This window comes from Alteromonas sp. LOR (genome assembly GCF_000753865.1).
In the GTDB taxonomy this organism is placed as follows: Bacteria; Pseudomonadota; Gammaproteobacteria; order Enterobacterales; family Alteromonadaceae; genus Alteromonas.
The window spans coordinates 1-57,671 of the sequence record NZ_JQFW01000049.1 but is presented as its reverse complement, the minus strand read 5'-3'; the positions used below and the strand labels follow the sequence as shown (position 1 = coordinate 57,671).

Below are 57,671 nucleotides of genomic sequence, written 5' to 3'. Positions count from 1 at the left end.
GATGGAACATGCATTGCAGAAACAGATGCAATTTGTACCTATTTTGAGGCGCTTCACCCAGAGCCATCATTAATGGGAAGTAGTGCACTTGAAAAAGGCACTATAGCAATGTGGCAACGGCAAGTAGAGCTGGCACTTATGCTTCAAGTTGGCATGTGTTTTCAGCACACCACAGGCTATTTCAAAGATCGTATGGTGCCAGTCCCGGAATATGGCAAAGAAGCGGGTATTAATGCGTCTAAGTATCTCAATATTCTTGAGCGCAGGTTAGAACTCAATACGTTTATTGCAGGAGACACATTCTCGATAGCAGACATAACCGCCTTATGTGCCATCGATTTTGCCCGGGTTGTTGATATAAGAATTAAAGATGAACAAACCAACCTTCTTCGTTGGTATGACAGTGTGAATAGCAGAGCGAGTGCCAAAGCCTAATGATTGACCTATATACAGCAGCAACACCGAATGGCTGGAAGGCCTCCGTAGCACTGGAAGAAATGGGATTAGAATACTCTGTTGTGCCCGTTAATCTCTTGAAGGGCGAACAGAAAACGGCATCGTTTCTCGCTAAAAACCCTAACGGTCGCATTCCGGTAATTGTGGATAAAAGTGAAGACGACCACGTGGTCTTCGAATCTGGCGCCATAATGATTTATCTAGCAGAAAAAAACGGTATGTTTTTACCCAGTGATGTGAAAGGGCGCAGCAAAGTGTTGCAATGGTTGATGTTTCAGATGGGCGGCGTAGGGCCGATGATGGGACAAGCCAATGTTTTCTATCGATACCTAGAAGAAAAAATGCCCATAGCTATCGATCGCTATCAAAACGAAGTACGTCGACTGTTTACGGTGTTAGATGGTCACCTCGCCAACCACGAGTACTTGGTTGACGATTACAGTATTGCTGATATGGCAAACTGGTGCTGGGTAAGAACCTACGAATGGTCGGGAGCCAGCATTGACGGGCTGGATAATCTCATTCGTTGGAAGAACAGTATTGAAGCTCGTCCCGCTGCGAGGCGCGGCGTGGAAGTCCCTAATAAAATAGACAAAGAAGCTTTGCTGAAAGGTGCAAAAAACGTGGTAACTCGGTAGTGCAAGTTTGTTAGTAACACTTAAGATGGCTAACCACATTTAGTGGGTCTTTGCAGGCATAACTCACCAAAAAATAAAACATTAAATATTACTTGGTGGCTTATGCCTGTTATTGAAAACAACATGGCAGTCATGTAGATTCAACAAAAAAAAGCCCTACTAATAAGTCAAAAGGACATTTATGAGACGGATTTTAGGGGCCATTTTGGCCTTTTATTCTTTATTTATTTCTGCAAACGATCAGCTTCCCCTCGATTATTTTATCAAGCACGGTGATTACCTCGATCTTCAGCTCTCCCCAGACGGCAAGCATTTAGCTGCGCGGGTACGGGCAGACAACAAAGTTATTCTTGGTGTTTTGTCTACAGATACTATGGCGATTGTCGGCGGGATTCGTCCTCAAAATAACGACATTATCCATAGTGTCACGTGGGTAAATAGTGAGCGCCTTTTATTTGAATATGCTGAAAAGCAATTTTCTTATGATAGACCAGTACCCACTGGTGAGCTTTTCGCTATGAATGTTGATGGCAGTAAAACAGAAATGCTTTATGGCTATAGAGCAGGAGATGCAAAACTAGGCAGCCGTTTATCAAGTCGAGATGATGTGTTGGCCAGTCAAGAGGTGCTAAGCCTTTTAGAAAATGATGAAAGACATATTTTAATCACTGAATATCCATGGGATAAGCAAGGCGATGTTTACTATGACAACCGAGTAAAACAGCCCATCATTAGTAAGTTAAATATCTCTACAGGTAGAAAGCGAAAAGTAGACGTGCTGCCGCACAACCGCAGCAGCGCGTTGGCAACAAAAGATGGCCAGGTTCTATTTATGCGTTGGCAGGATGAAAGCGGCATCTTCCACGCAGCATATCGAGATAGCAACGACAGTGAATGGAAAAACTTAGGCGATGCGTTTAGCGTAGCTCAAAACCTAATTCCACGAGGCTTAAGTGAAGATGAGAAGTTCGTTTATTTATCAGGCTTTACTGGTGAAGAGGTTATTTATACCTACTTTAAGCTAGACCTTGAAAGTGGAGAGTACACTGAAATTTTTGACTCTCACGCTACCGATATCGAGCAAGTATTATATGACGAAAATGGTATGCCTGCAGTGGGCGTCACTTACCCGAATAAGTCTGAATATGTGTACGCGAAAGAAGAAAGTAGAACACGAAAAATTCATAAGCTATTAGCCGACGCTTTTGGCGATCAAACTGTTGCCATTGCTAGTCATACAAGAGATTGGAAAACACTACTTGTACATGTACGCAGCGATGTAAACCCCGGTGAGTACTACCTATTCGATAGTGAAACGCTAGATGCGCAATTTATATGGGCAAACAGCTCGTGGATAGACCCTAGATTACTAGCGCCGATGAAGCCGATTAGCGTTGAAGTATCAGATGGCGAAACAATTAATGGCTACCTGACCCTTCCAAAGCAATCAAGTGAGGAAAAGCCTCCTTTAGTGGTGATGATCCACGGCGGTCCACATCAAAGCGGTACCAGAGATTTCTGGGACTACAACAGCGAAACGCAGTTTTTAGCCAGCCGTGGTTACGCGGTTTTACAAGTGAACTTTCGCGGCAGTGATGGTTATGGAGAAAGGTACAAGAAGTTAGGTTATCGCGAGTGGGGCGGTAAAATGATTGATGATATCAACGACTCTGTGAAATGGGCTATCGATAAAGAGTACGTAGATGGAAACAACGTTTGTGCATACGGAGCGAGTTACGGTGGATACGCGGCGCTGATGTCTGCGGTAAAAGAGCCAGACCTTTACGAGTGTACAATTGGGTATGTGGGCATCTACGACTTGCAATACATGTTTACAGAAAGTGATATCCCTAATAACTGGGGCGGTAAAGCGTATTTAAAGCGTGTATTGGGCAGCGACAAAGAGCAATTAAAAGCCTACTCGCCCTTGTACCATGCAGATAAAATCAAAGCGAATGTAATGCTTATTCATGGGTCTAAAGATAGACGAGTGCCAGAAATTAACTCAGAAGCACTGTCTCAAGCGCTTATCAGAGCAGGTAATCCGCCAGAGTATCTTCAATATTCTCAGGCAGGCCACGGTGTGTTCGATGAGGAAGATAGGCGAGAGCTCTATCAGGGGTTAATTAACTTTCTGGATAAAAACTTAAAGAGCTAGCACGCTCTTATTGAAAAAAACGCCCCATGAGGGCGTTTTTTGATCCTGGCCTCTTATTACCTAGAGGACGATAGGTGACCCTTATTGCTTTTTTTTGGGGGAGGGGTTTTTAAAATAGTCCCATAATGCTTCTATATGTTCAGGGCCAATTCCGCAGCAGCCTCCAACGATCGACGCTCCCGCGTTAACCCACGTTTTTGCATAATGTAAGTATTGTTCTGGGGTTACATCGTTGCGCAGTGATGAAAGCAATGCATTAGCCTCATGTTGACGGTTGCGCTCAGAGAAGCTGTTGGCGTAGGCACCGATACGTATGCCACTGTTCATTTCACGGGTTATAGCAATGGCGTCTTCCATTTCTTCTGGTTGAGAGCAGTTAAATAAAACTGCATCAACACCATCAAGTGTTGCAGCAATGTGGGCTAGTGGCTCTTCAGAGCGAAGCTTTGGCGTTTCTGAGTCGCTGTGTCTATTGGCAAGAGAAAAAGAAAGCCAAATAGGTAAAGTAGAATATTCTCTTAGCATAGAGACAACGGCATTGGCTTCTTCAATTGACGATACGGTTTCAATTAACCAAAAATCCACGTCATCTTGCTGGCCTTTTATCAAGGGACGTAAAATGTTTTCAACCTGACTTTTATCAAATAAATCGGGGCGATATGAGCCAAATGCAGGTGGAATGCAGCCGGCAAGTAGCGGTGTGTTTTTTTCTTGTGCGTCCTGCTCAGTGACAAACGCGTCTATTTCTTGTCTCGCAATACGAGCGGCTCGTTGAGCTAAAGAAAGACTTTGCCCTTGAAATGCGTCGTCACCAATATGAAAAGGCACAATAGCATAGGCATTGGTTGTGATTATCTGAGCGCCGGCATCTAAAAAGTGGCGATGAACTTGCGCTACTTTTTCAGGGGACTGCATAAGCGATAGCGCGGACCACTCGGGCTGCTTGAAGGGAGCGCCCACACGCTCTAGTTCTCGCCCCATTCCGCCGTCTAAAATGTCTATGTATTCAAAGGGGTCTGTCATAACTCGCTCTTCAATAATAATTTGCAACTAAAGGAAGGTTTGCGCTTCCAATGGATTGAGCTTTTGCTCCCACTAGCCCTTCTATGATGCGCGGCGATGTAATGCCTCGCATGTCTCGTTTGGCAATTTCATTTTTTGTTTGCTCAACAAGTCGCGTTTTAACCCTCTTAGGTAGCGCACCGTCAATGATAACGCCATCAATGTCAAGTAAGCTCATCGCGCATTGTGCTGCATAAGCAAGACCTTGCGCTGCAGAGTAAACCCAATTATCAATCACGCTCTCTTCTATGTTCCAGTACTCGGTAGAGCTGTAAATTTGCCTGCCCTCTGCGCCAGTATTATCAAGCGTATTTTCTAAAACATATAATGAAGACTGTGTTAAAAGTTGATGTTCCTCATTGCCGTTAAAAAATGGTAAAGAACCTACCGCGCCGGCATTTCCCGATCTTCCCGTAAAAAGTGTGTCGTTAATAACCACACCACCGCCAAGAAATGTACCTACAAATAAATACAAAAAGTGCGAGAAATGGGCTGCATTACCGAATGACATTTCTGCACTGCATGCGGCTGCCGCGTCATTGCGAACGAATACTGGCAAAGAAACAAGAGATTCTAGTGCTAATGTCGGGTTGAATTGCTTCCATTGTTCTAGCATTTCTTTCGGTGCCCCGGCTTCTTCTGCCCAAGTCCAAATTTCGAAGGGCATGGCCACACCTAACCCGCGAATTCGAGGTAAATGGTCAGCAGCAATGTTTTTCGTCAACATGTTAATAGCGCGTTCTGTAAACGACATAAGCGTATCAACCGTTGGATAAGCCACCTTTTCTTTGACGGTAGCGCGAACATTTCCACAAAGATCTATAAGGGTCATATCAAAACTGCGTCGACCTACTTTTAAGCCTAGGCCAAACGCGCCGTCGGCATTAAGGCTGAAAGGCACCTTTGGTTGCCCTACTTTTCCCTTAATTGGTGCATTGCGTAACACCAAACCGTCGCTTTCTAACTTTTTAATAATTACCGTGGCAGATTGTGCAGAAAGGCCAGTTAATTCAGCTATTTGAGCTTTTGGTAACTCTTTATGCTTATTAATCAGCGAGATGATGGCCCGTTCATTGTCCGAACGATTATCTGCCAAATGTGTTGCCATAGTTAACTTGCTCTCTAGTGTAAAAGTAGTTGTTCAATGAGAATTATTAAAACATTGAAGTTTGCTTTGGGTGTGAGTTTTACCTGGTGATGTTAAATAAAAATAAGGCTTTCCCATCGCGTTTGTTAACACAGTTTACGGCGAAAAGTTTGACACACCCAACAGTGCTCGTGAACCAGAATGTAACCTATAAACACCAATGGGTCACTAATCTTCACCTAAAGTATACAATTTTTGTTGTCTTTATTTTAATTAAGTCAATTAGGTTGATTTAATTAAAAAGAAAGACAATACTATGCCCAATTGAATAACTAATTAACGACTTATTAACGTAAAGTGCGATACGTGAAGTGTGCACTATGGTTGTATGTATAACGAATAGAGTGAGGCTGGTATGAAAATATTATGTTTAGGTGAAGTACTTATCGATATGTTAAGCCAAGGTGCGGCGCCAAAAGACGGTGACATACCGGCAATGAAGCCCTTTCAACCCTATGCAGGTGGTGCGCCAGCCAATGTTGCTGTGGCAGTTGCGCAGCTCGGTGGACACAGTGCTATGGTATCAAAAGTGGGTGATGATACCTTTGGCGCTTTTTTAAAAGAAATGCTTGAGCATTATAAAGTTAATACCGATTTTGTATGGACTACCTCACAAGGCAATACAGCATTAGCGTTTGTGAACCTAGATGAAGACGGTGAGCGTTCGTTCGACTTTTATGTGGATAATGCAGCGCATAAACACATTACCGAGCAAGACCTGTCTACTATCGACTGTAATAAAGATGCGGTACTGCACTTTTGCTCAGGCTCTCTTGCCGGTCCAGAGTTAATACCGGGTACGGAGTTTATTTTAGACAAGGCGCGCCAAGAGGGCATGATGGCGTGTTTAGATATCAATTACCGCCCTGCTTTTTGGGACGACACAGCTAATGCACCTTCAAGAATAGATGCGGCAGCGAAACGAGTTTCCATTTTAAAGGCAAGCCGTGAAGAGCTCGACGAGCTATACGGTGCAGAAAATGCTGATGCGAAAGTACAACAATGGCTTGAGAGCGGCGTAAAAGTGGTATTGGTGACTGACGGCGGTGAGCCTATTCACTACATCACGACATCATTTAGCGGCACGTTAGCGTCGCCCAAAATGGATGTTAAAGATACAACGGCGGCAGGCGACTCCTTTATCGGTGGGTTCCTTTATTACCTATCAACCAAAGTTAAAAATGCTGACGAATTTGATAGCTGGGCATCAAGTTTTGAAAATGTAAGCGAGGCCACTGAGTTTGCGATTCGCTGTGGTGCATTTACCGTAACTCAATACGGCGCGTTTAGTGCATTGCCTACTCAGCAAGATATCGCGAAATAGCAAAATAGCCACGGTAACAGCGAAGCCAACGGCTAAGCCGATAGACAAGCTAAGCGTTAAAAAAGCGAAGCGCTAAATGAGCTAAGCGCAGAATATGTAAAGCGCCAAGCAACGCAACAAAGAGCCTGTTACGCTACTAAGTAACAGGCTCTTTTAATTAACGCTCTATCAGTTCTTTTAGTGCGTCTAAGGTATCTGCTTCATTCGCAGGCTTGTCCCAGCGTATCCGATGAATTCGCGGGAAGCGAAGGGCCACTCCCGATTTATGACGACTGGAAGGGTGCACTGCATCAAAAGCGACTTCGAAAACCAGCTCTTTTTTCACTTCTCTTACCGGACCAAACCGGCCAACCGCATTGCGTCGCACCCAATTATCTAATTTTTTCAATTCTTCGTCGGTAAAGCCTGAGTAAGCTTTGCCAATAGGCAATAATTGCTCGCCTTCCCATGCGCCAAAAGTAAAGTCTGAATAAAAGCTTGAACGTTTTCCGTGTCCTCGTTGCGCGTACATGATCACCGCATCTACTACTAAAGGGTCTCGTTTCCACTTATACCACTGGCCTTTAGGTCGACCGGGCACATAGGTACTGTCGAGTCGTTTAATCATTAGCCCTTCAACCGATCTGTTGTCGCAAACCGTGTTATGAAGGGCGCGCAAACTTTCGGGCGATGATGCACGTAAGGTGTTAGATAAAAATAGCCGAGGCGGCTTCTTTTGCTCAAACCAAGAGGCTAATTTTTTACGCCTAGCCTCCAATGTTAAGGAAGTCAGCTTTTCTCCCTCTAGTACAAGGGCATCGTAAACAATAAGCCCGACCGGGTTTGACTGCATTAAGGGTTTGGTTGGCTTTTTCTTGTTAAGTCTTTGCTGCAGCGCATTAAACGTATCAACGATAGGTTCTGATGTAGACGAACTGCTGGCCATATCTGATGCACTGGCAGTAGCCTCCTCAGTATTGTGAATAACCAATAGCTCGCCATCTAGCACCATATTGCCGCTCATTTCGTCCAATAAATCAGGGAATGAGTGACTGATATCGTCGCCAGTTCGAGAGAACAGCGCCTTTTCGCGCTCTTGTTCATCAGTGGAATTGGTTGCGAGCTTTTCACTTTCTTTATCCTTACTAGCAAGCTCGGTATTCACCGCAAGCTGTACACGAATTCCATCGTACTTATTTTCAATTTGCCAAAGGTTGGCATCAAAGGTGTCGATATCATTGTCTTCAATGGGGTGAGAAAGCATGACGGGATGAAACGTGACGGCATTTTCTATATCAGGCTTGTCAGCCTTCCCTTCTAACCACTGTAGAAGCTCGGTATACGGCGGGTTTACAGCGTGCCATAAGGTTTCTATCTCTTTAATATCTTTGTTGCCGTAGTCGGCCAATATTTGCTTTATTGAGCGTGCTGATACGCCAATGCGAAGCCCTCTAGTGCCTAATTTCAGCAGTGCCCAGCGCTGTGACGGTGTCATCATGGTTAGGTATTCGGCCAGCGTTGCAGACACTTTCTGTTTAGATACAGTAGCAAAAGTATCTACAATACTATGCAGAGACGGTAAGGGTGACACAGGGCTATTGAACGGCCATAGATGCGCAACGGTTTCACTCACTTCGCCCACATAGTCATAACTCATCGCAAATAGGGCGGGGTCGGTATGCTCGGTAATCAATTTTTTCACGGTATTGCGTTTAAAAAAGTCAAATCGCAGGGTGCCTGCCATGGCCGCAATAGCCCAGCCTCTATCTGGGTCTGGCGTATTTTCAATATAGTCTGCAATAAGCTGCGCTTTTGCTTTCGTTCCAGCGGTAAAGTACAGCTGCTCTAACAGGTTACTAAACGCCTCCATTAATCACCTCCTTGTTCTTCCTCGTCATAGCCCACCAATGACAATGCTCGGGCTTTAAACCCCATCTTTTCAGCTTGATACATCAGCGCATCTTCTCTTCCGTGAGTCACCCACACCTCTTTCGGGTTGACTTCCTCGATAGTTCTAAGTAGTTCAGGCCAATCACAATGGTCGGAAATAATAAGAGGGAGTTCGGCATTTCGCTGCTTCGCGCGGGCGCGAATTTGCATCCAGCCCGATGCCATCACCGTGCGCACATTAGGAAGACTTCGCGACCATCTATCTGCCAATGCAGAAGGCGGAGCAATCACAATTTCTCCCGCGAGCTCTTTTTTATCGTCAACCTGCGAGACGGGAATAAGTTCGCCAAGGTCAATATCAAACTGTTGGTATAAATCGCATAACTTCAATTGAGTGCCATGCAGATAAATAGGCTTGTGGTAGCCTGCCTCTCTAAGCGCAATAATTAAACGTTGGCACTTGCCTAAGGCATAGGCGCCTACCAGATGACACCGAGTGGGGAATACCCGCAGGGAGTGAAGCAATTTCTCTATTTCGTTCTCAATGGGTGGGTGTTCGAAAACAGGTAGTCCAAAAGTAGCCTCGGTAATAAGCACATCGCAAGGTACCACCTGAAAAGGCGGGCAGGTGGGGTCGTGACGTCGTTTATAATCGCCAGATACCACCACGCTATAGCCACCGTATTCTAAGAGTATTTGCGTAGAGCCTAATATATGGCCCGCGGGATAAAAGGTTACCGTCACACCATTAAAGGTGAGCTTTTCACCTAATGCTATAGTGTGTTGTTTTTCGGCCATATCCTCGCCGTAGCGAGTTTGCATAATGGCTAGGGTTTCTACGCTGGCATATACCGTATGGTGTCCTGCCCGCGCATGATCAGCATGGCCGTGAGTCACTAACGCTGTGTCTACTTCGGTCATGGGGTCGATGTAAAACCCACCCGGTTCGCAGTACAAGCCAGTATTATCAGTTTTTAACCATGTTGATGGATGCACAGGCAGCGTTTCCCTCTGTATTTGCAATAAATGTACATACGACAGAAAAGATAAAGCGACCACTTAGCCTGCACAGCTCAAGTTTTTACTTCGCCCAACAGGCCCTAATGTTTATCAAAGAAGTCTTTGTTGCGAATGTATTTATGCATGTAGTGATATGAGATGGGGGAAATCAGCCACTGAGAAATAACCCGATATAGCCGCCATATAGGCTTGGCGTTGTCGTAAACACGCTCGTTATGTAACCAAAGCGAGCGCCCAAGATGTTTAAACAACCCCGGAATAGGTGGGAGGAAGGTGACGATATCTAGGTCACAAACAACTCTAAATGTGCGGTGATGAAGTAAGTAATGCTTAAAGAATCGACGATAGCTGGTAGAAGGTTGACCAAAGGTGACAACGCGGCGCACACTTTTAGGAAATGCCAATTCAAGGCGCTGCGCTGCTAGCACCGCCATGGCACCGCCGGAAGAATGCCCAGTAAATGTTATGCGCTTGCCCGCGCAAATCAGTGGTGCCAATTTGGCTTCGATATCTTCATATATACTGAGCGTTGCGCTGGTTTTTTTATTGTCAGCAGGCAAGGAGATAGTAGTCTGACTTTTTTGATTGAGCAGAAGCTGATAACCAAAATGAACATAGCCGTTGTGCTTTGATTTATCTTTAAAGTTTCCCTTTGCTTTACTTGGGAAAATACAAAAGTTGAGTAACCAATCTCGGATGGATTGGGTGCCCCTAAACAGCACGATAACTTCTTTTTTCTTTGGGCGGCAGAGAATGCGTGCCACAACGGTGCCCCGTGAATCGCACACAGCATGGTGCTGATGGGCTGAAAAGCCCAGTGATGAATAGTCAAATTCTTTCGGATATGCCAACTTACACAGTACGGCATAGCGTTCGTACTGATACCGCTTAAGTTTCTTCAATGGCTAATGTCTTTCACATGCATTCATTGGGTTGACGTACGCATTACGCCGCCTTATTTTTCGAATCGAGGTGTCTAAGGTCTAATTCAGACACCGTTTCTTGTTTGGTATACACAACCCAGTCTATTAGCTGCAAGTTTCCGGCGTTGTCTTCAACTAGCGCAGAGCAATTTTCTATCCAATCGCCGTCGTTCACATAATGAATTCCATTCACCATATCTGACTCCGGGTGGTGAATGTGGCCGCAAATGACGCCGTCAAGCTGTAGTTCTTTTGCCCGCTTAGTAGTAGCGTTTTTGTACCGTGCTATGGCCTTATTTGCGCCTTTCACTCGCTGCTTAATGTAGCCTGCTAACGACCAATAGCTTTGTTTTCTCCAGCTTCGCAGCAGGTTAAACCAACGGTTTGCAAATAGCAGCGCATCATAGGCCTTATCGCCAATCCAGGCGTGAAAGCGGCCTAAAGTCACATCGCCATCACATTGATCGCCATGCAACACCAAGTAGCGCTTGTTCGCTGCGGTTTCATGTACGTACTGGCGCTTTATCTCTATATCGCCAAACTGCATTCCTGAATACTTTTGTAAGGGGGCATCGTGATTGCCCGGCAGAAAGATGACTTTTGTAGATTCATGACTAAGCTGGATAACTTTATGTATCACTTCATTGTGCGCATCTGGCCAACGAAACTGTTTGCTCATCGACCACATGTCTACAATATCGCCCACTAGGTAAAGCCTGTCGCAGGTCATATTGTTGAGAAAGTGAAGAAGAAATTCTGCTTTGCAGTCTTTGTTGCCAAGGTGTGTATCTGAGATAAAAACGCTTCTGAAGTGAGGAGCCTTAATCATTGAAATGCTCAAATAATCATTTGGTGTGGGCATACCCTAACCAATCAACTTGACAGTTAATTGACACCTTCATGACGATATCGTTACGGTGCTGTTCTGAAATGAGGGCACTGCATCAATGGAGGACAGCAGGCCGCGACAGCAGTTCGTTACAACAGCTCGTTACAACAGTCGCCTACAACAGTAAGGTGAGAGCTCTCTCGTTAAAGTACTTTATCTACATGCCTTCTTTTGTTTGCAAGGGCGCGAAAGTGCATGAGGATTGAGGAAGTTAGCCGGTGCAAATAAACCTTGCTGGTAAACCTAACTGGGTAACCTGCGTATAACGAGTAAAAAATGGAAGTAAGTTAATTAATGAAATCAGTACCTCCTGTATTTGCCAAGTGGTTTAAAAAGAAAGGGTGGCAGCTTCGCGATTATCAGCGGGATATGCTTGTTGAAAAAGACCAGCATGATTGCACCTTGCTTATTGCACCCACAGGAGCGGGAAAAACATTATCAGGCTTTCTACCGAGTCTAGTAGAGTTAGATGCGTTGCTGAGCACGTCTAACTTCACGGGGTTGCACACCTTATATATTTCTCCCCTAAAAGCGCTCACCCAGGATATCCATCGCAACTTGCTGCAGCCTATTGAAGAAATGGGGTTGGGAATTAGCGCAGAAACGCGAACCGGAGATACACCTTCCCACAAACGTCAGCGCCAGCGTAAAAAGCCGCCGCATATATTATTGACCACGCCTGAGTCGCTGATGTTAATGCTGAGCTATGCTGATGCAGATAAACTATTTGGCAAGCTGAAGCGGGTGATCATAGATGAAACCCACAGCTTAATGGCGAATAAACGTGGGGACTTCTTGTCATTAGCGTTAGCGCGGCTTTCTGTGTTATCGCCAGCCATGCAGCGTATTGGTTTATCAGCCACCGTGGCCTTCCCTGAAACACTTGGCGCCTGGCTAGCAGGCAGCGACAGTACCGCCAACATTGTTAAAGTAAAGGCAGGGGAGAAGCCCAAGGTAGATATGCTGCATTCAAAAGCACGAATGCCCTTTGGTGGGTTTATGGCGCGCTATGCCATTGATGATATTTACCAGGCAATAGAAAAAGCGAAAACCACGCTGGTGTTTGTAAATACCCGAGCGCAGTCGGAATTGCTGTTTCAAATGCTATGGGAAGTCAACAAACTGGCACTGCCTATTGCCCTTTACCACGGTAGTTTAAGCAAAGAGCAACGTCGCAAAACCGAAGCTATGATGGCAAGCGGTATGCTTCGCGCTGTGGTGTGTACATCCGCCCTAGAGCTGGGCATAGATTGGGGCGATGTGGATAAGGTAATACAAGTGGGGGCGCCGAAAGGGGTAAGCCGATTATTGCAGCGTATTGGGCGAGCAAATCACCGACTAGATGAACCTAGTGAAGCGCTGTTAGTCCCAGCGAATCGCTTTGAAGCGCTAGAATGTCAGGCTGCAATAGATGCTATTAACAAAGGTGAGTTAGATGGCGATGCCCCGCACTCGGGGGCGCTGGATATTATTCCCCAGTTTATTTTGAACTGTTTGTGCAGTCAGGCTGATAAACCTGACACCTTGTACCAACAAATTCTTAATGCTACCCCTTACCAAGGGTTAGACAGAAGTGATTTTGATAAACTATGGCAGTTCACATTAGATGGCGGCAGTGCCCTTAATGCCTACGAGCGCTATCAGCGGTTATTGGAGAACGACGACGGTACGTTTTCCCCAGCGAATCGGCGGGTGATCCAGCGGCACAGGCAAAATATTGGCACGATTGTGGAATCTGGCCGTCTTAAAGTTAAACGAATACGCCGTGGTAATCAGGGCAAAATTATTGGTGAAGTGGAGGAGTATTTTGCTCAGCAGCTTACCCCAGGTGATACATTCTACTTTGCCGGTGAAGTACTGAAATACGAAGCAATAAGAGACATGCAGCTTCACGCGAAGCCTGCCAAGGCAAAAGAGCCTAAAATACCGAGTTACGGTGGCGGGCAAATGCCGTTGTCTACGTATTTAGCAGATGGCGTGAGAGGGATTTTAGCTGATAGTTCGAAGTGGAAAGCACTGCCTAAACAAGTTCAAGAATGGTTAACCCTGCAAGAGGCTTTCTCTCAACTGCCTAAGCCCGGTAATGTATTGGTAGAGCAATTTCCATTTCGACAAGCGTATTACACATTGTATTACACCTTCGACGGACGAAAGGCTAACCAAACCCTTGGCATGTTGTTAACCCGTCGTATGGAAAAGATGAGTATTAAGCCCCTTAGCTTTAGCGTTACTGACTACGGGCTATCAATAGCGTCGGTGAACCCAATTACACAGCAGCAGCTTCAGCGCTTGTTCCAGCCCGATATATTGGGCGACGAGTTAGAAGACTGGATGCTGCAGGCACCTATGCTAAAACGGTCGTTTCGCCAGGTTGCTGTGGTGAGCGGGCTGACTGAGCAGCGCTATCACGCCAGTCAAAAAACCATGAAACAGGTAACGTTTTCGACAGATTTAATTTACGACACCTTGCGTGAGCACGACCCCGACCATATTTTATTAAAAGTGGCGAGAGAGGACGCAGAGCGAGAGTTGCTAGATTTATCCAGGCTGGCAAACCTGCTTATTCGCTACGTTGATAGCGCGACCTTGGTCAATTTAGAAAAAGTGTCTCCCATGGCTATTCCCATTGTGCTGAATGTTCGCAGTGAACAAATAAAAGGCGCAGGGGCTCAGGCAATTATAGAGCAAGCAGATTTGTACGCTGAGGCTGAAAACATGCTAGAAGACGTACGCGCACTGCTTTCGCAAACACAATAATAGGTATTCATTGGCAATCAGCGACAGTTGGCTAACGACTCAGTTAGCAAAAAGAAAACTCAGTATAACCAAATTTGCAGGGCTTCTGTGGGTGCTAGATGCTAGAGGCGTGGCGTATTTGCCGGCGCTTGATTGGCTGGTGGTGTCAGATTTGCATTTAGAAAAGGGAAGCTACTTACGAAGTTATGGAAACCCGCTGCCAAGTGTAGACTCTCAAGCAACCCTCAAGCGCCTAGCGCTTATTATTGAAGACTATCAGCCGGCAAGAGTTATTAGTCTAGGCGATAGTTTTCACGACAAACACAGCATGGCTCGAATGACAGCTGAAGACCGCGTCTTTCTATGCAATTTAGTATCGCAAGTGACGCAGTGGAGCTGGGTGGAGGGCAATCACGATCCTGACCTGCCAGAGGGTATCCCTGGTGAAGCTTGTGAGGAGATACATCTTAACAAAGAGGGAGCTTATGATGTGGTGTTTCGTCATGAGCCCGAAGCTGGTTTAGAAAATAGTTTAGAAAGCAGCACAAAAACTGGCAGTAGGGCGCAAATTATTGGTCATTTTCACCCTAAAATGCGAACCGCAATCTCACGCAGGCGATACTCGGGTAAGTGCTTTATATCAACGAGTAAGCTATTTGTTATGCCAGCCTTTGGTCAATTCACCGGCGGCCTAGACGTCGAAGATGAGGTGATGCTGGCACTGCTGGCAAAAAACGAAAGGAATACGTTTATGATGTACGACGGTATTATTTTTAAAACATAGCGTTTGAAGCATCGCATTTAAAACTCAGGACAAAAATGGGGTCAGATTACAATTTAGAAGCTGCTTCCGCTCAGAAAAAAATGCACTCTGACCCCCATTTATTTGGGTTAGTCGCGCCAGCGTCTTGTTAGGTCATCATAGGCATCTATGCGACGGTCACGGAAGTAAGGCCAAATACGCTTAATCTGCTCGGTACGTTCCATATCAAGCTCGACTGATAGTGTAGTTTCACCCTCTGCTTCGGCCTTTGCCAGTATTTCACCCTGCGGGCCTGCTACAAAGCTCTGCCCCCAGAACTGAATACCTGGGTCGCCTTCAACAGGTGACGCTTCAAAGCCAGTACGGTTCGCTACGATAACCGGAACTGAGTTAGCCACAGCATGCGAGCGCTGAATGGTTTCCCACGCGCCATGTTGACGGGTGCGCTCCTCGGAAGTGTCGTTCACATCCCAGCCAATTGCGGTGGGATAAAACAACAAGTCTGCACCGGCCATAGCCATAAGACGGGCCGCTTCTGGATACCATTGATCCCAACACACAAGTACACCCAACTTTCCAACACTCGTTTGTATGGGTTCAAAGCCGGTGTCGCCCGGCGTGAAGTAAAACTTCTCGTAAAAACCCGGGTCATCAGGGATATGCATCTTGCGATATTTCCCGGCAATCTCCCTACTTCTATCAAAAACGACCGCGGTATTGTGATAAAGCCCTGAGCCACGCTTTTCAAAAAGAGAGGTAACCAAAACGATGTTGTGTTTTTCAGCGAGCTCACCAAAAAAGTCCGTGGCCGGTCCTGGAATTGGCTCTGCTAAATCAAAGGCGTCGGTGTCTTCTTGCTGGCAAAAATATAAGGTGCTGTGCAGCTCTTGTAGCAAAATGCATTCACAACCTTGCTCGGCAAGTTTAGCCACTTGCTCAGCACTTTTGTTCCAATTTGTCGCTTTGTCGTTATCGCTTACAGCCTGCTGCACAAGGCCCACTTTTAACTTATTTGGGGGCATGTAGTGATACTCCTTTCCTTAATGACTCAATGATGTCGTCTTTCAACGTATTTTTTGGCACTTGCATAGAAATGCAGTGCAAACTGCCGTATTGCTTTACGAGTACACGACAATCAATTGGTTCAACAATGTAATTTGGAAACGCTTTTTGAATAACATTAATCGCTTCCCTGTCTTCGTCTTGCCCGTAAATAGGGAGCAAAATAGCGCCGTTACAAATGAGATAGTTAGCATAAGAGGCGGGTAATCTATCGCCGTCCTCATTGTTGATGAGCGGTAGCGGTAAGCGGTACTGCTGATGCTCTGGAAGTGCACAGGCGCATTCTTCGCAAAGTGCCTTCAACCCTTTAAAGTGACTGTCATCAGGGCGATTATCACACGCTTGAATGACTAGGCCTGTATTAGGCGTAAATCGCACCAACGTATCTACATGACCGTCGGTGTCATCACCTTCAAGATGCCCATGTTGTAATACGGTAACCTTGCTACATCCCAATATATCGCTGAACGCATCAGCATAAGAAGACAACGGCATATCGCCATTGCGCTTTGGGTTTAACAAACATTGTGCAGTGGTTAGTAAATGCCCTTGATCGTCAATTTCGAGTGCGCCGCCTTCAGCAACAATAGGGCTGCTTCTTAGTACCGATTTACACAGAGCGGCCAGGTATCGCTGATTGGCAAGATTGTCGTCTTCAGCGTTAAATTTATTGCCCCAGCCGTTAAAGCGAAATTCCACTGGCGAGCCGTTTTTGTCGCTATCTAAGCAGGTTATAAACCCGTAATCCCGCACCCAGGTGTCGTTATATGTGGCAGGTACAATTAGTACCTTTGCATCAGGTGCAAGGCGCGCCGTGAGGTCGTCGATATCGGCGGGTGCACAAAGTAGTATTACCCCTGCATTATATCGGTTTATTGCAGTTATGACGTTGAGATAGGTGTCTCTGGCTTCTTCAAGCCATAGTGCCCAGTCAGTCTGGGCATGAGGCCATGCCAGCATGATAGCGTCTGCATCATGCCATTCTGGCGCCATAGTGCGTGTGCCCTGCATAGTTCATCCAAGTAAACAGTGAAAGGCTAAGTATAACTGTACCGTGCAGTCCCACCAACACTCCGTCTAATAAATTTACGGCATTGGCTACATGTTACAAAAAGCATCTAACACACTATTTTTCTCGTTATTCTGAGCCTTTACATCATTTTAAATGCCTACCGCCATTTAAATGCAGGGTCTGTCCGGTGATGTAGTCGCTGTTTAGTAAATAGTGCATAGCTTTTACTGCTTCTTGTGCACCAGGTACCGTTTCAAGTACCGATTTCTTTAATGCCTTCTGTTTGTAGGCCTCGTCATCACCTTCATTAAACATGAGAAGGGCAGGGGCAATGCTATTTACCTTTACGTGGGGAGCCAGTTTTTTTGCAAAAGAGAGCGTTAAGTTGTGCAAAGCTGCTTTGCTGGCCGCATAGGCCATATGTTTTTCACTGCCCGTATCCTGTACATAATCTGTCATGTGAATAATGTCGCTAAAACCATCTTGATTTGAAAGCGAATGGGCTAAGGCGAGATTGATACGGTAGGGGGCGAGAGCATGAACATTCATCATGCGGTTAAATAAGCTGTGCTTATCGTCATGGTCTTTTTCTTGTGCCCAATCGGAGGCGTTGTGAATGATTGCGCGATAGCTTTCGCTTGCTGCCTTAATATCATCAATTGCTCGATCAATAGCCTGCTCAGTGCTAAAATCTGAGTATATAGCGGTTGCGCCCTTGTCTTTGAGTTTTTCTATTGTGGGTCGCAGTGTTCTGTAGGTTACGACAACGGCATTACCCTCTTCGAGCAAGCTGTCTGCCATAGCCAGTCCTAATCGCTGACTAGCGCCTGTAATAAGTATAGGTGAGGCCAATGTGTTTTCCTAAATAGTTAATATGTAAGGGAATACGTAAATAGTGTGCCATTGGTACATAACTTGGCAACTATATTAAAAAAAAGTCATTTACTAGCCTAGTCGATCTGTAACGCATTGATGTGCGTAGAAGTTAAAAAAAGAAGTCATATACGGATAATCCAATGTTAGCAAAAGAAGCGGTAATTGTGCGCGACGCACTCGATCCCTCTATATCTGAATCAGCGCAGCGTGTTCGAAACGTATTAGAAGCGAAAGGCTTAGAAACGCCCATGGTGCCTAATGGCCTAAGCGATGAGCAAAAGCGCACGCGTATTGCCAGTGCCATGCGCGACGTAATGGAAACGCTAGGTCTAGATTTGACGGACGACAGCTTGTGCGACACGCCTACGCGCATTGCAAAAATGTATGTGAATGAAATTTTTGGTGGCTTAGATTATAGGAAATTCCCTAAAATCACTGCCATTGAAAACAAGATGCAGATTGACCAGCCTGTACAAGTGTCTGACATTAGTCTAACCAGCACCTGCGAGCATCATTTTGTGACTATCGACGGAACTGCGACAGTGTCGTACATACCAAAAGATACTGTTATCGGTTTGTCCAAAATAAATCGTCTTGTTAGCTTTTTTGCCCAGCGCCCCCAGGTACAAGAACGATTAACACAACAGGTACTCGTGGCTATACAAACGCTAGCGAGAACAGATGATGTGGCAGTGTCTATTAACGCTACGCATTATTGCGTGAAAGCGAGAGGCATTAAGGATACAAACTCGTATACTAAAACGTCGGCGCTAGGCGGTGAGTTTCTTACTGATAAAGACTTGAAACGCAGCTTCTTTTCATAGCGAGCTTTTAAAGCTAGGTTTCAGCACTAGTTTTATCAGCAACACCCATAAATAATACAAAAAGCCGCGTAGTCATTGCTCTATAGGAGCGTTAACTACGCGGCTTTTTTCATAATTATACTATGAATACAGTTTTGAATTTATCGAGCTCGAAAATCGGGGTCTAAGGCGTCAATGACCAAGTTTATCTTTCCGCCAACGCCGTCAGCAGGTGTTAAACTCAGGTGTTTTTTACAGCCACTGCAGGAATCAAATTGTTCGGTATACATGTCTTTGAGTATACCAATTTGAACCGTGTTCGTTGCCCCACAATGTGGGCACATATATTCCAATCCGCTTTCGCCATGCATAATTTTTTCTTTCCCCATAATGATGTCCATATTTCACGCTTTGCGTGATATTTCCGTTGCGTGCTCAGTTTCCCGAGGCACAAAAATTGCGTGATGTATCAATCTTCAAAAGCTTAAAAGTGAAAAGCTATTTTGACGGTGGCGCTTCCTAGCGCAACGTCGCTAAACTAAGGCTCTCACTGAACTAAAGTATAGTGGTATTGGTAATATTTGCCTTAAAAAGTCATTAAAAAAAGGTAAGTGTTTGCTATGTATAATAATAAAAGCGCAGCAGCGATGACTGCTGCGCCCTTATTGTACGCTCAATGTCAGTTAATGCGGCGAATAAAGTAAAAATACTTTTTATTGCGTAATCCAAAACTGTTGGAAAGGACGAAGTGTGACTACCGTCTCATCGCCTTTAAAGGTGCTGTCAGATAGTAAGTCTTTACACGATGTGCCGTTTAGCGTTCTTAGTATCTCACCATCAACTTGCTGTACGTGTTCGCTGAAGTTACTTATTACTAATAATTTTTCGCCGTTTTCATTTTCTCTTAAGAATGCAAAACAGTGGTGATTGCTAGCTTCTAAAATGTAGGTGCGCGCCTTACCAAATACAGCGTGGGTTTTGCGAATTGCCAACATGTGTTGAAGGCCTTTAAATACCTTTAAGCTCGCATCTTCTTGAGGACTTAGCGTACGCTGTACTTTTTCCATGGCCAGTGCAGTGTCTTCAGGGGTAACGGCTATTCTATTTACCCAGCGGTCGTCGTGTTGCTTGGTCACGTCATCGCGATAGCTGTAGTCATTAAGCTTTGCAATCTCATCACTTGAGTACAAAAGCGGTATACCACCAATACTGAATGTAATGCCGTAAAGTAACAACATACGGTTGACTGCTTCCTCAATACCCTTCGCATCATTATTTTGTAGAGCACTTTCCAGTCCACACAGAGACGCGAGAGACCCACAAACGCGACAATCGCCATTCGATGGATTTTCTGCAAACGGCACGCCGTTAGCAAAGCTGCCTTCAAAGCGTCCGGTAAAGAATTGGTTTAAGAAAAAGCGGTGATCATTGCCGTTAATACCAAGCTCCTGTGCCACATCATCGTCGAAGGTCCATCCAATATCATCATGGCAGCGAACATAATTCACCCAAGTGCAATTATCAGAAATAGCAAAGCTCTTTTGCATTGAGCGAGTCAGTAGTCTCGTTTTTCTGGTTGCTAGGCTATTCCAAAGCAGCGCCATAAGAAGTGGGTTATAAGACAACTTACATTCGTCTTCGCCAATGTATTTGTTGACTTCATCGGGGTGCACAATCGCTTCAGATTTAAATACCACCGCAGGTGCCGCTATTTCTAAACAGCAATTAAACGCTTGAATTAAAACGTGGGCCTTGTCTTGGTTTTCGCAGTTAGTCCCCATTTCCTTCCAAATAAATGCAAGGGCATCTAGGCGAAGGGCTGCAGAGCCTATATTAGCTAAAAACAGCATTTCAGATGTAATGGCATTAAATACTTCTGGATTACTGTAATTCAAATCCCATTGAAAGCTGTTAAATGTAGTCCACACCCATTTTTGCATTTGCTCGTTGAAGGTAAAACTTCCTCGACGAACCTGAGGGAATATTTCCCTGAGCGTGGTTTCATATTGGTCGGGTATGGTTCTATCGTCATACACATAGTAATAGTTCTGATATTGCTTTTTACCCTCAAGCGCTGCCTTTGCCCAGCGGTGCTCGTCAGAGGTGTGATTAAACACAAAATCGAGTACGAGGTTAATTCCCTCTTTGAGCAGAGCGTCAGCAAGTTTTTCTAAATCTGCTGTGGTGCCAAGGGTTGGGTTCACCTTGCGATAATCAGACACAGCGTAGCCACCATCGCTGTCGCCAGCAGGGGCGTCGTAAAGTGGCATTAGGTGAAGATAGGTAATACCTAGTGCTTTGTAGTACGGAATGCGGTCGTGTAGATCGTTAAGGGTAGGGCCCATTAAGTCAACGTAACACGCTAAACCTACTTGCTTTTCGTCGCGATACCATAGCGGTGATTTAAGCCTGTTTTCATCAAGCTTTTTAAGAGCAGGCTTTCTTTTCTTAACCCCATCTCTTAACGTTTCTACTAATTTTTGTAAATGGTAGTAACAATCGTATTGGTGGCCATATACATAAGTGTATTTTTCGAAGAGCGAAGGAAAATGCGCTTCAAGACGTCGGGTGAATAACGTCGCGTCCTTCTTCGTTAGGCCTGATAGATCGGTAGATTCCAAGATGCGGTCTAGGCAAACACTAACGTCAGCGGCATAGTTCATAGGTGGCTCCAAAATGTTACGCAAATCCGTTTTTTCTGTTGCGTTAAAAGAAAGATAAGAATTAACAAGTTTACAGGGATTTTAAATTCTGTTAACTTTTATCTTAAACGATTAAGTTATTTTATCAAATAAACTTACACATTTGTTCATCAAATAGTCTAGTACGTCTAGATAGTGACGGGCGAATAACATAAATTAGCTTGGTTTTAGGCTTTAATAGCAGTATTGATGCGAGACTCACTATGTCCAATCAGGATCAAAATAGCAGAATTATAAGATGGTTAACCTACCTGATGTTTATGATGTTCGCCATGACATCAGATTCGGTAGGGGAAATTATAAAGGAAGTGAAGGTGGCATTCTCTGTCACGAATGCACAAGCAAGCCTTATGCATTCCCTTCCTATGTTGGGCATAGCGTTGTCAGGCCTATTTCTAGGCTTTTTAGCCGACAAAATAGGTAGAAAGCCAACTATTATCATGGGTTTAGCTATCTTTGGTGTGGCGTGCTACAGCTTTTTGGTTGCTGATGATTTTCTGCTTATTGTAAGTTTGATGAGTCTATCTGGCGTCGCTGTAGGTGTATTTAAAACCGGCGCGCTTGCACTTATAGGCGATATTTCCTCATCCACAAAACAGCATACTTCAACGATGAACGGTGCCGAGGCATTCTTTGGCGTTGGCGCAATCATAGGGCCGTTAATCGTCGCTTACTTAATTCATCAAGGAGTGGCGTGGCAGTGGCTTTATGTGATTGCAGGTGGTGTATGTACTGTATTAATTGTAGGTGCACTATTTGTAAAATACCCAAATTATACCCGTGAAAAAAGTGAGAAAGTAAAGCAGGTTTCAGTACTGCAAAGTCTAGCGCTTATAAAGAATCCTTACGCCTTTGGCTTTTCGGTAGGCGCATTTTTATACGTGGCTGCGGAAAGCGCAATATACGTGTGGATGCCTAGCTATTTAGTTTGTGATGCCTCTACACTTCGAGCAACTTACGACTGCTACACAGAAGGCTTTAGCCGAACATTAGCGATTTACTCGGTAACGGCGTTTTTCATTTTACGTGCTGCAGGTCGCTTTGTTGGTATCTGGATGATGTCGCATTTTAATTGGGCACTTGTATTAATGTTATTCAGCGGCGGCATTGTACTTTGCTTTGGTGCCGGACTGATGGGCGGCAAACAGGTGGCGCTCTATTTATTTCCGCTAACGGGGATTTTCATGTCGGTTATTTACCCTACCTTTAATTCTAAAGGAATAAGCTGTTTCCCTAAGCACCAGCACGGCAGTGTTGCGGGAGTTATTCTTTTCTTCACTGCAGCAGGTGCAGCAGCTGGACCCTTTATTATGGGGTTGGTGAGTGATGCTAACGGTGGCGACGCTAAGTACGGGTTTATGGTTGCAACGGCATTTGCCGCTATTTTATTTATCGGCATGGTGTATAACTTTGTTAAAAACCCAACGCAAAAACGCCTAGCCGAAATTGAAGCGTCTGAATACAGCAATTAACGCCGTAAGCTAGCGCTTCAACAAAACGACAACATGGATATTATGAAACACCCCCAGTCATTGGACATTCCAATAACTGTGGGTGTTTTCATTTGGGCCATTTCTATTTGCGCAGACACTTCACGTCACCCACACGCTCTAGAGTCTTCATTTTATTGTATGTAGTTTCAATGTTGTTTATCCTCGGAACATCTCAATTATTGACGTATTTTTTTCACCTATGGACGAACTCAAGCAAGCCCAAGCACTCTACAATACCCTGGTAGAATTTGCAGTAACCTACAGTTTCCAGATGCTTGGCGCTCTGGTTATCTTTTTGGTGGGCTGGTGGCTATCCGCAAAAATAGGTGGCGTCGTCGAGCGCGTGATGATCAGCCGAGATATTGATATTACGCTAAGTCGCTTCACAGGAGGCGCCAGCAAACTGGTTATTCTCGGCATCGTTATCATTATTGCGCTGGGTAATATTGGAATAAGCGTTACGCCGTTAATTGCGGCCATAGGTGCTGTGGGACTTGGTGCTGGACTCGCTATTCAAGGAATGCTTGCGAACTATGCGGCTGGCTTTACCATTATAATTACACGCCCCTTCGTTGTTGGCGATACCATCAGAGTGCAGGGCGTCTCGGGTGTGGTAGACCAAGTAATGCTGCCTTACACCCTGCTTATCGATGAAGATAATGTCACTATTCAAATTCCTAATAAACTGATTGTGGGGGAAGTGCTGCACAACTCCGCTGACAACATGCTTATTGAACTGTCTGTTGGCGTAGCCTATTCAAGTGACGTAGACCGCGTGCTTGCAGTAGTGACAGATGCAGTGAAGTCGGTAGAAGGTGTTCCTTCAGACAAGACGCACTCTATTGGTATAGATAATTTCGGCGATAGCAGTATTAATGTTGGGATACGGGTGTTAGCTCCCTCAACGCGCCATTTTGAAATTCGGTATGCGCTGAATAAAGCCGTGTTCGACGCCCTCAAACAGGCGAAGATAGAAATACCCTTTCCTCAACGTGAAGTTAAAATGCTATAGTTTTTTTGGCCTACTGACCTTAAGAAAGCGGTGCTCTTTTGTTTAAAACTGCGCGGTTTAAAACAGCACGGCTCAGGACAACATTGTTCAGAACCGCATTGTTTAGGACATCACTGTTTAGAGTGCGACCTCATAGAGTTCTAACGGCAAGCCGTCAGGGTCTTGGAAGAAGGTAAAGCGCTTGTCAGTATATTCATCTACGCGAATAGGCTCACATTCTACGCCTTTGTCCGTTAGTTTTTGGATGGCTGCATCTAGGTCATCTACTTTAAACGCGAGGTGTCTTAACCCTTGCGCTTCAGGCCTAGAAGGTCGAGTTGGAGCACTCGGAAACGAAAATAATTCAATTTGACTGCCGTCGGCAAGTGCAAGGTCACATTTGTAGGAATCTCGGGCTTCGCGATAGTTTTCCGCTATAACGCTAAACCCTAATATCTCTGTATAAAACTGTTTTGAACGCGGGTAGTCACTACAAATAATAGCGACGTGATGAAACCCGTTTAGCATAGCAAACCCCTATGCGCGAAGAACGCGCTAAGTATGTAATGGAGTACAGCGGCGTTGACGGCAACGCCACTGCAGAAGAGCGTTATGGAACTTCCTGGCCGCGAGCGGCTTCTACAAGCGCATACCAATGCTCACGCGATAGCGTCAAGTTATCCGCTTCTTTGCATGCTGCTAGTCTTTCAAGATTGGTCGTGCCAAGCACAGGCTGTATTTTAGCGGGGTGCCTCATAAGCCAACCTAATACAATAGCTTCTGGAGTGGTTTCGTACTCACTCGCTAATCGTTTTACGAGTTCCGCGGTGTTCTTGTCAGTGTCACTATTCGTGGTGGCACCTGTGTAGCGACCCTGGGCAATACTTCCCCATGCTTGCAGTTGAACATTGTTTAGCATGCAGTGTTCAACTGTACCCGATGCATAGCCAACTTGGCGATTGGCAGTGCTATTGGTGGTTATGCCGTCCTCTATCCACTCTCTAAAGCCTAAACTCATTTCGAGCTGATTAGCTACGATAGGCGTCGATAGCGCAGATTGTAAGTAAGCAATTTGGTGTCCGTTCATATTAGACACGCCAATGTGTTTAATCTTACCTTGCTGTTGAAGTGATGCCACACATTCAGCCAACTCATCAAGCTCCATAAGTGGGTCTGGTCGGTGAAGAAGAAGCACATCAATTTGCTCGATATGTAGACGGGACAGAATTCCCTCCACCGATGTGTTTATCCATTTCGCCGAGAAGTCGTAGCGCTTAGGGCCTAAGTTATCTTCAAAACGAATAGCGCATTTTGATTGGATAATCATCTTTTCCCGTAACGCAGGCGATGTTTTTAGCACCTCACCGAAGGCTTGCTCTGCTTTTCCAAACGTATAGATGTCTGCGTGATCAAATACGTTGATGTCTAGCTCTAACGCTTTATTGATAATGGCATGTGTTTCGTTTATGTGGTCTGACGTTACTGGGTTATTGTTCCAGCCACCGCCTAGGCCCATACAGCCGTATACGAGTCTGCTGGCAGATGGGAAATGTGCTTGCATGCCCTTATTAGCATGCTTATTTAAATCGGTACTCAAATCGTTACTCAAAGCGTTTCCTTTCAAAAGTGCGTTCTCCAAAATATGCTTTTTAAATCCTGTCTTCAAAAAATGTGTCTTTAAAAAAGTGTTCTTCAAAAAAGCTGTGACGTATAGAATATGCCGCGTCGGTTACAATATCGCTGTTGCAGGCCTTTTAAAAGCGACGTATCAATAAATAAAGTGACGGCATTAACGCCAATGCTATGAATACGTATGAAATCAGGAAGTTAGTATGCGCTTTCTACAAAAACTAACACTTGTTACCTTTGTTTGTGTACTGCTATCGAGCTGCACAAGCGTGCCCGATGGCGTGAAGCCCATCACCGATTTTAATCTCAATAAGTACCTTGGGCAGTGGTATGAGCTTGCCCGTTATGATCATAGTTTCGAAGAAGGGCTTTCCCGTGTTACGGCTACTTACTCTATGAGAGATGATGATGGCGTGAAGGTTATCAACCGCGGGTATTCAAAAGAAGCTGGTGAATGGGAGGAGGCAGAGGGTACCGCTTATTTTGTCGATGAGCCCACCACTGCGCACCTTAAAGTGTCATTTTTTGGGCCATTTTACGCAAGCTATATCGTGATGAAGCTCGATAAGGAAAATTATCAATACGCATTAGTAACCGGCCCAGATAGAGAGTATTTATGGTTGTTAGCGAGAACGAAAACATTGCCAGATGCCACTATCGCAGAACTAATGACGTTTGCTGAAAATGCGGGCTACGACACCGACAAACTTATATGGGTAGATCAAAACACAGCACTTTAAGGGATAACTTTAGACAACAACTTTAGAAAGTAACTCTAAAAGGACCTGTTGAAGTTCACCTTGAGCAATTTATGCTATTATTGCACACAGTTTATTTTTGAGATGTAAATTGTGCTTCAAAACGCTGTTATAACCAGAGCTGATAATGCTTGCGAACTATGTAAATCCACCTCTGGTACTGAGGTTTACATGGTACCTGAATCACCCGACGACACCGCAGGGTGCGCTATTCTAACCTGTGATACTTGCCGTGCTCAGTTAGAGGGTGAAGCAGAACTTAACCCCGTGCACTGCCGCTGCCTTAACGATGCTATGTGGTCGACAACGCTTGCGGTGCAGGTGGTTGCCTATAGACTGTTGTCTCGATTGAGCACCGAAGCGTGGGCGCAAGATGCGCTAGATATGATGTATCTCGATGACGATGCTAAGACCTGGGCCGAAGCTGGCCTTATAGAGCGGGATGCTACATTAGATAGTAACGGCACTGCGCTTGAAACCGGCGATAACGTACATCTTGTTAAAGACCTAAACGTTAAAGGTGCTGGGTTTACTGCGAAGCGGGGTACACCAGTAAGGGGGATCAGCCTTTGTGATAACCCGTTACATATTGAAGGCAAGGTCAACGGCACCCGCATCGTTATTATTGCGGCATACACGAAAAAATCATAGATAATACATTTTTACCACTGGCGTAATGCACGTTAGAGCGCTTATCGTGCTGAGCCATGAGCCATGAGCCATGAGCCATGAGCCATGAGCCATGAGCCATGAGCCATGAGCCATGAGCCATGAGGCCTTTGTGAAATAAAAACTCCAGTGCACAGAAAAATTAAGTACGCAGTAAATTGCAGTAATCCGAAAACCCTGAAAAGTAATGAGAGAATTAGGCATGCAAACGTTAACCATCACTACTCCTGACGATTGGCATCTTCACTTCCGTGACAATGAGATGCTGGCTGAAACTGTTCCTGCTACGGCACGATGTTTTCAGCGCGCCATTGTAATGCCTAATTTAGTGCCTCCAGTGGTTAACGCTGCAATGGCGATGGAATATAAAGCGCGTATTGATGCAGCGCGTCCTGTTGGCAGTAGCTTCGAACCTCTAATGACACTTTTTCTCACTAACGAAACATCGGTACAAGATATTGTCGATGCGAAAAAAGCAGGGGTAACAGCGTGTAAGCTTTATCCTGCTGGTGCCACCACTAACTCAGATGCTGCAGTGAAAGGTATTAAAGCCTTGTATCCCGTATTTGAAGCCATGCAGGAGCAGGGTTTACTGCTACTTATTCACGGAGAAGTGACAGAAAATCACATTGATATTTTTGACCGTGAAAAGGTGTTTATCGATACCCATTTAACTCAAATTACCGCTGCTTTCCCTGAGTTAAAAGTGGTCTTTGAACATATTACTACAGCAGACGCTGCAGAATTTGTGGCGCAGTCCAATGAATTTGTGGCCGCGACTATTACGCCTCAGCATTTACTGCTTAATCGCAACGATTTATTAGTAGGCGGTGTGCGTCCACATAATTATTGCTTACCAGTATTAAAGCGAAATACCCACCAGAAAGCGCTAAGAGACATGGTAGCCAGCGGGAACAAGAAGTTTTTCCTAGGCACCGATTCAGCGCCTCATGCCAAACACAAAAAAGAGAATGCGTGTGGTTGTGCAGGGTGCTACAGCGCATGGTCTGCCATAGAGCTATATGCTGAAGTGTTCGAGCAGCTAGGAGCGCTAGACAAGCTTGAAGGGTTTGCCAGCCACTATGGTGCAGACTTTTATGGTTTGCCTCGCAACACAACAACGATGACCTTAGTGAAAGAACATTGGGATGTACCCGAGCAAGTAACCTTAGCTGATGGCACTGACATGGTACCGTTTTACGCGGGTCAAACACTGCAGTGGAAGCTTAAATCAGCTTTCCAGTCGGCATAGCACTGAGCGCAATATTTGCGCTATAGCGACAATTTCTTTTTATACTTGAACACGCGACCTTGGTAACAGTGGTAGTAGCAGTTATAAAAGCTATTTTAGAAGCTGTTATGAAAGTGGTTATTGAAAAACCGCTCGCGTGTTTTTAAATTATCATGAGCCTTTCGTTTTTACCTCCTAATTGCCGCTAATGGTCAGTAAGACTGCCACTAGCGAGTGGTAAAAACGTTAAAGAAGGCCTTTGAATTCCCCATTGGATAGAATAATGACAGTTGAAACGATTAAAGACCTTGATATAAACCCCGCAGTTGTAAAAGCGCTAGACGCTCAAGGCATTCACCAACTGTCGCCTATTCAAGCGCAGTCTTTACCTAGTGCCTTACAAGGCAGGGATATTATTGGCCAAGCGCAAACGGGCAGTGGCAAAACCCTGTGTTTTGTTATTCCTGTGCTGGAAAACATTGATGTTAATGACTTTACTACTCAAGCACTAGTCTTATGTCCTACGCGAGAGTTAGCAGATCAGGTCGCAGAGCAGTTTAGGCAGGCGGCAAAGCAAATTGGTAATGTGAAAGTGACAACCCTTTGTGGCGGTAAACCCATGGGGCCGCAAATTCAGTCGCTCAAACACAGCCCGCACATTATCGTGGGGACGCCGGGGCGAATTATGGACCACGTAGAAAAACGTCGAATTACACTAAAAAATGTGCGTTTTCGTGTGCTTGATGAAGCTGACAGAATGTTGGATATGGGCTTTGAAGATGACTTGCGCGTTATTTTCTCTCCTATGTCATCAAAGGTACAGACACTGTTGTTTTCTGCCACCTTTACTGAACAAATTGAGCGTGTAGCTAATCAGTATTTACGAGACCCTGTGTCGTGTAAAGTGGAATCTCAAGACAATAAACCAGCGATTACGCAGCTTGGTTACAACGTGCTAGAGCACACACGGGTTCAAGCCTTAAAAGCCGTATTGACTCACTACCAACCTAAAAATGCCATTGTGTTTTGTAATCGCAAGGTTCAGGTGGCTGAGGTTGTAGAGGAGCTTGTAGCAGAGGGTTTCAGTGCAGCAGGCTTAAAAGGTGATATGGAACAGCATGAACGCACCGCTGTACTTATGCAGTTCGCCAGTGATTCACTGCAGGTTTTAGTTGCTACCGATGTGGCTGCCAGAGGACTGGATATTGATGATATCGCGTGTGTCATTAACTACACCGTAAGTGAAGAGCCAGAAGTGCATATTCACAGAATTGGGCGCACTGCACGAGCAGGCGCAGAGGGAATGGCCATTACGCTAATTAGCGATGATGAAGAGAACTCGCTACGGAAAATTGAGGTACTGCAGCAAGAAGACATCCCGCTTAAAGGCGCGCAGAGCCTTCGTTTTCATAAAAACAAAATTACCCAGCCAGAGTTTACTTGCCTGTCACTTAGCGCGGGTAAGAAACAAAAGCTTCGCCCTGGCGACCTCCTTGGTGCATTAACCAAAGATGCAGGTATTCCAGGTGATGATATAGGTAAAATTGCGGTACAAAATAGCGCAAGTTTTGTCGCAGTGAAGCAGCGCAGCGTGAAGCGTGCAATGACCCAATTTCGCGAAGGCAAAATAAAGGGCAAGCGCATTAGAGCTAAAAAGCTGTAGCAAGTCATAATCGTTATCAAAAAAACCGTTATCAAAAAACCGTTATCAAAAAATCGTTATCAATAAATCGCAATCTAATAAGATAAAATAAACGCTTACAGGTACTGACCATGGCAGCAGAAAAAGACTTGAGAGTGCTATTGAGTAACCTATCTCCGGTTGTTAGCGCAGATGAGTTTATCTTCGTTTCGTTGAGTGAACAAGAATCTGAAGATGACAAACATCGTGTGTTATTGACCAAGGCAAAAGGCATATTCAAAGAAGCTGAGGGCGTAACCTTTATCTTAGCGTGCCAGCTGGCAACGCAGCATGGACTCACAGGTGAAGGGCCATTTAAGTGTATAACTTGTGAAGTGCATTCAAGTCTCGATGCTGTTGGCATGACGGCAGCGATGAGTACTGCGTTGGGCCGCGCTGGTATCAGTGCCAATGTGGTTGCCGCTTATCATCATGACCATATTTTTGTGCAGTCTGATAAAGCACCCCGCGCCGTTGAAGTGCTGAAAGAGCTATCAGCTGGCCAGTCTGTAGATGGCTAATTGCTACAGTCCGTTTTCTGCTTCACATAACTAAAGTAAGCGAAAACTAAAGCAAGTCAAAACCAAAGCCAGTTAAAACCAAAGCCAGTTAAAAAAATAGGGAAAAAGGGGCGCCTGTGAAGACAGGCGCCCCTTTTAATTGGTAGCAAAAAAACGGATTGGTACAATGCTTACCAAATTTTTACGCGGTCTGCCGGTGCAAGATACATCGCGTCTTCTTCGGTTACGTTAAATGCTTCGTAGAAGGCAGGTACATTTCGAAGTGCACCGTTAGTACGAAACTTAGTCGGTGAATGGGTATCGGTTTGAACTTGGCTTCGCAGTGCTTCGTCGCGGTACTTACTTGCCCACACTTGGCCATACCCTAAAAACACACGCTGGTCGCCGGTAAAACCGTCTAAAACAGGTGCTTCTTCACCATCTAAAGACAGGTGATAGGCTTTAAGGGCAATACTTATCCCACCCAAATCACCAATGTTTTCGCCAAGGGTATATTCACCATTAACATGCACATCAGGCAGCACTTCAAATTCGTTATATTGTTCAATTAAGTTGGCTGTGCGGGCTTCAAATTCTGAGCGGTCTTTATCGGTCCACCAATTGCGGAGCACTCCATCGCCATCAAATGTTGAGCCTGCATCGTCAAATCCGTGGCCAATTTCATGGCCTATAACGGCACCAATACCACCATAGTTAACGGCGTCTTCGGCATTCATATCAAAAAATGGCGGCTGAAGAATTGCTGCGGGAAATACAATTTCATTTAGCGGCGGATTGTAATAAGCATTCACGGTTTGCGGCGTCATACCCCATTCGTGAGTCCATACTGGGCCGCCCTGTTTCTTCAACATCTCTTCATAAAGCACATCAGAAGAGCGCTTTAAGTTGCCAAATAAGTCACCGGCTTTTACCGTAAGTGCTGAATAGTCCTTCCATTGATCTGGATAGCCAATTTTTACGGTAAATTTCGATAATTTATCAAGGGCTTGCTCGCGAGTTTCATCAGTCATCCACTCAAGGTTTTCAATACTACTTTTATAGGCAAGAAGTAGGTTGTTAACCATTTCCATCATGCGTTCTTTGGCTTCAGGTGGAAAGTGCTGTTTTACATAGACTTTGCCAATTAGCTCACCCACATGGGTATTCGATAAGTTTACTGCACGTCGCCACTGAGGCTGCTGTTCTTCGACGCCACGAAGTGTTTTGCTGTAAAAGTTGAAGTTTGCCTCATCAAGCTCACTATTCAATCGACTTGCTGATGCATTGAGCAGTCCCCACTGCAGAAAGGTTTTCCAATCATCAATAGAGGTTTGTTGAATAACGCCATCGATATTTTGCATGTAGTCTTTTTGCAAAATTCCCAATGCCTCAATGTCGCTTATATCAGCGCTCTCTAAATAGCTCGACCAATCAAAGTTAGGCATGAGTTCGCCAAGTTCTTCAATGGTCAACTTGTTGTAATTGGCCGCGAAGTTTCTCGCTTGCTCTTTCTTCATATGTAACTTTGCAATACGAGTTTCTAGCTCAAACAACATTTGCGCGCTTTGTTGTGGTGTGTTGAAACCGGCCAGTTCGAACATAGTTTGAATATGTTTTACATAGGCATCACGCACGGTCTGCGAGGTTTCATCGTCTTTGAAATAGTATTCGCGCTCTGGTAGCCCAAGCCCCGATTGCCAAGTATACATAAGGTATTGTTGTGGCGATTTTAAATCGGGATATTGAGTAAGGCTAAACGGCGTGCCGTAACCATACCGAGCCGCATAGGCAAAATAGGCCGCAAGATCTGAATAATTATCGATATTCGCAATTTTGTCTAACTCAGGAGTAAGCGGTGTGACGCCCAGTGAGTCTCGTGTGTCGACATCCATATAGGCGCGATAGAAATCACCCACTTTTTGCTCGTCGCTACCCGCTTTGAAGTCGCCTTCTGCCGATGACTTTATAATGTCCATCACATGGTCTTGTGCTTCATCTCGTAAAATAACGAAGGAGCCATAGCTAGATTTATCGGCAGGGATCTCGAAAGTATCGAACCATTTTCCGTTTACATATTGAAAAAAGTCATCGCCAGGGCTGACACTAAGGTCCATATTTTCAGTGATGATCCCCGAAGACAGCGTCTCCTTTTGTACTTCTGCAACGCTACCGGTTTCTGGTGCCGTGTTTTGCGGGCTACATGCCACTAATGCAAGTGCAACACTTAAGCTTAATACGCTACGTAACATTTTTTGCTATGTCCTTCTTATTAAAATGTAGCACTGCTTTGTATTACCTTTCTCTAAGTGTTGTAGGGCTACTTTATTAAGCGCTACACAATGTAAAGCTATGTAATGGGGCGGCTGTGCCTTGGTTCTGTGTGGCTATTCATCCTATTCGAAAAAGGAAAAATCGCTCACTTATTAGAGGTTTGATGCATCTTTTAGCATGAAGGTATCATTAGCAAAAGTATTTATAGTGAAAATACACAGGTTGTAACAACTTGTAATGGCTAATTGGTTATAGTGGATGCCTAGTTAGAGCTTGCACGCTTATCAGTTTGCTTAATCGAGGACATATCATGAAGCCATTCAACTCAACACTATTTGCCTCAGTCTCGCCCTGCGAATATGCAGATGCACTCTCGCGGGACCAATTTATGGGCTACGAGATAAAGCCTTTATGGGAAGGAATGGGGCGCATTGCAGGGCCTGCTTTCACGGTAAAATGTGCCCCTGGCGATCACCTTATGTTGCATGCTGCAATTTACCGAGCCCAACCTGGCGATATTATTGTGGTTCAAGCCGATGATAAATTTGCCGTGGCAGGTGGGAACGTGTGCGCTATCGCCCAAGAAAGGGGTATAGCTGGCTTTGTCATCGATGGCGTGATCAGAGATATTGCAGAAACGAGAGAAAACAAGTTTCCAGTTTTCGGGCGTGGAGTTGTGCCAAAGCCAGGCGCTAAGAAATGTATAGCGCCACTCAATGAGCCTATTGTGTGTGGCGGTGTTACCGTTAATGCTGGCGATATCATTGTGGCTGATGAAGAAGGTATCGCGGTTATTCCACGCGCTGAATCTGAAGAGGCCTTTATCATCGCAAAAGCGCGGGCAGACAAAGATTCGTCAATGTCGTTAGCTCAGTGGCAAAAGCAACACAGGGAAAAAGTTGAAACAACACTTACTGCCCTAGGTTATGAAGACTGATTGAGCCTTTGAGCGAACCGCGCGAGGTATTCTGTACTAGCTCTGCTTAGTGCGTGACTCTTTAGGTCCGCACACAAACCGCTCTTCACCCATGTGATAAATATTATTTACCGCTACATAGGTTCCTGAAACCACGCCGGATACAGGCAGCAATATAAGACCGCTGATAGAATAAAACGTATTGGTATCTTCAAATCCGTTAATCACTTTGAGTGTTTTTCGGTCGGATGAGATTTCGCACTGATTAACTTTAGCAGTATCAGTTTCTGGCACTATCACACAAGCAGCTAAAAGAGGAATTGCTAAGGCGGTCAGTAAAAATAACTTCATTGTTTAAATCCTTTTATTAGTCTGAGTCCTGTGAAAGGAATGCCAGCATATACCACCTATTCATTATGAACAATGTGTAGCCTATCTAAGAGCTAAGGGATAAGAGATAGGCGATAAGCAAAAGGATATGCGTACCCTTAAAAACAGAAATTCAACCTGTTTGCAGTACGGCATTCACTACTCAGTCTTTAGAGGTAGAATTGTGACTATTGCTTTGCTGTTCTAAAATTTTCGCTATTTTCTTTTGCTCCCACCTTTCGCCAAAGGGCTGAAAGACAACTAGCGCGTGACCAACAATGATCATTACAAAAGACACAAATACGGCTATCAGCGGGCCCGCGTTTTCTCCGCCATTATAGTTTGGCACCATAAATAAAAAGAAAATGAGTGCTAGAAAGGCGGTATTGATGTAGAAATATTTGATAGATTTTACTTTTTCATGGGCCTCATTTCGTTGGTGCATGGCAGCGTCTACATCAACCTTTTTTGCCTCCGGTGTTTCTATTTCACGGTTTATTATATTAACCAACTCGTCCGTAGAGATTTCAAAAACAGCGGCTAAAGATTTCAACGTCTCAACCCCTACATTCTGTCCTTTCTCTACTCGCTGAATTGTTCTCACATTTAAGCCACTCATTTGTGCAAGTTGCTCCTGTGACCAGCGCTTTTCTAGTCTTAATGTTTTCATAGCTCGCAGACCTTACTCTTTCGACTTCGCCCATCGTACAATAAAATCACGCTAACAGTAGCGACAATAGGGCGACAGCAGCCGACAGTCCCCTAGTTTTTACTGTTAATACAGCCACGCGTAACTAAATTTAATAAACACTGCTTGCTCTGTTCGAAAAAGTCCGGGCGTTGCTTCATCTGCAAATGCAGAGTCGCCATAGCCAATGAACAAGCGCGACAAGGGGTTAATCATGTACGAATACACTAGCTGTGTACCCATATTGCGTTCTCTGGCATCTACATTTACCAGGTAATTATTGGGGTTTCTTCGTACATCTGAGTAAATAAGCGCAAGGCGGAGAAACTGCTTTGCATCAAATTGATAGCTCATTCGAAAGTCAGATAAATTAGCGGTAAACAGCATCTCATTGTTTACATCAATACGATTGTATTCATGGCTTACCGAGGCCTCTAAATGATCGCCAATATTCAGAGTTATTTGGGGTTCAAGCAGAATCTGATCGCCCAAGCGATTGTTGCGCAAATCAATTCTATCGCCTATTCGGGCAAAGTTTTCAAAATACAGGGTTCGGTTTGGTCGCGCTTCAAAATAGAAAGAAAACTGCTCTTCGGTAAACCGGGTGGTATTACCGTCAATGGCAAGGCTTGCCCCGTTTTGGCGTAATCCAACTCGGTCTCGCTTCACCCATTGGAAGTTGAAATACGATTGATAAGCAGCGTTCATTTCTATTTGCGCTTGAACTTCTCGTTCTATTAACTCGCCATTGTCATTGTGAGTGATATCCCAGTCGCCACCAAACTCTAGACGGTTCCACCACGCATTATCTTTCCACCACAACAGCCCACCACCGAGTACCGATTTGTGTCTATCTACATTACTTTCAAAACCCAAGTCGGCGCGAAAGTCAGACTGAGTGCTGGTTCTGTTTGCAATGACATACCATTCTCTTTCTTCATGGCGGTAATCAATCTTGTAGGTACTTCCAGAGAAGGCGCCTTCTTTGTCTGTTCTTAAAGTAGTCTCGGTAACATCTTCTTGATTAACGCAACTGCCTCGACAAAATTGTGAGGCAAGGGCGTCAGGGTATTGAGTATCGGAGCGAAGCAATTGCGCACGTAGAGTGTCACTAGGCGTAATTTGATAGCGCAAGTCAACGCCGGTGACTAGGTTGTGATATTCATCAGCATGTCTGCCCGTCAATATAGAACCAACAGACAGGGTGTCGGATATGTCATAGCGATAGCGCGCAGCAAGGTTTGTACTGCCTTGTTCGAGCTGAGCAACGCTTGAGCCTAAATTCCCCGGAACAAGGAACGTGGTAGTGTCATCGTTTGCCAGCAGTAAACCAAAGGTATGGTCGTTAATTCTGCCAGTAAGTTTGCTGCCAATATCAGGAGCGCCAATGTTGCGGGTGTACACCAAGTCGTACTGAGTGCTGAAAAAGTCGGCGTTCTCCACAAAAAAGGGACGTTGTTCAGGAAAGAAAAGTGCAAAAGGGTTATTGATCCCAAGCTGTCCTGCGTCGGCCTCTACTTGTGAAAAGTCTGGGTTAATCGTGGCTTGAAGCAGCATGTCAGAGGTAATGCCCCAGTTAATATCCACACCCACTTCTTGATTGTTTCCGTATTCCCATTGCTCTGGCGTTGCTGGAGTTCTTCTGCGTGCCGCTCCGGCAACGGCGTAGGGAGTAATTGACAGGTTTTTCCCTTGCTTAGCACGACTAAAGCCTTCCATTTTTCCCATTTGGCATAAGCTACACGCGTTATTGCGATCCACAGGGCGGTTCGAGATACGTAGGTTGTTATCTCTTGGGTAAAAGCGAACAAATTCTGCGCGCCATTGCTTAAGCCCATCAATATCCAGAAAATTCATAATGCGAAACGGCAGTGCTATCTCTACCGTATAGCCTTCATCGGTGATTTTTGCTTCAGCGTCCCAAATTGCATTCCAACTGGCGCTTTCACTTAGCGTCATTTGGTTTTCGATAGAGTCGGTTTGTATGCCGTGAGGATTGACAAAAAATTGATACGAGAGGCGACTATCGCCGAATGTATCCAGCTTAACGCCTACCAAGTCGTTATCCCACACGCTATCGCGGTCGCGAAACAATGCGCGTATTGCAGAAGGGTCATCGTCATATGCAGTAAAAGCGATATAAATCATATCGCCATTTTCGAATATTCTGGCGATGGTCTTAACGGGTGGGGCGGTATTTTCAAATGGGCGAGTCACCACATTTAGCGGTATTTCCTTAGCCCGCTGCCATGCTTCATCGTCTAAGATACCGTCTAACGTAATCGTCTCTGAAAGATAGGGAACAACGATAGTGTCAAAGGTACGGGACTCGTTAGGTGAAATAGTCTCATCAACGTCGGGTGAGCCGCTATCTGAAGAGAATGACTCAGCCGATTGAGTGGCAGACTCTGTAGTGTTTTGAGCAGCAGATTCCGTAGTGCTCTGAATAACCACGGCTACCGGTTTGTTGTCTTCTTTTGTTTGTTGGCTATCCTGCTGTGCTGAATTACCTTCAACAGCATTGCCAGAAAATGCTAGTGCAAGCAATAAAACGAGGCAGCACGAGCGCCAATACGGGCGCCAGAAAGAACAGATGCAACGCAGAGGTGCCTTATATATCCAAGTGTCCATTTTTTAAAACGTCTTTTTTGTCGTTATAGTTTTTATGAGCGCAGTATGAAGCATCCCGTTAAATGTCAAAAGAATGTTAATCGCATATAACAGGAAGCTTAACGAAAGACCTATAGCAAACATACATGCTCAGTCATTACGCCCTTTATCCACGTTCCCAGCGATTTTCATCAAGGAGTTAATTAATTGACTGAACATATCGTGTAGAATTGCGTACTCACCTCAACGTAAATTTTAACGCCGAGATTCAGTACGCATCTGGCGATTCAATAACAAAAAGAGTTTTTGCATGTTTTCTTTTTTTGAAAGGCTCACACAGCCTTTTCCAGATACGCCGCCCACGCAACCGCCCACGGGATTAGTCGCATTTTGTAAGTACTACACTAAAGGCATGTGGCATATCATCCTGACCGTTTCGGTGTTAAGTGCCATAGTGGCGGTGTTAGAGGTGGCGCTATTTGGCTTTTTAGGACAGCTCGTTGATTGGTTTTCAGAGCAAAGTCGAGAAACGTTTTTAGAAGAGCAGAAACTTACATTAATTGGAATGGGAGTAACGGTTCTTGTCTTTATTCCTGCATCTATCTTTTTGCGTTCATTGTTTTCTCGCCAATCACTGATGGGTAATTACCCTATGCGAATCAGGTGGCAGGCCCACCGATATTTACTTGGACAAAGCCTTACCTTCTTTCACAATGAGTTTGCCGGCCGCGTGGCCACAAAGGTAATGCAAACCGCGCTTTCCGTGCGAGAAACAGTCACCAAAATGCTTGATTTGTTGGTGTATATCAGCGTTTATTTCATCTCTATGGTGGTGCTGGTATTTAGCACTGACTGGCGATTAGCGCTTCCACTGGTGGTGTGGTTCTTTGTGTATATCGGTATTTTGCGGGTACTCGTACCAAAGCTAAAGGCGGTTTCACAAGCGCAAGCCGATGCTCGCTCATTAATGACTGGGCGAATAGTCGATAGCTACACCAATATCACCACGGTTAAACTTTTCTCTCACAGCCGAAGAGAAGCAGACTATGCCAAAGAGAGCATGGACGGCTTTTTGCAAACGGTGTATCCACAAATGCGCCTTGTTACCATTCTTGAATTCTGTGTTGAGATGGCAAACGCCATTTTGATCTTCACAATAGGTGCGCTATCAGTATTTCTTTGGTTGGAGCAGATTGCGACGCCTGGAGATATCGCCATTGCGGTTAGCTTATGCTTGCGACTAAACGGCATGTCCCATTGGATAATGTGGGAAGTGTCGGGGTTATTTGAAAACCTAGGAACGGTGCAAGACGGTATGAATACTCTTGCGCAGCCAGTAGCCGTTAAAGATAAGCCCGATGCCGATGCATTAAACGTAGGCGGCGGCAAAATTCATTTTGATAATGTTAACTTCTCTTATTCAGGTGCAAACAATCAGCCTATCGACGTGTTCAGGCAATTAGATTTAACCATTAAGCCTGGAGAAAAAGTAGGCTTGGTAGGTCGCTCTGGTGCAGGTAAATCCACGCTCGTTAATCTATTGATGCGTTTTTACGATACGCAAAGTGGTCGTATCGTTATTGATGGTCAGGACATTACTGAGGTAGGGCAAGAAACACTGCGAGCTAAAATCAGTATGGTGACCCAAGATACATCACTGATGCACCGCTCAGTGCGTGACAATATTCTGTATGGACGCACCGACGCAGGCGAAGCAGATATGATTAAAGCGGCGAAACAAGCGGAAGCCCACGACTTCATATTGACCCTTACCGATAATCAGGGGCGTACAGGGTACGATGCTCACGTTGGAGAGCGCGGTATTAAACTGTCTGGCGGACAACGACAGCGAATAGCGATTGCCCGTGTGTTGTTAAAAGATGCCCCAGTGCTCATTTTAGATGAGGCTACATCGGCGCTAGATTCAGAAGTTGAAGCAGCCATTCAAGCCTGTTTAGATAAAGTGATGGAAGGAAAAACTGTGTTAGCTATTGCTCACAGGTTATCAACTATCGCCCAAATGGACAGATTGCTAGTGCTAGACAAAGGTCAAATTGTGGAGCAGGGCACCCATAGTGAGTTAATTGCTTATAACGGGATTTATGCCAAGCTGTGGGCGCACCAAACGGGTGGATTTATTGGCGTGGAATAACCCACGCCCCGTTAGCGATATGCACAGTGGGAGGGGAATAAACCGCTTGTAACTTGAAAGTGGTTAAGTATAATACGCGTCCCTCCCTTGCGATACCGCACTTTCCTTCGAAAAGACGCACAAATCACAAGGGTAGTGTAAGCAAATTTTAAGAGTAAAAACGCCACAGGGGTGTAGTTCGAATTGGTAGAACAGCGGTCTCCAAAACCGATGGTTGGGGGTTCGAGTCCCTCCACCCCTGCCAAATTATTAACTTGCGCGTGTAACGCAAGAAAACGACGCTGTAGTGCTAGGATCGTGACATGAGCGAAAAGACGGAAAATCAGTCCAACGGGTTGGACATGTTTAAATGGGTAGTGGTTTTTGCACTACTTGCAGGGTTGGTTACTGCCAACACAGTATACGGTGAACTTTCGGTATTATATCGCGCTCTCGCAGCGGTAGTTGTTGCTGTAGTGGCTGGCTTTATTGCTGCATCTACAAACAAAGGCAGTGCGTTTTTAAGCTTTGCTAAAGAGTCACGTACTGAAGTGCGCAAAGTAGTATGGCCTACACGTCAAGAAGCTAACCAAACCACATTGATTGTTTTGGCTGCAACCTTGGTTATGGCACTTATTTTATGGGGACTAGACGGCATCATCGTTCGTGTAGTTGGCTTTATAACGGGAATCGGAGCATAACGTATGTCTGAGGAAGAAATTAAAAAGAGATGGTACGTAGTACAAGCATTTTCTCAGTATGAAGCTCGAGTCAAGAAAACCCTTCTTGAATATATCAAAATGCACAACATGGAAGAGCACTTCGGCCAAATACTTGTGCCAACTGAAGAAGTGGTTGAGATGCGCGCTGGTCAAAAGCGTAAATCTGAGCGCAAGTTTTATCCTGGTTACGTGCTAGTAGAAATGGCCATGAATGAAGATTCATGGCATTTAGTGAAAAGCGTTCCTCGCGTTCTTGGTTTTATTGGTGGCACTTCAGACCGTCCAATGCCAATTACGCCTAAGGAAGCCGATGCTATCTTAAACCGTCTTGAAGAGTCGGTAGATAAGCCTAAGCCGAAGACATTGTTTGAGCCGGGTGAAGTGGTACGCGTTACAGACGGTCCATTTGCCGACTTCAACGGTGTGGTAGAAGAAGTAGACTACGAAAAGAGCCGCGTAAAAGTATCGGTACTTATCTTCGGTCGTTCTACACCGGTAGACCTAGAATTTGGTCAGGTAGAGAAAGGTTAGTCATAAGACATATCGTGTAAAGCCCGCTTTTAGCGGGCTTTTTTTTGCCCAATTTTTATTTGCACAACGAGTCAAGTTCGCCTAATACTAAAGTATCGTTATTAAAAAGAGGCCAACGCTATCGATACTTTAGAGCAGCGCATTGCATGTAAACAAATCGACATTGATGTAGCGTCCTTCTATCAAACCATCTTATTAGAGCTGGAAACGCTAATGGAAGATGTCATTGGCACCGAGGAGTCAAAAGGCTTCGTAGGTATGGTTGCCGATCATGTTGGAGCCATGTTTCATGAAAAATATAAGGCTCAGTTAGGTGATGAGAGAATGTCTCCTGAAGTTATCGCACAGGTACTTGTGGATTTAAAACGACGGATAGGAGGCCGTTTCAGTGTTTCAACCATCACTCCCGATACCATTGTATTGCAAAATTCGCTATGTCCATTCGGAGTCAATGTGGTGGGCAAGCAGCCTCTTTGCCATATGACTGCGAATGTATTTGGTAAGATAGTTTCATCAGAAAATGGGTATGCTGCTGTAGAGTTAAATAAAACAATCGCAAATGGAGATGGGCATTGTCATGTTGTCGTGCATCTTAAGCCACAACAGGATCAAAAGGATGTTGCCCATGAGTACTTTGGTGTCCAGTAGCGATTCTTTTGAAAGCGCGGATGAAAACAATAGCGAAAACACTGCCATCCAACAGGCTGATACCAGCAAGCTAGGCATTACATCTATACTGGCAAACGTTACAGAAGCTGCCGTTATCACAGACTTAAGTGGCAAAATCGTTGGTTATAACAGACAACTAAAAGACGTAGTGCCTCATATTCATGATGCGCATTGCATTACAGACCTATTTACCCTTTCTTCTAAGTCACTTAACACAACGTGCTTAACCAATATCGGGGATATCGTCGGACGACGTTCAGGCAGCTTCCCAATTCAGCTGACAAGAATTCATGCCGGCGCTGAAAATCAGCCGTCTATTCCCAGTTTTGTTTCTATGCTTAGAGCGCCAGACACGGGGTTACCCGCTGCATTACTCTATAAACTGGATGAGCATATTTTGCGATTTTCTATGAGACTTAGGCAAATACACGCTGCAAAGAAAGAACATGCAAGGTTTGCCAGGCAAGCGACTCTTGATGCGGTAACCGACCCGCTGACAGGATTGAAGAACAGACGCTTTGTACAATCATTTATGGATTTGCAGTGGCATGGGCAATTTAGAAAAGGGGAAGATTCTGTATTAATCCTGTTCGATATTGATCACTTCAAGCAGATAAACGATAGACACGGTCACCCAGTAGGGGATGAAGCGATAAAAGTGTTTGCAGATTGTTTATTGTCACAGGCAAGACCAACAGATGTCGTGGGCCGTTGGGGAGGCGAAGAGTTTATCGTGTTGTTGACCAACTGTTCTTGTGAACAAGCTCGAGTGTACTTAGAGCGGGTAATGACCCATATACGTTTACTGAAGGTACCATGTGACCAAGGACATATATCGATGACGGCGAGCGCTGGGTACTGCGCTTTTTCCCAAGCGAAAAGTGTAGAACATTCCTTCACGCAGGCAGATACAGCGCTATACGCGGCTAAGTCAAATGGCAGAGACAGATACAAAAAAGCCAGTGCCTAAGAAATCCGCGCCATCACATTTAGCCATCACATTTAGCGATTACATTTAGATAGTTAAGCTATTTGTTCTTGCACTTTTCAAACATTTAGGCCCTATTTGCGATTAAGATCGTTTTTTAATCACGTGGGGGCTTGCATAGCAATTAAACAGCCCTTATAATGCGCGCCCTTTTAAACGGAAACGGGAAGCCAATTGAGCAAATATTCTCTGTATTTGCGAGGCGTTAGACCCAAACAAGAGAGCATTTAAAATGGCTAAAAAAGTAAGCGGTATTATCAAGCTTCAGGTTGCGGCAGGCGCTGCTAACCCAAGTCCACCAGTTGGTCCTGCACTAGGTCAACACGGTGTGAACATCATGGAATTCTGTAAGGCTTTCAATGCAAAGACTGACAGCCTAGAGAAGGGTGCTCCAGTACCAGTAGAAATTACTGTGTACGAAGACCGTTCTTTTACATTCGAAACGAAGACTCCTCCTGCGTCATACCTTCTTAAGAAGGCAGCTGGCATCAAGAGCGGTTCTGGCCGTCCTAACACTGAGAAAGTAGGTAAAGTTACCCGCGCTCAGTTAGAAGAGATTGCTAAAACTAAAGAGCCAGACTTAACAGCTGCTGATCTAGATGCAGCGGTACGCACTATCGCGGGTTCTGCTCGCTCAATGGGCTTGAACGTAGAGGACTAATCGAATGGCTAAATTAACAAAACGCGCTCGTCTAGTACGTGACAAAGTTGACTCAACTAAAGAGTATGAAATCAACGAAGCAGTTGCACTTCTAAAAGAATTAGCGACTGCTAAATTCGCTGAGAGTGTTGACGTTGCTGTAAACCTTGGTATCGACGCTAAGAAATCTGACCAAAACGTTCGTGGTGCAACTGTACTACCTAACGGTACTGGTAAAGACGTACGCGTAGCGGTATTTACTCAAGGCGCAAACGCAGAAGCGGCTAAAGAAGCTGGTGCGGACATCGTTGGTATGGAAGACTTAGCTGAACAAGTTAAGAAAGGCGAAATGAACTTTGACGTAGTAGTTGCTAGCCCAGACGCGATGCGCGTTGTTGGCCAACTAGGTCAAATCTTAGGTCCACGTGGCCTAATGCCTAACCCTAAAACAGGCACAGTAACGCCAGACGTTGCTACTGCTGTTAAAAATGCAAAAGCTGGTCAGGTTCGTTACCGCAATGATAAAAACGGTATCATCCACGCTAGCCTAGGCAAGATTGCATTTGAAGCTAACCAAATTCAAGAAAACCTAGAAGCACTACTTGAAGCACTGAAGAAAGCTAAGCCTTCTTCTGCGAAAGGTGTGTATATCCAGAAGATCAGCCTAAGCACCACAATGGGTGCGGGTGTATCTCTTGATAAGGCTTCTGTAGGTCTATAGTTTTGAAGCTAGTGGGCATTGCCCGTTAGTTCTCTTAAAGGTTATGGGTTGGAGTTGTGTACATAGCAGTGCTAGTAAACAACTCCCGTCCAAGACCGCAGGTGCGGTGTGGTGAAAGAAGTAAGAGAGCTTTCACAGTCAACATACTGCTTAATAGAACAACCTGCGCAGACGGTGGTTTGACTCAGACTCTCTGGGATAACAAACACCGTAGAGCGGTACCAAATATGATGTTTGGTATCAATCTGTGAACCCTGACGGCGATGATAGGTAACTATCAACAATGTCAGATACAAAGAGGTGAACTCAGTGGCACTAGGTTTAGCAGCAAAAAAAGAGATCGTAGCAGAGGTATCTGAAGTTGCGTCTCGCGCTCTATCCGTTGCCGTCGCTGAATACCGTGGGATGGAAGTTGCAGAACTGACTGACCTTCGCATAAAAGCTCGTGAGCAAGGCGTATACCTAAAGGTTGTACGTAACACACTAGCTAAGCGTGCATTGGCAGACAGCAAATTTGCAGACTTAGAAAGCGCACTTACAGGTCCGCTTATCTATGGTTTCTCTATCGACGCACCAGGCGGTGCGGCACGTCTTTTTAAAGACTTCGGTAAGACCAACGATAAGCTTAACGTAACAGCACTTTCAATTGGTAGTGGTCTACTTGGTCCAGAGAAATTGGACGCAGTTGCTTCACTTCCAACTCGCGACGAAGCGCTTGCAAGACTACTTGCGACCTTCAAAGCACCAGTTGGGAAATTCGTTCAAACAATCAACGAAGTTCCTGGCAAGTTTGTGCGCGTATTGGCGGCGATCAAAGACGAGAAGTAATTTTCGTTTTTGGCATATTGATTTTTTTAACATTAAAACCCCAGGAGTTTAGAGAACATGGCTCTAACTAAAGAAGATATTTTAAACGCGATTGCTGAAATGCCAGTTATGGAATTGGTTGAGCTAATCGAAGCAGCTGAAGAAAAATTCAACGTATCTGCTGCAGCTGTTGCTGTTGCTGGTCCTGCTGCAGGCGGTGAAGCTGCTGCTGTTGAAGAGCAAACTGAATTTGACGTTGTAATGACTTCATTCGGTGCTAACAAAGTTGCAGTTATCAAAGCAGTTCGCGGCGCGACTGGCCTAGGTCTTAAAGAAGCTAAAGAAGTAGTTGAATCTGCTCCTAAAGCTATCAAAGAAGGCGTAAGCAAAGAAGAAGCTGAAGAACTTAAAACGACTCTAACTGAAGCTGGCGCTGAAGTTGAAATCAAGTAATCTGATTTAATCAGATTATTTGCCTGAGACGGCAAGGCTGGTGGTTTTTTAAACCACCAGCCTTTTTGCGCTGTATAATGTGTAGAATATAACCCTGATCTACACTGTGTTAAGCGCAATTCGGACAAGACCATTAAAAAGCATAAAAATCCAACAACTTAACTAATAATTGGTTAAAAATTGTTGTATGCTGGTGAACTTGCCCGAATTAGGGTTGTGGAAGTTTGTTGCTTATTGCGCCATTTGAAACGCAGCTTTTAGCCCATAGCACGCGTTTTAAAGCATTTAGCAGCAGGTTGGGTCATAAATCAGCAGGCTGAGGAACCCATGGTTTACTCTTATAGCGAAAAGAAACGTATCCGTAAGGATTTTGGCAAACGCCCACAGGTATTGGAAATTCCATACCTTCTTTCAATTCAGCTTGATTCTTTCAAAAAGTTTATTGAGATCGACGCCGATGCTCAATACGGCTTGGAAGCAGCATTTCGTTCCGTTTTTCCAATTAAAAGTTACTCAGGTAATTCAGAGCTTCAATATGTAAGCTACCGCCTGGGAGAGCCAGTTTTTGACGTTAAAGAATGTCAAATTCGCGGCGTAACTTTCTCTGCTCCGTTAAGAGTAAAACTACGGTTAGTATTGTTTGACAAAGACGCAGCCCCAGGTACCGTAAAAGATATTAAAGAACAAGAAGTGTACATGGGAGAAATCCCATTGATGACAGAGAACGGAACGTTCGTTATCAATGGTACAGAGCGTGTAATAGTGTCACAGCTACACCGCTCACCTGGTGTGTTTTTCGATCACGATAAAGGCAAGACTCACTCGTCTGGAAAAGTGCTTTATAATGCACGCGTAATTCCATACCGTGGCTCTTGGTTAGACTTTGAGTTTGACCCTAAAGATAATCTGTTTGTGCGTATCGACCGTCGTCGTAAATTGCCTGCAACAATTATCTTGCGTGCATTGGAAATGACGTCAGAAGAAATTTTAGATACTTTCTTCGAAAAAGTTAACGTTCGCATCGACAAAGACCGTCTGATGATGGAAGTGAAACCTGATCGCCTTCGTGGTGAAACGGCTGCTTTCGATATCATCGATGGCGATGGCAATGTGGTTGTTGAAACTGGTCGTCGTATCTCTGCGCGCCACACTCGTGCATTAGAGAAGTCTGGTTTAACAGAGCTGGAAGTACCTGCTGATTATCTAATCGGTCGTGTATTTGCTGCCACTTATGTTAACGAAGACACCGGTGAAGTCATTGTAAGTGCGAACGATGAGCTTGCACTTGAGAATTTAGCTGAGCTAAGTCAAGCCGGCATAAAAGAATTCGAAACGCTTTACATCAACGAACTCGATCACGGTTCATACATTTCAGATACGCTACGTATTGATTCTTCGACAAACCGCTTAGAAGCGCTTGTTGAGATTTATCGTATGATGCGTCCTGGTGAGCCGCCGACGAAAGACGCTGCAGAAACGTTATTTGAAAACTTGTTCTTCTCTGAAGAACGTTACGATCTTTCTTCTGTTGGTCGTATGAAGTTTAACCGTCGCTTAGGCCGTGAAGAACTGATTGGTTCTGGTACGCTAGCCAAAGAAGACATCGTTTCTGTAATGAAACAGCTAATCACCATACGTGACGGTAAAGACGAAGTTGATGATATTGATCACCTTGGTAACCGTCGTATTCGTTCTGTTGGTGAAATGGCAGAAAACCAATTCCGTGTTGGTTTAGTTCGTGTAGAACGCGCTGTTAAAGAACGCCTAAGTCTTGGCGACCTAGACAACGTTATGCCACAAGATCTTATTAACGCTAAGCCTATTTCGGCTGCCGTTAAAGAGTTCTTTGGGTCGTCGCAGTTGTCTCAGTTCATGGACCAAAACAACCCATTGTCAGAAGTAACGCACAAGCGTCGTATTTCTGCGTTAGGTCCGGGCGGTCTTACTCGTGAACGAGCAGGCTTTGAGGTTCGAGACGTACATCCGACTCACTACGGTCGTCTATGTCCAATCGAAACACCTGAAGGTCCAAACATCGGTCTAATTAACTCATTGGCGAGCTTTGCGCGCACCAATGATTTTGGTTTCCTTGAAACACCATTCCGTCGCATTGTTGATGGTGTAGTGGGCGAAGAAATCGATTATTTATCTGCGATTGAAGAAGGCCAATTCGCTATCGCTCAGGCCAACATTGCGTTGACTGAAGCTGGTGAACTGGTAGACGACCTTATTCCATGTCGTCACCGTGGTGAAACAACCTTGATGCCTAAAGAAGACATCAAATACATGGATGTTTCTCCACAGCAAATCGTTTCAATTGCAGCAAGCATTATTCCGTTCCTTGAACACGATGATGCAAACCGTGCACTTATGGGTGCCAACATGCAACGTCAGGCTGTTCCAACACTTCGCGCTGATAAGCCGTTAGTGGGTACAGGTATGGAAAGAACTATCGCCGTTGACTCTGGCGTAACGGTAGTTGCTAAACGCGGTGGTACGGTAGATTACGTAGATGCGAGTCGCATCGTAATCAAAGTAGCTGAAGACGAAATGCTTCCTGGTGAAGCAGGTATCGACATCTACAACCTAACCAAATACACCCGTTCTAACCAGAACACCTGTATCAATCAGCGACCTACTTGTAGTGTTGGTGACCCAATTGTTACTGGTGACGTGCTAGCCGATGGTCCTTCGACAGACCTTGGTGATCTCGCACTTGGTCAGAACATGCGTATCGCGTTCATGCCGTGGAATGGTTACAACTTTGAGGATTCAATCCTTATTTCTGAGCGTGTAGCACAGGAAGACCGCTTTACGACTATTCACATTCAAGAGCTAAGCTGTATTGCTCGTGACACCAAGCTTGGTCCAGAAGAAATTTCTTCTGATATTCCAAACGTGGGTGAGTCTGCACTGAGCAAACTTGATGAATCAGGTGTTGTTTACATCGGTGCAGAAGTGAAAGGCGGCGACATCCTTGTAGGTAAAGTGACACCAAAAGGTGAAACTCAGCTTACGCCGGAAGAGAAACTTTTAAGAGCCATCTTTGGTGAAAAAGCGTCTGACGTAAAAGATACGTCACTACGTGTGCCTAACTCTGTTCACGGTACGGTTATCGACGTTCAAGTCTTTACTCGTGACGGCGTAGAGAAAGACAAACGTGCGCTTGAAATTGAAGATATGCAGCTTCGTCAAGTTAAGAAAGATCTTACTGACGAATTTGAAATCCTTGCGGATGGTATTTTCGCACGTGCTCAAACTGCACTAGCGCGCGCCGGTGTTGAACAAGCTAAGCTTGACAGCCTGCCACGTGAAAAATGGTTTGAAATTGCACTTAACAGCGAAGACGTACAGTTAGAGCTAGACCAAATTGCTGAACAGCATGCTGAGATCAAAGCTGACTTCGATAAGAAGTTTGAAACTAAGCGTCGTAAGATAACGCAAGGCGACGATTTAGCGCCTGGTGTACTTAAGATTGTTAAAGTTTACCTAGCGGTTAAACGCCACATCCAACCGGGTGATAAAATGGCGGGACGTCACGGTAACAAAGGTGTTATTTCTACTATTCAACCAGTAGAAGATATGCCATACGATGAAAACGGTACGCCGGTAGACATCGTACTTAACCCTCTTGGTGTACCGTCTCGTATGAACATCGGTCAGATTCTTGAGACTCACTTGGGCATGGCTGCTCACGGTCTTGGGGTTAAAATTGATCGCATGATTAAAGAGCAGCGTGAGCTTGCCGAAATGCGTGATTTCTTGAAGAAAGTGTACGAACTAGGTGAAAATCACCAAGTAGTAGACATTGATAACTTCACAGATCACGAAGTTCGTCGTCTAGCTGAGAACCTTCGTAAAGGTGTACCAATTGCAACGCCTGTATTCGACGGTGCTCGCGAATCTGAAATCAAGGAAATGTTGAAGCTTGCTGATATTCCAGAAAGCGGTCAGATTACCTTGTTCGACGGTCGTACTGGTAACTCGTTTGAGCGACCTGTTACGGTTGGTTACATGTACATGCTGAAACTGAACCACTTGGTAGACGATAAGATGCACGCTCGTTCTACTGGTTCTTACAGCCTTGTTACACAGCAACCTCTTGGTGGTAAAGCACAGTTCGGTGGCCAGCGCTTCGGTGAGATGGAAGTATGGGCACTTGAAGCATACGGTGCTGCATATACCCTTCAGGAAATGCTTACTGTTAAGTCGGATGACGTTAACGGTCGTACCAAAATGTACAAGAACATCGTCGATGGCGACCACAGAATGGAGCCTGGCATGCCAGAATCCTTCAACGTATTGCTTAAAGAAATTCGCTCGTTGGGTATCAACATCGAGCTTGAAGAAAAGTAATACGGCGATTGCCGCGTAATGTTATGAGATGGCCCGGCGCTTGCGCCGGGTTCTAGAGACTGACTCCGCTGGGAGAGTAATGTGAAAGACTTATTAAAGTTTCTAAAGCAACAGCATAAGGCCGAAGAGTTCGATAATATTCGAATCGGCCTTTCTTCACCTGACATGATTCGTTCATGGTCTTTTGGTGAAGTGAAGAAGCCTGAGACTATCAACTATCGTACGTTCAAGCCTGAGCGTGACGGTTTATTTTGTGCCCGTATCTTTGGCCCTGTTAAAGATTACGAGTGTTTGTGCGGTAAGTACAAGCGCCTTAAGCACCGTGGTGTTATCTGTGAAAAGTGTGGCGTTGAAGTTACACTGACTAAAGTTCGTCGTGAGCGTATGGGCCACATCGAGCTAGCAAGTCCAGTAGCACACATCTGGTTCCTTAAGTCACTTCCGTCTCGTATCGGCTTAATGCTTGATATGACGCTACGTGACATTGAGCGCGTGCTTTATTTTGAATCATACGTGGTAACAGAACCAGGTATGACGACATTAGAGCGCGGCCAGTTATTAAACGAAGAAGATTATCTTGATTCGTTAGAAGAGCACGGCGACGAGTTCGACGCGAAAATGGGTGCAGAAGCAGTATTTGACCTGTTAACTGTACTTGACGTTGATGCCGACGTTGCAGCAATGCGTGAAGAATTGCCTTCAATCAACTCTGAGACAAAGCGTAAGAAAATTACGAAGCGTCTTAAGTTACTTGAATCGTTCCAACAGTCTGGTAACAAGCCAGAGTGGATGATCATGACAGTACTTCCAGTATTGCCACCCGATCTTCGCCCTCTAGTACCACTAGACGGTGGACGTTTCGCTACGTCTGACCTGAACGATTTATACCGTCGTGTTATTAACCGTAACAACCGTCTTAAGCGTCTTCTAGACCTTGCTGCTCCAGACATTATCGTACGCAACGAAAAGCGTATGTTACAAGAGTCTGTTGATGCACTTCTAGATAATGGACGTCGCGGCCGTGCGATTACCGGTTCTAACAAGCGTCCACTTAAGTCGCTTGCAGACATGATCAAAGGTAAACAGGGTCGTTTCCGTCAGAACCTTCTTGGTAAGCGTGTTGACTACTCTGGTCGTTCTGTAATTACAGTTGGTCCAACACTTCGTCTTCACCAGTGTGGTCTTCCTAAGAAGATGGCACTTGAGCTATTTAAACCGTTTATTTACGGTAAGCTTGAAGGTCGTGGTCTTGCAACAACTATCAAAGCTGCTAAGAAGTTAGTAGAGCGCGAAGCACCAGAGGTTTGGGACGTACTAGATGACGTTATCCGCGAACACCCTGTGTTGCTTAACCGTGCACCTACTCTTCACCGTTTGGGTATACAAGCATTCGAACCAACACTAATCGAAGGTAAAGCGATTCAGCTTCACCCGCTAGTGTGTGCGGCGTATAACGCCGACTTCGATGGTGACCAAATGGCGGTACACGTTCCGTTGACTATCGAAGCACAGCTTGAAGCTCGTGCGCTAATGATGTCGACGAACAACATCTTGTCACCTGCTAACGGTGAGCCGATTATCGTTCCTTCACAGGACGTTGTATTGGGTCTTTATTACCTTACGCGTGACAAAGTAAACGGCTTAGGCGAAGGCATGGTATTTACCAGCCCTAATGAAGCAGAAAAAGCATACCGTACAGGTAATGCCGAGCTTCATTCTCGCGTTAAAGTACGTATTACTGAATACGACATTGATGAAAACGGCAACAAGACAGAGAAAGTTACACTGACTCAAACTACGGTTGGTCGTGCCATTTTCTCACTGATCCTTCCAAAGGGTCTTCCGTTTGAAATCATCAACCAGCCTATGGGCAAAAAGCAAATTTCAAAACTATTGAATGCTTGTTACCGTACGCTTGGTCTAAAAGATACTGTTATTGCAGCTGACCAAATCATGTATACCGGTTTCCACTACGCGATGATCGCGGGTGCGTCTGTTGGTATTGATGACATGGTAATTCCTGAAGCGAAGAAAGAAATCGTTGACGCAGCAGAAGCTGAAGTTATTGAAATTCAGGAACAGTTCCAAAACGGTCTTGTAACAGCCGGTGAGCGTTACAATAAAGTTATCGATATCTGGTCAAATGCCAACGAAAAAGTTGCTAAGGCCATGATGGACAACCTTAAGACTGACATCGTAATTAACCGCGATGGCGAAGAAGAAGAGCAATCATCATTTAACTCTGTTTACATGATGGCCGACTCGGGTGCTCGTGGTAGTGCCGCTCAGATTCGTCAGTTAGCTGGTATGCGTGGTCTGATGGCTAAACCAGATGGTTCAATCATCGAGACACCAATCACTGCAAACTTCCGTGAAGGTCTTAACGTTCTTCAGTACTTCATCTCAACGCACGGTGCGCGTAAAGGTCTAGCCGATACAGCACTTAAGACAGCGAACTCGGGTTACCTAACTCGTCGTCTTGTAGACGTTGCGCAAGATTTGGTTATCACTAACGATGACTGTGGTACGTTCGGTAGCGTTTCCATGACACCACTAATCGAAGGTGGCGACGTTGTTGAACCACTTCGCGAACGTGTACTAGGTCGTGTGGTAGCAGAAGACGTGGTTAAGCCAGGTACTAGCGAAGTATTGGTTGAGCGTAATGTACTGCTAGACGAAGCGCTAGTAGATATGCTTGAAGCCAACTCTGTTGACCAAATCCAAGTACGCTCGGTTATCACCTGTGATAACGACTTCGGTGTATGTGCTAACTGTTATGGTCGTGACCTTGCTCGTGGACATATGGTGGGTAGCGGTGAATCTGTTGGTGTTATTGCAGCACAGTCAATCGGTGAACCTGGTACACAGCTTACCATGCGTACGTTCCACATTGGTGGTGCGGCATCTCGAGCGTCTGCTGAGAACAGCGTTCAGGTTAAAACGGCGGGTAGCCTTAAGCTACACAACGAAAAATCTGTACGTAATTCTGATGGCAAAATGGTTATTGTGTCTCGTTCAACAGAACTTACTGTTATCGATGAGCAAGGCCGTGAGAAAGAACGCTATAAAGTGCCATACGGTGCAGTATTGAGTGTTGATGACGGTGCAAAAATTGCAGCTGGCGACGTTGTTGCTAACTGGGACCCGCATAGTCACCCAATCGTTACTGAACGTGCAGCTAAGATTAGCTTCGCGGACATCGACGACACTAACACAGAAATGCAGCAAGATGAGCTTACTGGCCTAACGCGTATCGTTGTTAAAGATTTAACAAAGGCAAACGCAAAAGAGCCTAAGCTAATCCTTGAAAGTGATGAGTTCGGTCTTCAAGAGATTCGTCTTCCAAGCTTCACAACCATTGAAGCAAAAGAAGGCAAAGTAGCTAACGAAGGTGACGTGCTAGCGCGTATACCTCAGGAAAGCTCGAAGACACGTGACATCACGGGTGGTCTACCACGAGTTGCTGACTTGTTCGAAGCACGTAAACCTAAAGAGCCTGCTATCTTAGCGGAAATCTCAGGTACTATCGGTTTCGGTAAAGAGACTAAAGGTAAGAAGCGCTTAGTGATTACACCTGCTGAAGGTGATGCATACGAAGAGATGATTCCGAAATGGCGTCAGCTTAATGTGTTCGAAGGTGAGAAAGTGGAAAAAGGCGAAGTTATTGCCGATGGTCCAGAGTCTCCACACGACATATTGCGTCTTCGTGGTATTTCCCATGTAGCAAACTACATCGTGAACGAAGTTCAGGAAGTTTACCGTCTACAGGGTGTAAAAATTAACGATAAGCACATCGAAGTTGTTATTCGTCAGATGTTGCGTAAGTGCGTTATTACTCATTCAGGCGACACGCAGTTCCTAGAAGGTGAGCAAGTAGAAGTTTCTAACGTGAAAGTGGCAAACCGTGAAATTGAAAAACACGGTAAGATACCAGCACAGTACGAAACACAACTACTTGGTATCACTAAAGCGTCACTGTCTACTGAGTCATTTATCTCAGCGGCATCGTTCCAGGAAACAACGCGCGTACTGACTGAAGCAGCGGTTCAAGGTAAAGAAGATGACCTTCGCGGTCTGAAAGAGAACGTAATTGTTGGACGACTTATTCCAGCAGGTACGGGTTTCGCATACCATGAACGCCGTGCTCAACAGCGCAAAGAGCAAATCGAAGAAATGTCAGTATCTGCAGCAGATGCAGAACAGGCATTGACCGAAGCGCTTAACGCTGGTGCAGACGACGATTCGGCCGAATAAGGCATGATCATAGGAGTGCGTTAACGTACTCCTAACATAATGGCAGCTTAGGCTGACAGATTTTAAGAATATTAAGTGCTTAGAGTTTGTACAGCTTGACAGTCAGGGCGATGATCATTAATATTCCGCGACCCGATTTTGGATAGCCCCGAAAAGGCTCGATAAACGGTCGCGGTTTTTTGTATCAGAGCCTGGTAAATATTGACGAGCACAATACTTACCGCAAACAGGGCGACGAATTGAAAAGTCGCATTATATGGACCCAATCACAGTGATTGGGTTTTCGTAGTTTTTAATCAGGAGCTAGTTAATGGCAACAGTTAACCAGTTAGTGCGCAAGCCACGCAGAAAGCCCGTTGAAAAAAGCAACGTAGCTGCACTGCAAGCTTGTCCACAGAGACGTGGTGTATGTACTCGTGTATATACAACTACGCCAAAGAAACCAAACTCTGCACTACGTAAAGTATGTCGTGTACGTCTAACTAACGGTTTTGAAGTTTCTTCATACATCGGTGGTGAAGGTCACAACCTACAAGAGCACAGTGTAGTACTTATCCGTGGTGGTCGTGTTAAAGACTTACCAGGTGTTCGTTATCACACAGTTCGCGGTACATTGGACTGCGCAGGTGTAAACGATCGTAGACAAGCCCGTTCTAAGTACGGCGCGAAAAGGCCTAAGTCTTAACGGTTCTCCGTTAGTAAGGCCAAACTGAAGTTTAAGAGTTTTGGGTATTCCCTGAATTCATACGGAGAATAGAAAATGCCAAGAAGAAGAGTCGTAGGTCAACGTAAAATCCTACCAGAGCCAAAATTTGGTTCACAACTGCTTGCTAAATTCATGAATGTCGTAATGCTCGACGGCAAAAAGTCAGTCGCTGAAAAAATCGTTTACGGTGCGCTAGATATTGTTGCTGAAAAAACCAGCAAAGCACACCTAGATGTATTCGAAGAAGCGCTTGATAACATCCGCCCAACGGTTGAGGTTAAGTCTCGTCGTGTTGGTGGTTCAACTTATCAGGTTCCAGTCGAAGTACGTCCAGTTCGTCGTAATGCACTAGGTATGCGTTGGATGGTTGATGCTGCACGTAAACGTGGCGAAAAGTCTATGGCACAGCGCCTAGCGGCTGAAATGATGGATGCATCAGAAAATAAAGGTTCAGCGGTTAAGAAACGTGAAGACGTTCACCGTATGGCCGAAGCAAACAAAGCGTTTGCTCACTACCGTTGGTAATCAACGTTATATAACTGAGAGAGATTTATGCCTCGTAAGACCTCGATTGAGCGTTATCGCAATATTGGTATTGTGGCTCACGTGGACGCGGGTAAAACCACGACCACAGAGCGTGTCTTGTTTTATACAGGACTGTCTCACAAAATCGGTGAAGTGCACGATGGTGCTGCTACCATGGACTGGATGGAACAAGAGCAGGAGCGTGGTATCACTATCACGTCTGCTGCTACTACTTGTTTCTGGTCTGGTATGGAGCAACAGTTCGATCAACACAGAATAAATATCATCGACACGCCTGGACACGTGGACTTCACCATTGAGGTGGAACGTTCATTACGTGTTCTAGACGGAGCGGTAGTCGTATTCTGTGGGTCTTCTGGGGTAGAACCTCAATCAGAGACAGTCTGGAGACAGGCTGACAAATATCAAGTGCCACGCCTTGTCTTCGTTAATAAGATGGACAGGGCTGGTGCTGATTTTGAACGTGTTGTGGGTCAAATCCGCAAACGTTTAGGCGCTAACTGTGTTCCGATTCAAATCAACATGGGCGCTGAAGAAGAATTCCATGGTGTCATCGACTTAATTAAGATGAAATCAATCAACTGGAATGGAGACGACATGGGTATGACATTTACCTATGAAGACATTCCGGCTGAATATTTAGAAAAAGCCGAGCAGTATCGCACTGAAATGGTTGAAGCAGCGGCTGAAGCCTCTGACGAGTTAATGGACAAGTATTTGGAAGGCGAAGCGCTAACCGAAGAAGAAATACGATTGGGGCTACGCACCCGTACGCTGAACAACGAAATTGTTCTTGCCACTTGTGGCAGTGCCTTCAAAAACAAAGGTGTTCAAGCAGTACTAGACTCGGTTGTTCATTACCTGCCTTCGCCAAATGAAGTCAAAGCGATTACCGGTATTCTTGACGACAAAGACGAAACAGAGGCAGAACGTCACCCTACAGACGAAGAGCCGTTTTCTGCACTGGCGTTTAAAATAGCGACCGACCCGTTTGTTGGCACGCTGACGTTCTTCCGCTGCTATTCAGGTGTGGTGAATACAGGTGATACTGTATACAACCCTGTAAAAGGCAAGCGAGAGCGCTTTGGTCGTATCGTGCAGATGCACGCGAAAGACAGAGAAGAAATTAAAGAGGTACGCGCGGGCGATATCGCAGCAGCGATAGGCCTTAAGGATGTCACGACGGGTGACACACTGTGCGATCCAAATAACATCATAACGTTAGAACGTATGGAATTTCCTGACCCGGTAATTTCAATTGCAGTAGAGCCTAAGTCGCAAGCTGACCAAGAAAAAATGGGCATAGCGCTTAGCAAGCTTGCTGCAGAAGATCCGTCATTTAAAGTGAAAACTGATGACGAAACGGGACAAACGATCATCTCAGGGATGGGTGAATTACACCTTGATATCATCATTGATCGTATGAAACGTGAATTTAAGGTTGAATGTAACGTAGGTAACCCTCAGGTTGCTTATCGTGAAACCCTCCGCAAAGATGTTGAAGTGGAAGGGAAGTTCATTCGTCAGTCAGGCGGCCGCGGCCAGTTTGGTCATGTGTGGTTGCGCATTGAGCCTCAGGAAGAGGACTTTGGCTACGAATTTGTGAACGAGATCGTCGGTGGAACTGTTCCAAAAGAGTTCATTCCAGCGGTCGATAAAGGAATTCAGGAGCAGATGCGAAGTGGTGTTCTTGCGGGGTATCCGGTACTTGATGTAAAGGTTACTTTGTTTGACGGTTCATACCACGATGTTGACTCTTCTGAAATGGCGTTTAAGATCGCCGGCTCTATGGGTTTCAAAAAGGGCGCCGCAGAAGCAAATCCGGTGTTGCTTGAACCCACTATGAAAGTTGAAGTGACGACTCCAGAAGACTGGATGGGTGATGTTGTTGGTGATTTAAATCGTCGCCGCGGCATGATCGAAGGTATGGAAGATGGCGTAGCAGGTATTAAAATGATTCGTGCTAAAGTGCCTCTTTCAGAAATGTTTGGGTATGCGACAGACTTGCGTTCACAAACGCAGGGTCGTGCTTCATACTCAATGGAGTTTTTCAATTATTCTGAGGCGCCTAACAATGTGGCGCGGGCTATTATTGAATCTAGAATCTAATCTAAATGAAGGTTCGGTCCGGTCTATTTGTGGGTCGGACTTTTAACTTAGGAAACGAGAAAAATGGCAAAAGAAAAGTTTGAACGTACGAAACCCCATGTAAACGTGGGTACTATCGGCCACGTTGACCACGGTAAAACTACACTAACAGCAGCTATCACTACTGTTCTAGCGAAGACCTATGGCGGTTCTGCAAGTGCATTCGATATGATCGATAACGCGCCTGAAGAAAAAGCACGTGGTATCACCATCTCTACATCGCACGTAGAATACGACACCCCAAGTCGTCACTACGCGCACGTAGATTGCCCAGGACACGCTGATTACGTTAAAAACATGATCACTGGTGCTGCTCAGATGGACGGCGGTATCCTAGTAGTTGCTGCGACTGATGGCCCTATGCCACAGACTCGTGAGCACATCCTACTTGGTCGTCAGGTTGGTATCCCTCACATCATCGTGTTCATGAACAAATGTGACATGGTTGATGATGAAGAGCTTCTTGAGCTAGTTGAAATGGAAGTTCGTGAACTTCTTAGTGAATATGACTTCCCAGGCGATGACCTTCCAGTTATCCAAGGTTCTGCACTTAAAGCCCTTGAAGGCGACGCAGAATGGGAAAAGAAAATCATCGAACTAGGTGAAGCTCTTGATTCATATATTCCAGAGCCAGAGCGTGCAATCGACAAGCCGTTCATTCTTCCAATCGAAGACGTATTCTCAATCTCAGGTCGTGGTACTGTTGTAACAGGCCGTGTTGAGCAAGGTATTGTTAAAGTTGGTGAAGAAGTA

47 protein-coding genes and 1 tRNA gene (1 of these 48 running past the window's edge) are annotated in these 57,671 nt (G+C 45.1%); 31 read left to right on the top strand and 17 right to left on the bottom strand.

What is annotated here, in order from left to right; translation table 11 throughout:
- The 3 genes from JV36_RS0113920 to JV36_RS0113910 all read left to right on the top strand — a co-directional run.
- Window positions 1–435, top strand: partial view of a glutathione S-transferase family protein gene (locus JV36_RS0113920; RefSeq protein WP_032097719.1) — the 3' portion only. 174 nt of this gene lie to the left of the window's left edge; only the last 435 of its 609 coding nucleotides appear in the window; the start codon falls outside the window, past its left edge; its stop codon occupies window positions 433–435.
- Window positions 435–1,094: a glutathione S-transferase family protein gene (locus tag JV36_RS0113915; protein ID WP_032097720.1), complete on the top strand. Its 660-nt coding sequence runs from the start codon at window positions 435–437 to the stop codon at window positions 1,092–1,094. The genes JV36_RS0113920 and JV36_RS0113915 overlap by 1 nt, the downstream gene beginning before the upstream one ends.
- Before the next feature lie 181 nt (window positions 1,095–1,275).
- A complete protein-coding gene (locus JV36_RS0113910) occupies window positions 1,276–3,252 on the top strand; it encodes an alpha/beta hydrolase family protein (protein ID WP_235207849.1) in 1,977 nt (658 codons plus the stop codon).
- Between the two features lie 81 nt (window positions 3,253–3,333).
- On the opposite strand, the gene JV36_RS0113905 is transcribed toward JV36_RS0113910, so the two are convergent.
- Both JV36_RS0113905 and JV36_RS0113900 read right to left on the bottom strand, forming a co-directional pair.
- Window positions 3,334–4,275 (bottom strand): homocysteine S-methyltransferase family protein, encoded by a 942-nt coding sequence (locus JV36_RS0113905; RefSeq protein WP_032097791.1) that lies wholly within the window; start codon window positions 4,273–4,275, stop codon window positions 3,334–3,336.
- Window positions 4,276–4,285: 10 nt separating this feature from the next.
- Window positions 4,286–5,422 (bottom strand): ROK family transcriptional regulator, encoded by a 1,137-nt coding sequence (locus JV36_RS0113900; protein WP_052010369.1) that lies wholly within the window; start codon window positions 5,420–5,422, stop codon window positions 4,286–4,288.
- 394 nt (window positions 5,423–5,816) lie between these two features.
- Between JV36_RS0113900 and JV36_RS0113895 the strand changes: the two genes are divergently transcribed.
- Window positions 5,817–6,785, top strand: a complete 969-nt coding sequence (locus JV36_RS0113895; RefSeq protein WP_032097721.1) for a carbohydrate kinase family protein — start codon at window positions 5,817–5,819, stop codon at window positions 6,783–6,785.
- Window positions 6,786–6,942: 157 nt separating this feature from the next.
- On the opposite strand, the gene JV36_RS0113890 is transcribed toward JV36_RS0113895, so the two are convergent.
- The 4 genes from JV36_RS0113890 to JV36_RS0113875 form a co-directional block, all read right to left on the bottom strand.
- Window positions 6,943–8,634, bottom strand: coding sequence for a cisplatin damage response ATP-dependent DNA ligase (locus JV36_RS0113890; protein ID WP_032097722.1), 1,692 nt, complete (start codon window positions 8,632–8,634; stop codon window positions 6,943–6,945).
- Window positions 8,634–9,650, bottom strand: coding sequence for a ligase-associated DNA damage response exonuclease (locus JV36_RS0113885; protein WP_032097723.1), 1,017 nt, complete (start codon window positions 9,648–9,650; stop codon window positions 8,634–8,636). Before JV36_RS0113885 ends, JV36_RS0113890 begins: the two co-directional genes overlap by 1 nt.
- Window positions 9,651–9,754: 104 nt before the next feature.
- Window positions 9,755–10,576, bottom strand: a complete 822-nt coding sequence (locus tag JV36_RS0113880; protein WP_032097724.1) for a lipase family protein — start codon at window positions 10,574–10,576, stop codon at window positions 9,755–9,757.
- Window positions 10,577–10,619: 43 nt separating this feature from the next.
- Window positions 10,620–11,423, bottom strand: coding sequence for a UDP-2,3-diacylglucosamine diphosphatase (locus JV36_RS0113875; protein WP_052010381.1), 804 nt, complete (start codon window positions 11,421–11,423; stop codon window positions 10,620–10,622).
- Window positions 11,424–11,780: 357 nt separating this feature from the next.
- On the opposite strand from JV36_RS0113875, the gene JV36_RS0113870 reads away from it, so the two are divergent.
- Window positions 11,781–14,243: a ligase-associated DNA damage response DEXH box helicase gene (locus JV36_RS0113870; protein ID WP_032097725.1), complete on the top strand. Its 2,463-nt coding sequence runs from the start codon at window positions 11,781–11,783 to the stop codon at window positions 14,241–14,243.
- Window positions 14,244–14,253: 10 nt separating this feature from the next.
- A complete protein-coding gene (gene pdeM / locus JV36_RS0113865) occupies window positions 14,254–15,006 on the top strand; it encodes a ligase-associated DNA damage response endonuclease PdeM (protein ID WP_032097726.1) in 753 nt (250 codons plus the stop codon).
- 107 nt (window positions 15,007–15,113) lie between these two features.
- On the opposite strand, the gene JV36_RS0113860 is transcribed toward pdeM, so the two are convergent.
- The 3 genes from JV36_RS0113860 to folM all read right to left on the bottom strand — a co-directional run bounded on the left by JV36_RS0113860 (window position 15,114) and on the right by folM (window position 17,911).
- Complete coding sequence (locus JV36_RS0113860) at window positions 15,114–16,007, bottom strand: carbon-nitrogen hydrolase (RefSeq protein ID WP_032097727.1); 894 nt, start codon at window positions 16,005–16,007, stop codon at window positions 15,114–15,116.
- A complete protein-coding gene (locus tag JV36_RS0113855; protein WP_032097728.1) occupies window positions 15,994–17,058 on the bottom strand; it encodes an agmatine deiminase family protein in 1,065 nt (354 codons plus the stop codon). Before JV36_RS0113855 ends, JV36_RS0113860 begins: the two co-directional genes overlap by 14 nt.
- A 145-nt stretch (window positions 17,059–17,203) precedes the next feature.
- Window positions 17,204–17,911, bottom strand: a complete 708-nt coding sequence (folM, locus tag JV36_RS0113850) for a dihydromonapterin reductase (protein ID WP_032097729.1) — start codon at window positions 17,909–17,911, stop codon at window positions 17,204–17,206.
- A 164-nt stretch (window positions 17,912–18,075) separates the two neighbouring features.
- Between folM and folE the strand changes: the two genes are divergently transcribed.
- Window positions 18,076–18,759, top strand: a complete 684-nt coding sequence (gene folE, locus JV36_RS0113845; RefSeq protein WP_032097730.1) for a GTP cyclohydrolase I FolE — start codon at window positions 18,076–18,078, stop codon at window positions 18,757–18,759.
- Window positions 18,760–18,899: 140 nt separating this feature from the next.
- On the opposite strand, the gene JV36_RS0113840 is transcribed toward folE, so the two are convergent.
- Both JV36_RS0113840 and JV36_RS0113835 read right to left on the bottom strand, forming a co-directional pair.
- Window positions 18,900–19,139: a hypothetical protein gene (locus JV36_RS0113840; RefSeq protein ID WP_032097731.1), complete on the bottom strand. Its 240-nt coding sequence runs from the start codon at window positions 19,137–19,139 to the stop codon at window positions 18,900–18,902.
- A 312-nt stretch (window positions 19,140–19,451) separates the two neighbouring features.
- The gene (locus tag JV36_RS0113835) at window positions 19,452–21,401 is read right to left on the bottom strand and encodes an alpha-amylase family glycosyl hydrolase (RefSeq protein WP_032097732.1); all 1,950 of its coding nucleotides are present in this window, start codon (window positions 21,399–21,401) and stop codon (window positions 19,452–19,454) included.
- Between the two features lie 293 nt (window positions 21,402–21,694).
- Between JV36_RS0113835 and JV36_RS0113830 the strand changes: the two genes are divergently transcribed.
- Window positions 21,695–22,912 (top strand): MFS transporter, encoded by a 1,218-nt coding sequence (locus tag JV36_RS0113830; protein ID WP_032097794.1) that lies wholly within the window; start codon window positions 21,695–21,697, stop codon window positions 22,910–22,912.
- 220 nt (window positions 22,913–23,132) lie between these two features.
- Window positions 23,133–23,945, top strand: coding sequence for a mechanosensitive ion channel family protein (locus JV36_RS0113825; protein WP_032097733.1), 813 nt, complete (start codon window positions 23,133–23,135; stop codon window positions 23,943–23,945).
- 117 nt (window positions 23,946–24,062) lie between these two features.
- Here the strand turns inward: JV36_RS0113825 and gloA2 are convergent, their stop codons facing one another.
- A complete protein-coding gene (gene gloA2 / locus JV36_RS0113820) occupies window positions 24,063–24,452 on the bottom strand; it encodes an SMU1112c/YaeR family gloxylase I-like metalloprotein (protein WP_032097734.1) in 390 nt (129 codons plus the stop codon).
- Between the two features lie 82 nt (window positions 24,453–24,534).
- Complete coding sequence (locus JV36_RS0113815) at window positions 24,535–25,485, bottom strand: aldo/keto reductase (protein WP_032097795.1); 951 nt, start codon at window positions 25,483–25,485, stop codon at window positions 24,535–24,537.
- 271 nt (window positions 25,486–25,756) lie between these two features.
- On the opposite strand from JV36_RS0113815, the gene JV36_RS0113810 reads away from it, so the two are divergent.
- The 5 genes from JV36_RS0113810 (at window position 25,757) to JV36_RS0113785 (ending at window position 30,413) form a co-directional block, all read left to right on the top strand.
- Entirely contained in the window at window positions 25,757–26,293 is a 537-nt protein-coding gene (locus JV36_RS0113810; RefSeq protein ID WP_032097735.1) for a lipocalin family protein, read from the top strand.
- A 108-nt stretch (window positions 26,294–26,401) separates the two neighbouring features.
- Complete coding sequence (locus JV36_RS0113805; RefSeq protein WP_032097736.1) at window positions 26,402–26,962, top strand: PhnA domain-containing protein; 561 nt, start codon at window positions 26,402–26,404, stop codon at window positions 26,960–26,962.
- A 220-nt stretch (window positions 26,963–27,182) separates the two neighbouring features.
- A complete protein-coding gene (gene pyrC / locus JV36_RS0113795) occupies window positions 27,183–28,232 on the top strand; it encodes a dihydroorotase (protein WP_032097738.1) in 1,050 nt (349 codons plus the stop codon).
- Between the two features lie 262 nt (window positions 28,233–28,494).
- Entirely contained in the window at window positions 28,495–29,874 is a 1,380-nt protein-coding gene (dbpA, locus tag JV36_RS0113790; protein ID WP_032097739.1) for an ATP-dependent RNA helicase DbpA, read from the top strand.
- A gap of 110 nt (window positions 29,875–29,984) precedes the next feature.
- Window positions 29,985–30,413 (top strand): ACT domain-containing protein, encoded by a 429-nt coding sequence (locus JV36_RS0113785; RefSeq protein WP_032097740.1) that lies wholly within the window; start codon window positions 29,985–29,987, stop codon window positions 30,411–30,413.
- Window positions 30,414–30,583: 170 nt separating this feature from the next.
- On the opposite strand, the gene JV36_RS0113780 is transcribed toward JV36_RS0113785, so the two are convergent.
- Window positions 30,584–32,641: a M13 family metallopeptidase gene (locus tag JV36_RS0113780; RefSeq protein WP_032097741.1), complete on the bottom strand. Its 2,058-nt coding sequence runs from the start codon at window positions 32,639–32,641 to the stop codon at window positions 30,584–30,586.
- A gap of 332 nt (window positions 32,642–32,973) precedes the next feature.
- Between JV36_RS0113780 and JV36_RS0113775 the strand changes: the two genes are divergently transcribed.
- The gene (locus JV36_RS0113775) at window positions 32,974–33,600 is read left to right on the top strand and encodes an RraA family protein (protein ID WP_032097742.1); all 627 of its coding nucleotides are present in this window, start codon (window positions 32,974–32,976) and stop codon (window positions 33,598–33,600) included.
- Between the two features lie 36 nt (window positions 33,601–33,636).
- Here the strand turns inward: JV36_RS0113775 and JV36_RS0113770 are convergent, their stop codons facing one another.
- The 3 genes from JV36_RS0113770 to JV36_RS0113760 all read right to left on the bottom strand — a co-directional run bounded on the left by JV36_RS0113770 (window position 33,637) and on the right by JV36_RS0113760 (window position 37,267).
- The gene (locus tag JV36_RS0113770; protein ID WP_032097743.1) at window positions 33,637–33,930 is read right to left on the bottom strand and encodes a hypothetical protein; all 294 of its coding nucleotides are present in this window, start codon (window positions 33,928–33,930) and stop codon (window positions 33,637–33,639) included.
- A 181-nt stretch (window positions 33,931–34,111) separates the two neighbouring features.
- The gene (locus tag JV36_RS0113765) at window positions 34,112–34,618 is read right to left on the bottom strand and encodes a helix-turn-helix domain-containing protein (RefSeq protein WP_032097744.1); all 507 of its coding nucleotides are present in this window, start codon (window positions 34,616–34,618) and stop codon (window positions 34,112–34,114) included.
- A gap of 105 nt (window positions 34,619–34,723) precedes the next feature.
- Window positions 34,724–37,267 carry a carbohydrate binding family 9 domain-containing protein gene (locus tag JV36_RS0113760; protein ID WP_081926631.1) on the bottom strand — a complete coding sequence of 848 codons (2,544 nt, stop codon included), beginning with the start codon at window positions 37,265–37,267 and terminating at the stop codon, window positions 34,724–34,726.
- 289 nt (window positions 37,268–37,556) lie between these two features.
- Here JV36_RS0113760 and JV36_RS0113755 point away from each other — a divergent pair, with 289 nt between their 5' ends.
- From JV36_RS0113755 to JV36_RS0113680, 16 genes are all read left to right on the top strand, one after another.
- Entirely contained in the window at window positions 37,557–39,398 is a 1,842-nt protein-coding gene (locus JV36_RS0113755; RefSeq protein WP_032097745.1) for an ABC transporter ATP-binding protein, read from the top strand.
- Window positions 39,399–39,565: 167 nt separating this feature from the next.
- Window positions 39,566–39,642: transfer RNA gene (locus JV36_RS0113750), tRNA-Trp, on the top strand.
- 58 nt (window positions 39,643–39,700) lie between these two features.
- Window positions 39,701–40,078: a preprotein translocase subunit SecE gene (secE, locus tag JV36_RS0113745; RefSeq protein ID WP_032097746.1), complete on the top strand. Its 378-nt coding sequence runs from the start codon at window positions 39,701–39,703 to the stop codon at window positions 40,076–40,078.
- A gap of 3 nt (window positions 40,079–40,081) precedes the next feature.
- Entirely contained in the window at window positions 40,082–40,630 is a 549-nt protein-coding gene (gene nusG / locus JV36_RS0113740; protein ID WP_032097747.1) for a transcription termination/antitermination protein NusG, read from the top strand.
- A gap of 120 nt (window positions 40,631–40,750) precedes the next feature.
- Window positions 40,751–41,278: a methanogen output domain 1-containing protein gene (locus JV36_RS0113735; RefSeq protein ID WP_032097748.1), complete on the top strand. Its 528-nt coding sequence runs from the start codon at window positions 40,751–40,753 to the stop codon at window positions 41,276–41,278.
- A complete protein-coding gene (locus tag JV36_RS19280; protein WP_052010377.1) occupies window positions 41,256–42,269 on the top strand; it encodes a GGDEF domain-containing protein in 1,014 nt (337 codons plus the stop codon). Before JV36_RS0113735 ends, JV36_RS19280 begins: the two co-directional genes overlap by 23 nt.
- Window positions 42,270–42,519: 250 nt before the next feature.
- Window positions 42,520–42,948: a 50S ribosomal protein L11 gene (gene rplK, locus JV36_RS0113725; protein WP_032097749.1), complete on the top strand. Its 429-nt coding sequence runs from the start codon at window positions 42,520–42,522 to the stop codon at window positions 42,946–42,948.
- A 4-nt stretch (window positions 42,949–42,952) separates the two neighbouring features.
- Window positions 42,953–43,648, top strand: coding sequence for a 50S ribosomal protein L1 (gene rplA / locus JV36_RS0113720; RefSeq protein WP_032097750.1), 696 nt, complete (start codon window positions 42,953–42,955; stop codon window positions 43,646–43,648).
- Between the two features lie 309 nt (window positions 43,649–43,957).
- Window positions 43,958–44,476 (top strand): 50S ribosomal protein L10, encoded by a 519-nt coding sequence (gene rplJ, locus JV36_RS0113715; protein ID WP_032097751.1) that lies wholly within the window; start codon window positions 43,958–43,960, stop codon window positions 44,474–44,476.
- A 57-nt stretch (window positions 44,477–44,533) separates the two neighbouring features.
- The gene (gene rplL, locus JV36_RS0113710) at window positions 44,534–44,908 is read left to right on the top strand and encodes a 50S ribosomal protein L7/L12 (protein WP_032097752.1); all 375 of its coding nucleotides are present in this window, start codon (window positions 44,534–44,536) and stop codon (window positions 44,906–44,908) included.
- Between the two features lie 327 nt (window positions 44,909–45,235).
- Window positions 45,236–49,264 carry a DNA-directed RNA polymerase subunit beta gene (gene rpoB / locus JV36_RS0113705; RefSeq protein ID WP_032097753.1) on the top strand — a complete coding sequence of 1,343 codons (4,029 nt, stop codon included), beginning with the start codon at window positions 45,236–45,238 and terminating at the stop codon, window positions 49,262–49,264.
- Window positions 49,265–49,345: 81 nt separating this feature from the next.
- Complete coding sequence (rpoC, locus tag JV36_RS0113700; RefSeq protein ID WP_032097754.1) at window positions 49,346–53,518, top strand: DNA-directed RNA polymerase subunit beta'; 4,173 nt, start codon at window positions 49,346–49,348, stop codon at window positions 53,516–53,518.
- A gap of 310 nt (window positions 53,519–53,828) precedes the next feature.
- Window positions 53,829–54,203: a 30S ribosomal protein S12 gene (rpsL, locus tag JV36_RS0113695; RefSeq protein WP_032097755.1), complete on the top strand. Its 375-nt coding sequence runs from the start codon at window positions 53,829–53,831 to the stop codon at window positions 54,201–54,203.
- A gap of 75 nt (window positions 54,204–54,278) precedes the next feature.
- Entirely contained in the window at window positions 54,279–54,749 is a 471-nt protein-coding gene (rpsG, locus tag JV36_RS0113690) for a 30S ribosomal protein S7 (protein ID WP_032097756.1), read from the top strand.
- A 27-nt stretch (window positions 54,750–54,776) separates the two neighbouring features.
- Complete coding sequence (gene fusA / locus JV36_RS0113685) at window positions 54,777–56,879, top strand: elongation factor G (protein WP_032097757.1); 2,103 nt, start codon at window positions 54,777–54,779, stop codon at window positions 56,877–56,879.
- Window positions 56,880–56,942: 63 nt separating this feature from the next.
- Window positions 56,943–57,671: elongation factor Tu (locus tag JV36_RS0113680; protein ID WP_032139782.1), on the top strand; the 729-nt coding region annotated here is incomplete at its 3' end.

Bases quoted from the DNA above. Each gene is read 5' to 3' on its own strand.
- JV36_RS0113915 (WP_032097720.1), top strand. From the start codon at position 435: ATGATTGACCTATATACAGCAGCAACACCGAATGGCTGGAAGGCCTCC.
- JV36_RS0113910 (WP_235207849.1), top strand. From the start codon at position 1,276: ATGAGACGGATTTTAGGGGCCATTTTGGCCTTTTATTCTTTATTTATT.
- JV36_RS0113905 (WP_032097791.1), bottom strand. From the start codon at position 4,275: ATGACAGACCCCTTTGAATACATAGACATTTTAGACGGCGGAATGGGG.
- JV36_RS0113900 (WP_052010369.1), bottom strand. From the start codon at position 5,422: ATGGCAACACATTTGGCAGATAATCGTTCGGACAATGAACGGGCCATC.
- JV36_RS0113895 (WP_032097721.1), top strand. From the start codon at position 5,817: ATGAAAATATTATGTTTAGGTGAAGTACTTATCGATATGTTAAGCCAA.
- JV36_RS0113890 (WP_032097722.1), bottom strand. From the start codon at position 8,634: ATGGAGGCGTTTAGTAACCTGTTAGAGCAGCTGTACTTTACCGCTGGA.
- JV36_RS0113870 (WP_032097725.1), top strand. From the start codon at position 11,781: ATGAAATCAGTACCTCCTGTATTTGCCAAGTGGTTTAAAAAGAAAGGG.
- JV36_RS0113860 (WP_032097727.1), bottom strand. From the start codon at position 16,007: ATGCCCCCAAATAAGTTAAAAGTGGGCCTTGTGCAGCAGGCTGTAAGC.
- JV36_RS0113855 (WP_032097728.1), bottom strand. From the start codon at position 17,058: ATGCAGGGCACACGCACTATGGCGCCAGAATGGCATGATGCAGACGCT.
- folE (WP_032097730.1), top strand. From the start codon at position 18,076: ATGTTAGCAAAAGAAGCGGTAATTGTGCGCGACGCACTCGATCCCTCT.
- JV36_RS0113840 (WP_032097731.1), bottom strand. From the start codon at position 19,139: ATGGACATCATTATGGGGAAAGAAAAAATTATGCATGGCGAAAGCGGA.
- JV36_RS0113835 (WP_032097732.1), bottom strand. From the start codon at position 21,401: ATGAACTATGCCGCTGACGTTAGTGTTTGCCTAGACCGCATCTTGGAA.
- JV36_RS0113830 (WP_032097794.1), top strand. From the start codon at position 21,695: ATGTTTATGATGTTCGCCATGACATCAGATTCGGTAGGGGAAATTATA.
- JV36_RS0113825 (WP_032097733.1), top strand. From the start codon at position 23,133: ATGGACGAACTCAAGCAAGCCCAAGCACTCTACAATACCCTGGTAGAA.
- gloA2 (WP_032097734.1), bottom strand. From the start codon at position 24,452: ATGCTAAACGGGTTTCATCACGTCGCTATTATTTGTAGTGACTACCCG.
- JV36_RS0113815 (WP_032097795.1), bottom strand. From the start codon at position 25,485: ATGCAAGCACATTTCCCATCTGCCAGCAGACTCGTATACGGCTGTATG.
- JV36_RS0113810 (WP_032097735.1), top strand. From the start codon at position 25,757: ATGCGCTTTCTACAAAAACTAACACTTGTTACCTTTGTTTGTGTACTG.
- pyrC (WP_032097738.1), top strand. From the start codon at position 27,183: ATGCAAACGTTAACCATCACTACTCCTGACGATTGGCATCTTCACTTC.
- dbpA (WP_032097739.1), top strand. From the start codon at position 28,495: ATGACAGTTGAAACGATTAAAGACCTTGATATAAACCCCGCAGTTGTA.
- JV36_RS0113785 (WP_032097740.1), top strand. From the start codon at position 29,985: ATGGCAGCAGAAAAAGACTTGAGAGTGCTATTGAGTAACCTATCTCCG.
- JV36_RS0113780 (WP_032097741.1), bottom strand. From the start codon at position 32,641: ATGTTACGTAGCGTATTAAGCTTAAGTGTTGCACTTGCATTAGTGGCA.
- JV36_RS0113775 (WP_032097742.1), top strand. From the start codon at position 32,974: ATGAAGCCATTCAACTCAACACTATTTGCCTCAGTCTCGCCCTGCGAA.
- JV36_RS0113770 (WP_032097743.1), bottom strand. From the start codon at position 33,930: ATGAAGTTATTTTTACTGACCGCCTTAGCAATTCCTCTTTTAGCTGCT.
- JV36_RS0113765 (WP_032097744.1), bottom strand. From the start codon at position 34,618: ATGAAAACATTAAGACTAGAAAAGCGCTGGTCACAGGAGCAACTTGCA.
- JV36_RS0113760 (WP_081926631.1), bottom strand. From the start codon at position 37,267: ATGGACACTTGGATATATAAGGCACCTCTGCGTTGCATCTGTTCTTTC.
- JV36_RS0113755 (WP_032097745.1), top strand. From the start codon at position 37,557: ATGTTTTCTTTTTTTGAAAGGCTCACACAGCCTTTTCCAGATACGCCG.
- secE (WP_032097746.1), top strand. From the start codon at position 39,701: ATGAGCGAAAAGACGGAAAATCAGTCCAACGGGTTGGACATGTTTAAA.
- nusG (WP_032097747.1), top strand. From the start codon at position 40,082: ATGTCTGAGGAAGAAATTAAAAAGAGATGGTACGTAGTACAAGCATTT.
- JV36_RS19280 (WP_052010377.1), top strand. From the start codon at position 41,256: ATGAGTACTTTGGTGTCCAGTAGCGATTCTTTTGAAAGCGCGGATGAA.
- rplK (WP_032097749.1), top strand. From the start codon at position 42,520: ATGGCTAAAAAAGTAAGCGGTATTATCAAGCTTCAGGTTGCGGCAGGC.
- rplA (WP_032097750.1), top strand. From the start codon at position 42,953: ATGGCTAAATTAACAAAACGCGCTCGTCTAGTACGTGACAAAGTTGAC.
- rplL (WP_032097752.1), top strand. From the start codon at position 44,534: ATGGCTCTAACTAAAGAAGATATTTTAAACGCGATTGCTGAAATGCCA.
- rpoB (WP_032097753.1), top strand. From the start codon at position 45,236: ATGGTTTACTCTTATAGCGAAAAGAAACGTATCCGTAAGGATTTTGGC.
- rpsL (WP_032097755.1), top strand. From the start codon at position 53,829: ATGGCAACAGTTAACCAGTTAGTGCGCAAGCCACGCAGAAAGCCCGTT.
- rpsG (WP_032097756.1), top strand. From the start codon at position 54,279: ATGCCAAGAAGAAGAGTCGTAGGTCAACGTAAAATCCTACCAGAGCCA.
- fusA (WP_032097757.1), top strand. From the start codon at position 54,777: ATGCCTCGTAAGACCTCGATTGAGCGTTATCGCAATATTGGTATTGTG.